Source organism: Streptomyces sp. NPDC035033, assembly GCF_040636735.1.
Taxonomy (GTDB): Bacteria; Actinomycetota; Actinomycetes; order Streptomycetales; family Streptomycetaceae; genus Streptomyces.
Map to the genome: position 1 here is coordinate 1 of NZ_JBEZUZ010000032.1, position 56,803 is coordinate 56,803.

The following is a 56,803-nucleotide window of genomic DNA, read 5'->3' on the forward strand; positions in this document are numbered from 1 at the left end:
CGGGCGCCACCGCTCCCGCCCGCGCCCCGGAACCCCGGGCGGCGGCGCCCCGCGCGGCGGAGAAGCCGCGCCCGCCCCGCACCCGCACCGCCGCCCCCACGCGCGTGCCCGCGCCCCGCGCCTCCGCGCCCCGGGTGTCCGCGCCCCGCGCGGCCCCTCCGGCGAGCGGGCAGGTCCCCGAGATGCGACGCCTGTGCCGCGAGGCGCGGCGGATCGAAGCCCCCATGGGCGCGGCGGAGTTGTGCCGGAGCGTGTACGGACACTGACGCGGCACCCAAGTGGCCCACTCCCAAGGGCCCCCAATGGACCAGGAGGAACGGGCCAGTTCACCGTACCGTCGTGACCATGGCGAACACCTCCCCGGCCCCCACCGCCGCCGCACCCACCACGCCCGCCGCCGGCCGTCCGCGCCCCGCGGCGCCGCGCGCCCTGCTCCTCGCCCAGGCGAGCAACTCCCTCGGCGACGGCGCCTTCTACGTGACCTCCGCGCTCTACTTCACCGGCATCGCCGGGCTCTCCGCCGCGCAGGTCGGGGCCGGGCTCGCCGTCGCCTGGGCGGTGGGCTCGCTGGCCGGGGTGCCGCTCGGGACGCTCGCCGACCGGCGCGGGCCGCGCGGCACCTCCGTCCTCCTCGCGCTCGTGACCGCGACGGCGGTCGCCTCCTTCCTCCTCATCGACTCCTTCCCGGCCTTCCTCGCCGCCGCCACCCTGTACGCCTCCGCGCAGAGCGGCCTCGCCGCCGCCCGGCAGGCCCTGCTCGCCGGACTGGTCGCCCCCGCCGCCCGCACCGCCGTCCTCGCCCGGCTCCAGGCCGTCCTGAACGGCGGCCTCGCCGTCGGCGCGGCCCTCGGCGGCCTCGCCCTGCACGCCGGCACGCGCGGCGCCTACGCCGCCGTGTTCGCCCTGGACACGGCGGGCTTCCTGCTCTGCGCGCTGCTGCTGTCCCGGCTCCCCGCCCCGGCCCCGGCGCCCGCTCCCGCCACCGGGGCCGGCCCGGGGGCGACCGTGCTGCGCGACCGCCCGTACGCCGTCCTCACCCTCCTCAACGCGCTGATGCTGCTGCGGATGCCGGTCCTGGGCCTCGCCCTGCCGCTGTGGATCGTGCAGCGCACGGCCGCGCCCGGCTGGACGGTCTCGGCGCTCTTCGTCCTCAACACCGTGACCGTGACCCTCTTCCAGGTCCGCGCCGCCCGCTCGGTCACCGACCTGGCCACCGCCGCCCGGGCGGTCCGGGGCGCGGGCGCGGTCATGCTCGCCGCCTGCGCCGTCTTCGCGGTGACCGCGCTCCCGGGGCTCGGCGCCGGGACGGCCGTCGCCGTCCTCGTCCTCGGCTCCGGACTCCTCGTCGTCGCCGAGATGCGGCACTCCGCCGGCTCCTGGCAGCTCGGCCTCGGACTCGCGCCCGCCGACCGGATCGGCCAGTACCAGGGCTTCTACGGGGCGGGCGTCCCCGTGGCCCGTACCCTCGGCCCGCTCGTCGTCACGACCCTGCTCATCGGCGGCGGCCCCGCCGGCTGGCTGCTCCTGGGCGGCGTCTTCGCCCTGGCCGCCACGGCCACCGGCCCGGTCGCCCGCTGGGCCGAGCGGACCCGGTAGCCGGGGAGCGCCCCGCCTACCGCGCCGGCCGGTCCGTCAGCAGGGCGAATCCGGCGCGGTCGACGGAGACGCCCGCCGCCGCCAGGACCACCACGCCGGTGCCCGCCGACCGGTCCAGGCCGAGCCAGGAGCGGAAGCCGCCGGTACCGCCGTTGTGGAGGGTGACCGTCAGGTCCCTGACCCGGAGGGTGATCCAGGCCGCGCCGATCCGCGTGCCGGCGGTGAACGGGACGACCGGGTCGAGCGCGGCCGTCCCCGGCGCGGTGCCGTCGAGGAGCGCGGCGGTCAGGCGCGCCATGGCGCCGATGTCGGCCCGGATCCCGCCGGCCGGCCCCAGGGCCTCGCCCGTCCACGGCTCGCGCGGCCGGCCCCGCCGCGTCGTGCCCGTCAGCGCGCCCGGCCGCAGCCCGGCCGGCCCCGCGGGCAGGTAGAAGCGGCCGAGTTCGAGCGGCGTGGTGATCCGCCCGGCGACCAGCTCCTCGTACGACGTCCCGGCGGCGGCCGCCAGCGCGTGCCCCAGCAGCTCGAACCCGAGGTTGGAGTAGCGGGGCCGGGGCGCGCCGAGCCGCACCGTCCGGGTCTGGTCGAGCAGCTCGGCGACGTCCTCGCCGTACGGATTGGCGCCGTGCCGCCACAGCGCGAACGTCCGCCGCCACGGCCGGGCCGCGGCCGGCAGCCTCGGCAGCCCCGACCGGTGCGTGGCCAGCGCCCCCAGCGTCACCCCGGCCGTCGGCGCGTCCCCGAGCGGCAGCAGCTCCCCGAGCGCCGTCCCCGCCGTCACCTCCCCGCGCTCCAGCGCGTCCGCGTACAACAGGCCGGTGACCCCCTTCGACACCGACCCGATCTCGTAGTCGGCCTCCGGCCCCGCCCCCACCGACGCCACGGCCGTGCCGCCGGGGCCGACCACGGCCCCGGCCACCGGGAACCCCCCGCCCGTCAGCGCCCGCAGCCGCTCCGCCAGCCATGCCTCACCGCGTTCCCCACCCATGGGGGCCACCCTAGGCCGCTCCGGCGCCCGGTGCGCCCGCCCGTCCGGAGCATCTGTGACTCACCTCACTGATTCCGCTTTCCCTCTTTCTGTTGTCGCCCCCCTCCGCGGAGGCTCTCCCCTGCGCAGGAAACTCCAGGAACGGGCGAGAGAAGGACGGACGGCGTGCGGAGCACCATGGGCAGGGACGAGATGACGGAGTGGATACGGGCGGCGCGGTACGGGGACCCCTGGGCGTGCGACAGGGTCCTCGGCGCCCACCGGCCGCTCGTCCACGCCCTGGCGTCCCTCGCCCTCGACGCCCGCCCCGCCGTCGCCGCCGGGACCGTCGCGCAGGACGTCCTGCGCCGCGCCCACGGCACCCTCCACACCCTGCCGTCCCCGGAGGCCTTCCGGCCCTGGCTCGTCGCGCTCGCCGTCGACACGGTCCTCGGCCACGCCGCCGGGACGGGCGGCTGGCTGGACGCCCAGGACGCGGTGCTGGCGGCGCTCGGACGGCTGGAGGACGAGGGGCTGCTCGCCCGGTACGAGACGGCCGCCGCGCTCCAGTGGCCGGCGGAGGAGACCGGGGCACGGATCGGGACCGCCCGGGGACGGCTCGACGCGGCCCGCTCCGTCGACACCGCGCTGGCCCGGCGGCCGCGCTGCCCCGCCCTGCACGGACTGACCGGCGGCTGGGACGGCCTCCCGACCCCCGGATGGCGCGACCACCTGGCGGCGCACACCACGCGGTGCGCCGCCTGCGCCGGAGCACCGGTCGGGCCCGCCCCCTTCCCCGCGCCTTCCGCCGCGGCCGAGCCCGTCGACCCGACCCGGGCGTACGACCTCGGAGACCTCGCCCCGCTCGCCGCCCCCGCCCCGGCCCCGGCACCGGGCGGGCGGCGCGGGACCCGGGCGGACCGCCGGCGGCGGCGCCGGGTGGAGGAGCGGAACCGGCGGCGGGCCGCCGTCGCGGCCGGGATCGCGGTCGTCGCGGTGACCGGAGGGGCCTTCTCGCTGTACGGCGGGCGCGACGGGCAGGAGGGCCCGGAGGTGAACCGCGCGGCCGCCCCCGGCCCCGACGCCCCCCGCGGCCCCGACCCGGACTCCCTCACCACCGCCCCCGCCCCCACCGGCGCCACCCCCTCCGCCCGCCCCTCCCGGGCGACGCCCTCCGCCACCCCCGCCACCACCGCCGCGAAGACCGGGACCCCCCGCCCGACCACCGCGACCCCCACCCCCCGGCGCACCACCGCGAGCCCCACCACCACCCCCGCGAAGAAGACCGCCGCCCCCACCACGGCCCCCCGCCCCACCCGCACGACCACGGCGCCGACCCCCGGCACCGACCCGGACCCCGGCACCGGCGACCAGCAGGACACCGGCCAGGGCTCGGCGGCGGACCAGGTGATCGCCCTGGTCAACGCCGAGCGCGCCAAGGCCGGCTGCGGGCCGCTCACCGCGAACGCCACCCTCACCCGCGCCGCGCAGGGCCACTCCGACGACATGGCCGCCCGCGACTTCTTCGACCACACCGACCCCGACGGCGACGGCCCGGGAGAACGGGTCACCGCCGCCGGCTACCCCTGGTCCACGTACGGCGAGAACATCGCCATGGGCCAGACCACCCCCGAACAGGTCATGGACGCCTGGATGAACAGCCCCGGCCACCGCGCGAACATCCTCAACTGCTCCTTCGAGGAGATCGGCGTCGGCATCCACACCGACGGCGGCCCCTACTGGACCCAGGTCTTCGGAGCCCGCTGACACGCCCGCGGTCTCCCGCACGGGGTCAGGCCCTCGCCTCCGAGACCAGGGCGGACAGCTCGACCCGCGACCGGATCTGGAGGCGGGCGTAGACCCCGCGCAGATGGTGGTCGACGGTCCGCGGGCTCAGCGACAGGCGGTCGGCGACCTCCTGGTTCGTGGCGCCGTCCGCGACCAGGCGGGCGATCCGCTGCTGCTGCGGGGTCAGCCCGGCGAGGGCGGCGGGCTCCGCCGGGCGGTCGCCCGCCGCGCCCGTCGCGCGGAGCTCCGCGCGGGCCTGCCGGGCCCAGCCCTCGGCGGCGGCCCGCTCGAAGGTGACCAGGGCGTCGCGCAGCGGGCCCCGCGCCTCGCCGGGGCGCCGCCGGCGGCGCAGCCACGTCCCGTACGCGAAGAGGGTGCGGGCCCGCTCGAAGTCGTTGCCGCCGTCCTCGTGACGGCGCAGGGCCTCGTCGAACCAGCGGTGCGTCTCCTCGCCGCAGGCCGCCAGCAGGGCGCGGCAGCGCGCCAGCTGGGCCGGGGCCGGCCGGTCGAGGCCGTGCCCCGCCCACCGCGCGTACTCCTCCGTCGCCGCCCGCGCCTCCGCCACCCGCCCCGAGGCGACCGCCGCCTCCACGAAGCACGGCACGACCAGCATGCGGAGCGCGAAGTGCCCGCCGTGCGGACCGGGGCGGACGAGCGGCGCGAGCCGCGCGGCGGCCTGGGCGGCCAGCCCGCCGCCCGACTCCGCCCGCGCCAGCGCCCACTCGGCGAGCGTCACCGCCTGGGCCAGACCGTGCGGCCGGCCGATCGCCAGTGCCCGCCCCGCGTGCTCCAGGGCGGCCGGCCCGTCGCCGGTCACCGAGGCCACCAGGGCCAGCACCGCGTGCTGGTGGGCCGCCGAGTTGAGCTGGCCGGTGGCCCGGGCCGCGCGCAGCCCCTCCCCGGCGGCGTGCCCGGCGCGGGCGTACCGTCCGGCGCGCAGCTCCGCGTACGCGAGGTGTTCGAGGATCCGGGGGAGGAGCGAGGCCCGCTGCTCGGCCCGCGCCCGCGCCAGGGCCCGGCCGTGCAGCCGGGCCGCCGCGGCGACGTCCCCGAGCACCAGCGCGGCCGCCCCCGCCCGCAGCAGCAGCCGCGGTTCGTCCCGCGCCGCGTCGACCGCGACCACCCGCGCGAGCGGGGGCCGCGCCCGGTCCGGGCGGACCGTGAGCGCCGCCCGCAGCCCCTCGGCGAAGGCCCGCTCGGTGCCCCGCGCGGCCGGGGCCAGGTCGAGCGCGGCGAGGCAGGCGTCGACGTCCCCCGCCGCCCACGCGGCCTCCATCGCGAGGAACCGCGCGTCCGCCGCCTCCGCCGGCTCCCCGCCCCCCAGCGCCTTCGCCGCCTGGAGGAACGCCTCGTGGGCGTCCATGACCGGCCCGCCCGCGAGCGCCGCGAACCCCCGCGCCAGCAGCGCCCGCCCCCGCGCCGCCGAGGAACGCCCCCGCACCCCCGCCGGAGGCCCGAGCCGATCGGCCCGGTGCCGCTCGTGCGGACCCGGGGGAGCACCGGCCGGGGCGGGGCGGACGCCCGTACCGGCCCGGCCGGCGCTCCCCGTACCGGCCCGGTCCCTCCCCGCCCCGGCCGCCCTGCGCAGGAACGGGTCGGGAAAGGTCAGTTCGTCGCCCCGGCGGTGGAGCAGCCCGGCCGCCACCAGGCCGTCCAGGGCCTCCGTGGGCACCCGCAGGGTCCGGGCGAGGGCCAGCAGCGCGCCCACGTCGGTGCGGTACGGGTCCCCGGCCGCAGGGTCCGCGCCGCCGGGCGCGCCGCAGGCCCGGGCCGCCACGCCCAGCAGCCTGCGCCCGTCCGCCGGGAGGGCGCCGAGCAGACCGCCGTACACCGCCGCCAGGACGCCGTCGCCGACCAGCGGTTCCGGCGCCGGGGCGGTACCGGCGAGCACGCCGGGGGAGAGGCGGCGGACGGCCTCGACCAGGACGCCCGGGTGCCCGGCCGCCTCGTCGAGGAGCCGTTCGGCGACCGCGGGCCCGAGGCGGCCTCCGCCCGCGTCGTCCAGCAGGGCGCGGGCCGCCTCGCGCGCGAGGCGCGACAGCCGGACGAGCGGCGCGCCCGGGACGGGCAGGGGGCGGCCGGGCGCACAGGCCACGAGCCAGCCGAAGCGGGCCGCCCCGCGCGGGCCCGGTGCCCGCCAGTGCGTGAGGAACGCGGCTCGCGAGTGCGCGTCCCACAGCGGGAAGTCGTCGAGGCAGAGCAGGACGGGCCCCCGGCCGGGGAGCAGCGCGGCGAGCGCGGCCGCGATCCCGCCCGGCCCCCGGGCGAGCCGCGCCGCCCGGCACGCCGCCGCCCCGGACGGGGCCAGCGCGGCGAACAGCGCCCGCGCCCCGCTCCACGGCACCTGCCGGCGCGGCGCGCCGACCGCGTGCGCCTCGCCCGGGAAGTCCAGGGCCGCCCGGGCCAACAGCCGGGACCGCCCCTCACCGGGACCGCCGGCCACGCACACCGGCCGGCCGGTGTGCGCGGCCGGGTCCGGCGACGGCGACAACAGCCGGGAGACGGCGGCGAGTTCGGCCTCCCGGCCGTACAGCGCGGGCGGCCCGCCGGGCTGTGCCCGGGCACAGGGCGTCAGGACCCCAGCGGGCAGCTGCCCCGGTACTCCTCGATCGTCAGACTCGGCCGCGGCAGCGGGCAGAGGAACTGCTCGTACCGGGTGTCGTCGTCGATGAACCGCTTCAGCCACGCGATGCTGTACTTCGCGATCGTCGTGTCCGAGGTGTTGGGCGTGAAGTGCGAGGCGCCGTTCAGCTCCAGGTACGCCTTGTCGAGCCCGGCGGGAAGGCTCTCGTAGAACGGCTCCGAGTGGGTGGCGACGGGCGCGATCGTGTCGCCGTCCGCGCCGATGACCAGGGTCGGGGTGCTGATCTCGGGCCAGGTCTTGTCCGTGTTCCAGCCGGTGAGCGGCACGGCGGCCTTCAGGCTCGGCCGGCTCTTCGCCGCCTCCAGCGTGCCGCCGCCGCCCATCGAGTGGCCCATCACGCCGAGCCGGGAGGCGTCCACCCGGTCCCGGACCGGGCTCTTCTGGGTGAGGTGGTCGAGCGCGGCGAGCAGCTGGCGGCCCCGGCTGTCCGGCTGGTCGAGCGTGGTCAGCGTGTCGATGACGAAGACGACGAAGCCCTGCGAGGCCAGCCGCGGCCCCAGCCAGGCCACCGAGGACTGGGTGGCGGTGAACCCGGGCGAGATCGCCACCGCGCCGAACGTCCCGTCGGCGGTGCTCGTCGGGTAGTAGATGGTGCCGCCGCCGAAACCGACGGCGGCGAGCGAGGAGACCGAGGTCTGCGCGACCGCGTACGGGCCGCGCGCCGCCTCGACGCTCGCCTCGGTGGGCGCGGGGCCGCGCTCGTACGGATTGCCGGTCGCGGCTCCCGCGCCCGGGGCGAGGAGGAGCGCGAGGCCGGCGGCGACGGCGGAGGCCGCGGCAAGGTATCGCTTCACGACGAAGTCGTCCTCTCGTGTCGTGGTGCGGCCGCCTCCGAGGGAAGGGGCGGCCGGTGCCGTGGGGGCCCCGCCACTGTGCGGGCGGCACGGAACGCCGTCATCGGCACAATCACCGGTCCCGCGCGCCCGGAGGCGGCTCCGCGCCGCCCGACGGGGCCCGGGAGGGGCCCGCCACCGGAACCGGGAGCCCTCTTGAACGCGGGCCCGGAGCCCCGGAGGCCGGGGCCCGGAGTCCGGTGCCTGGTGTCCGGAGCCCTCCTGACCGCGGGCCCGGCTCCGTGGGAGACTGCGGATCTCGCCGTTCTCCCGGTGACCGTCCCCGTCCCACCCCGACCGTCCGCCACCCCGGCCGGCAGGAGGTCCGATGACCGTACGTCCGCGGCCCGCCGCACCCCGGGACCCGTCCCGGGCGCTGCTCGTGCGGTACGGGGCCGAGGCGCCGGCCGGCGCGGTGCTCCTGCTGCACGGCGGACGGGCCGACGGCCTCGAAGCGCCGCCGCTCCTCAACCTCCCCGCCCTGCGGATGCGGCCCTTCGCCGAGGCGGTGCGGCGAGCGGCGGGCGGCCGGCCGGTCCTGATCGCCGAGGCCCGCTACCGGCACCGCGGCTGGAACGGCGAGCGCGCCGACGCCGCCCGGGACGCCGAGGCCGCGCTCGCCGGACTGCGGGCGCGCTTCGGGGAGGTCCCGGTCGTGCTGGTGGGCCACTCCATGGGCGGACGGGCCGCCCTCGCGGCCGCCGCGGACCCGGCCGTCCGGGGCGTGGTGGCCCTCGCGCCCTGGTGCCCGCCGGACGAGCCGGTCGCCCACCTCGCCGGCCGTCGCCTGCACCTCCTCCACGACGAGGCGGACCGGGTCACGGCGGCGCGCGACTCCTGGGCGTTCGTCCGCCGGGCCCGGGAGGCGGGCGCGGACGCGACCGGCGTCCCGATGCCGACCGGGGGCCACACCATGGTGCGCGGCGCCCGCCTCTGGCACCGGCGGGCCGCCGAACTCGCCCTGGAGACGCTGGTCCGGAAGCCGGCCTGACGGCTCCCGGACCCGCCCCGTCCCCCTTCTCCCGGGCGCGGCGGCCGTGCCCGATTCGCGAAGGCGGGCACATCGGGACAGGATCGGGCGGAGAGGGGCGTACGACGACGCCCCCGCGCGGTCGCGGGGCCGGTCCCGCCGGCCGCGGCGCGCGCGAGGAGGCGAGCGGTGGCGGAACTCATCGTGATCGGGTACGAGGACCGTGCCGTGGCCGAGGAAGCCCTCGGCACGGTGCAGGAGCTGCAGCGCGACCACGTCGTGGGCCTCAACGGCCTGGCGGTCGTCTCCGTGGACGCCGAGGGACGCACCCACGTCGACACCTCGAACCGGGTCGTCGGCGCCACCGCCGCGACGGGTGCCCTCTGGGGCACCATCTTCGGCATCCTCTTCCTCGCCCCGGCGGTCGGCGCGCTCACCGGCGCCGCGCTCGGCGGACTCGTCGGCCGGCTCGGCAAGTCGGGCGTCGACGACCGGTTCCGGCAGCAGGTCGGCGACCTGCTGCGGCCCGGGACGGCGGCCCTGGTGATCATGGCCGCCAAGCTCACCGAGGACAAGTTCACGGCGGCGATGCAGCGCCACGGCGGCACCGTCCTGAAGACGTCCCTCAGCGACGAGGACGAGAAGGACCTGGCGGAGCAGCTCGCGGGACCCGCGTGACGGAGCGCCGGAGCCCGGCCGGACGGCTCGCGCCGGGCGCCCGCGCCGCCGTGTCTCCGCCCGGGCCCGCCGCTGTATACGCTGCTCGCGTGGTCGGTCGACAGGACGAGCGGGAGGCGCGGGACGTGCGGGAAGAGCGGGGCGACGCGGCGGGGACGACGGACGGCGGAGGGCCGGACGCCGGAGACGTCGGGCTCCACCGGTTCGCCGTCGCGCTGCGCCGCACCTTCGGCGAGGTCAACCGCGTCGCCCACGTCTTCGCCGCCGACCAGCGGCTGCACCCCACGGACGTCCAGGCGCTGTCGTTCGTCCTCGACCACGACGGGCCCGTCACCCCCGGCCTGCTCCGCACCCACCTGGGCCTGACCTCCGGCGCCGTCACCGCCTGCCTCGACCGGCTGGAGAAGGCCGGGCACATCCGGCGCACCCGCGAGAGCTCCGACCGGCGGGTGGTGCGCGTCGAGTACGCCGACGGCGCCAGGGCCGTCGCCCGCGACCACTTCCGGCCGCTGGCCGAGGCCACCGAGAAGGCCCGCGCCCGCTTCGACGACGGCGAACTCGGCACCGTCCTCCGCTTCCTGGAAGCCCTCAACGCCGAACTGGCCGAACTCCGCGTCCCCCGCCGCTGACCCGCCCCGGTGCGCGGGCCCCGGCGCGCGTCCGGCCGTCAGCCGGCGCCGTCCGCGCGGAAGGCCAGGATCGCCGTGTCGTCGCGGTGGTCCGAGAGGCCCTGCAGGAGGCGCAGGAGGTCGGGGAGGGAGCGGCGGCGACAGAGGGAGGCCTCGGCGGCCAGGCGGCGCTGGCCCTCGTCGATGGGGGCGGAGGGCGTCTCGATCAGGCCGTCGGTGTACAGGAGGAGGGTGTCGCCGGGGCGGAGGACGTGGACGCGGGTCGTGCGGGGGAGGTCCGGGGCCGCGCACAGGGGCGGGTCCGCCGCGCCGGACAGGTAGTGGGCGTCGCCGCGGGCCGGGACGACCAGGGGCGGCGGGTGGCCCGCGCTCGACCAGGCCAGCAGCCACGTGCCGTCCGCGCGGCGGCGGAGGGCCGTGTGCAGGGCGGTGGCCAGCGGGGCCGTGCCCAGGCCCGCGGCGACCTGGTCGAGGCGGGCGAGCACCGAGTCCGGCGTGGCCTCCGGCCCGCCCGCGTACGCCAGCGCCCGCAGCATGCTGCGCATCTGTCCCATCGCCGTGGCCGCCGTCAGGTCGTGTCCCGCCACGTCCCCGATGTCGAGGACCAGCGTGCCGTCCGGCAGCGTGAAGGCGTCGTACCAGTCCCCGCCGATCTCCTCGCTGGAGCTGGCCGGCTGGTAGCGCGCGGCCAGCGTCCCGCCCGGCACCGGCGGCGGCTCCGTGAGGTGCGCCCGCTGGAGGCCCAGCGCGGTGCGCCGGGCCCGCTGGAGGTCGAGGACCATGCGGATCGGGCCCTGGGCGTGGAGCAGCACCTCCCGCAGGAGCTCGGTCTCGGCCGGGCCGGGGACGGGGGTGTCGCCGTTGCTGCTGGTGGCGGCGTACCCGAGCACGAGGTCGTCGACGATCAGCGGGATGAGGGTGAGGCTGGTGGCCCCCGAGGCGGTCAGCCAGCGTTCGCTGACCGTCGGGATCAGACCGGGCGGCACGGGGGCGCCGGGCAGCAGCCGGAAGGTGACCGGCGTCCGCCGGTCCAGCACCTTGCGGACGGCCGGGGTCACCGCCACCCGCTGGCCGCGCAGCGCGGGCGGGGCGGGCAGCCCCGGCCGGGTCGCCGACGCGATCCGGCGGGCCGTCACCCCGGCGTGGTCCGGCAGCGGCCACTCGTCGTGCGAGAGCAGCAGGATCAGGCAGGCGTCGGTGAGCTCCGGCACCACCACCTTCACCACCTCGGCGAACGCCTCGTGCAGGCTCGCCCCGGACACCGCGGCGACCTGCGCGAGGAGCCGCTCGCGCAGCCGCGTGCCCCAGGCGTCCTCGACGTCGGCGGTGGCCGCCACCCACTCGGTGATCCGCCCGTCCCGCAGGACCGGCACGGAGCGGGTGGACAGGTGCCGGTACGAGCCGTCCGCCGCCCGCACCCGGAACGTCGCCTCGAAGACCCCGGACCGCTCGCCGCCGCCCGCGGCCCGCCGCCACGCCTCGCTCAGCCGCTCCCGGTCCCGCGGATGGATGTGCGCGTACCAGCCCTCGTCCGCGCGCGGGTGCCAGGGCGACCCCGTGAGCCGCTCCCAGCCGGGGACGATCTCCTCCATGGAGCCGTCGGCCCCCATGACCCACACCATGTGCGAGACCGCCGAGACCAGCGCCTCGTACCGCTGGAGCGCCTGGGTCTCGGTGGTGGTGTCCATCGCCAGGACGAGGATCCCGGGCCCCTCGGCGGTGGTGACCGGGCTGCACGAGTACACGAAGTGCCGGGCCTGCCCGGGGGCGCCGGGGTCGGTCCGGCGTTCGCCGACGACCTGCCGGGCCCGCCCCGTGACCCGTACGGAGTCGAGCACGCCCAGGAAGCGGTGGCCGTCCGGGTCCGGGAAGGCGAGCCGCGCCGGCAGCCCGATCGGGCGGGCGCCGAACAGCCGGGTGAACGCCGAGTTGGTGTAGAGCAGCCGGTCCTCGGGCCCCGCCAGCACCGCGACGGCGGCGACGGTCCCGTCGAACATCGACGGATCGAAGGCCGGCCCGGACCCGGGGCCGTCCTGCCGGGCCCCGCCCCCGGCTCCGGCGGCGTCCGCGCCGGGCCCGTTCCCGGCCGTCCCCGGGGCCGGCCCGCTCCCCGGCGTGCCGGGGCCGTGCCGGTCCGGTCCGTCCCCGCTCTCACCGCCCTTCACGCTCTCATCATCGCGGCGGGAGCCGATTCCGGCCCGCCGTCGTGCCCCGGACGGCGGTGCCGGGGCGTGGTTGACGCGCGTCGACCCGACGGTCCAGGCTTCCTCCCGACAGGCGCTCTCTGACAGATGCATGACAGCGCATGACGCGACCCGTCATGCCTGTCGCACGGACCCGTTGAGGTGGAGGCCCGACCGATGCTCCCGCACCCCCGCGCCGCCGTTTCCCCCGTCTCCAGACTCCTGCTCGCCCTCGTCCTGCTCGTCGCCGGCCTCGCCGGGGTCGTGGCCGGAGCGGGCCCCGCCCGCGCCGACGGCTGCTACACCTGGTCGCGCACGCTCTCCCAGGGCGCGACCGGGGGCGACGTGACCCAGCTCCAGATCCGCGTCGCCGGCTACCCCGGCTACGGCGCCGTCCTCGCCGTCGACGGCTCCTACGGCCCGGCCACCACCGCCGCCGTGAAGCGCTTCCAGTCCGCCTACGGCCTCGCCGCCGACGGCGTCGCCGGACCCGCGACCTTCGCCAAGCTGTACGAGCTCCAGGACGACGACTGCACCCCCGTCCACTTCACCTACGCCGAGCTCAACGACTGCAACACCACCTGGGCCGGCGGGGCCGTCAGCGCCACCACCGCCAAGGCCAACGCCCTGCGCACCATGTGGAAGCTGGAGGCCCTCCGGCACGCCCTCGGCGACGAGCCCATCCGGGTGACCAGCGGTTTCCGCAGCACCGCCTGCAACGACGCGGTCGGCGGCGCCTCCTCCAGCCGCCACCTGTACGGTGACGCGGCCGACCTCGGCGCCGGCCCGCACTCCCTGTGCCGGCTGGCCCAGCAGGCCCGTTACCACGGCTTCAACGGCATCCTCGGCCCGGGCTACCCCGGCCACTCCGACCACACCCACGTGGACCACCGCCCGACCCGCTACTGGTCCGCCTCCTCCTGCGGCATCTGATCCCGCCCGCGGCTCCGGCCGCCCGCGCCCCTCGGGGCCCGGGCGGCCGGAGCCGTCGCGGGCGTCAGGAGATGACGCCCACGTGGGCCAAGGCCTGCTTGAGGAGGACGCCGTGCCCGCCGGGCATCTCGCTCTGGACGGCGGGGGAGGCCGCCTCCTGCGGGCTGAACCAGACCAGGTCGAGGGCGTCCTGGCGGGGACGGCAGTCGCCGCTCACCGGGACGACGTAGGCGAGGGACACCGCGTGCTGGCGGGGGTCGTGGAACGGGGTGATGCCCGCGGTCGGGAAGTACTCGGCGACCGTGAAGGGCTGGAGGGAGGCGGGCACGCGCGGCAGCGCCACCGGTCCGAGGTCCTTCTCCAGGTGCCGCAGCAGGGCGTCCCGGACGCGTTCGTGGTGCATCACGCGTCCGGAGACGAGGGTGCGGTTGATCGTTCCGTCGGCGCCGATGCGGAGCAGCAGTCCGATGCTCGTGACTTCGCCGCTGTCGTCCACCCGTACGGGAACCGCGTCGACGTACAGGATCGGCATCCGGGCGCGGGCCGTGTCCAGCTCGTCCGAGGTCATCCAGCCGGGCGTGGTCTCAGTCATGTCAGACATCGCCTGATCATACTTTCCGCCACGGCCGCGCGGCCGCGATTCCCGCATCCGCCGATCGGGTGGGCTCCCGCCCGGCACCGCCGGCCCCGGACGCACCGCCGGCCCCGCCCCTTTCCGGGGCGGGGCCGGCGTCCGTCCTACTTCACCGATCCGGCCATCACCCCCCGCACGAAGTGCTTCTGGAAGGCGAAGAACACCACCAGCGGCACGGCCAGCGAGAGGAACGCCCCCGGTGCGAGGACCCCGATGTTGCTGCCGAACTGCCGCATCTGCGACTGCAGCGCCACCGTCAGCGGCTGGGACTCCCCGTCGGCGAAGAGCAGCGCCACCAGCATGTCGTTCCACACCCACAGGAACTGGAAGATCGCCAGGCTCGCGAGCGCCGGCCGTCCCAGCGGCAGCACCAGCCGGTGGAAGATCCGCCACTCGCCGCCGCCGTCGAGCCGGGCCGCCTCCAGCATCTCCCGCGGGATCTCCGCGAAGAAGTTCCGCAGCAGGAAGACGCCGAACGGCAGACCGTACGCCACGTGGAAGAGGACGACACCGGCCACCGTCCCGAACAGCCCCACCGCCCCGAAGAGTTTGGCCACCGGCAGCAGGCCGATCTGCACCGGCACCACCAACAGGCCGACCACCACCAGGAACAGCGCGTCCCGGCCGGGGAACTCCAGCCAGGCGAAGGCGTATCCGGCGAGCGCCGCCACCCCCACGACGAGGACGGTGGTGGGCACCGAGATCAGGACGGTGTTCCAGAACGCCTGGACGAGCCCCGAATCCTCCAGGAGCGCCCGGTAGTTGTCGAAGGACAGCTGCGCGGGGTCGGTGAACGCCGTCCACCAGCCCTCCGTCGCGTTGTCCCGCTCGGAGCGCAGCGAGGAGAGCAGCAGCCCGGCCAGCGGGGTGATCCAGACCAGGGTGACCAGGAGCAGCAGCGTCTGCACCGCCGTGCTCCCCAGCCACCGGCCCGCTCCGGCACGTCCGTTCACGATCCGCCCCCCTTCCGGAAGCGCCGGATGTTGAAGACCATCGCCGGGACGACGAGCAGGAGCAGCAGCACCGCCAGGGCGCTGCCGAGGCCCTGGTCGTTTCCGCCGCCGAAGGAGACCAGCCACATGCGGGTGGCCAGCACGTTCGCCTCCTCCTGCACCGGTCCCGGAGCGATGACGTAGACGAGGTCGAAGACCTTCATCACGTTGATGACCAGCGTCACGAAGACGACCGTGAGAACGGGCGCCAGCAGGGGCACGGTGATCCTGCGGAAGATCTGCCGCTCGTTCGCGCCGTCCACCCGGGCCGCCTCCAGCACGTCCCGGGGGAGGGCGGCGAGCCCCGCCCCGATCAGCACCATGGAGAAGCCGGTCCACACCCACAGGTAGGCGCCGATGATCGCCGGGGTGACCAGGGCCGGCCCGAGCCAGTCGACCCCGCCGTACCCGGCGGCGAAGTTGGCGGCCGGCACCCGCAGCCGGTACGTCCCCTCGCCGAGCCCGTCGAACCGGAAGGTGCCGTCGGCGGCCGTGCGGGCCGACGCGACCGCCTTCCCGTCCCGGACGGCTTCGACCGTCATCCCTGGCAGCCCCTTCTCCCGGGCGTCCACGACCCCGGTCCGGCCGCCCGTCCCGGGCGTGAAGTCCAGGTAGACCGTCCCGGCCAGGCCGTCCGGCGCCGCGGCGGGGGCCCGCGCGGCCTCCGCCCGCCCCGGTACGGCTCCGGGCGCGACGCCCACGAAGGGCAGGACGGCGACGGAGCCGGGCCGGAGCTCGCCGCTGGTGTACCCGCGGGCCGGGTCCCCGGCGAGGGCCCGGCCCTCCCGGGCGCGGGCGGTCGGGTACGGCGACGGTTCGTCGAAGGCGTCGTGGACGCCGACCACCACCGCGTTGAGGACGCCCCGGTCGGGATCCTGCTCGTACGCCAGCCGGAAGACGATGCCCGCGGCGAGGAACGACACGGCCATCGGCAGGAACAGCACCAGCTTGAACGCGGTCGCCCACCGGACCCGCTCGGTGAGCACGGCCAGGACCAGGCCGAGCCCGGTGAGCAGGGCGGGGGCGACCACCACCCAGATCGCGCTGTTGCGGAGCGCCTTGAGGGTGGCGGGGTCCCGGACCATCTCCCCGTAGTTGTCCGTGCCGACGAACCGGTCGCCGGTCGCGTCGAAGAGGCTGCGGACGACGGAGAAGACGACCGGGTAGGCCACGAGCGCGCCGAGGAGCAGGAGGGCGGGGAGGGCGAAGGCGGCGCCGAGGAGCCGCCTCCTGCGCAGGGCGCGGCGCCGCGGGTCCGCCGCGGCGCGCGCCTTCGTCTGCCGGTCCATGGCGGCCCGGCCTCAGTTCCCGTACGCCTTGGCCGCCGCGGCCTCCAGGGCGGCCGCGGTCCGCGCCGGGTCCGACGGGTCGCGCAGGAAGTCCTGGAGCAGCTTCCACTCGCCGGCGCCCTTGGTGCCGCCGAAGGCGGCGGGCGCCTGGTCGGACATGTCGAAGCGGACCGAGTCGCCCGCGGCGACGAGCGAGGCGGCGGTGGCGCGCGCGGTGTCGTCCGCGTACGCCTCGGGCTTCACGTCCTTGTTGGGGGAGAGGAAGCCCCCGGCCCCGGCCCACACCTCGGCCGCCTCCGGGGTGGCGAGGAACTCCAGGAACCGCATGCCGGCGTCGGCGTTCTTCGCGTCCTTGAGGACGACGGCCGCGTCGCCGCCGCTGACCACGGGCGCCTTCCCGGCGCCGACCGGCGGGAACGGGAAGAACTTCGCGTCCTCGCCGGGCTTCTTGCCGTACTCGTCCTTGGCGACGCCGCCGACGAAGTCGCCCTCGTACACCAGGGCGGCCTCGGGCGAGGGGCCGAAGACCTTCTCCACGGAGCCGGGGAAGTCGGTCCGCAGCGCCTCGGCGGCGCCGCCCGCCACGAGCCGCTCGTCCTCGAACACCTCGGCGAGGGTGGTGAGCGCGCTGACGACGCTGGGGTCGGTCCACTTCAGCTCGTGGCGGGCCAGCGCGTCGTACTTCTCGGGGCCGGCCTGCGACAGGTAGACGTTCTCGAACCAGTCGGTGAGGGTCCAGCCGTCCTCGCCGGCGACGGCGAACGCGGGCAGGCCGGAGTCGGCGAGCGTCCGGCCCGCCGCGAGGAGCTCGTCCCAGCTCTTCGGCTCGCCGACGCCGGCCTGCTCCAGGGCGCCGGGGGCGTACCAGACGGTCGACTTGTGGGCGGCCTTGAAGTAGAGGCCGTAGTAGGTGCCGTCCACCGTGCCGTAGTCCTTCCAGACCGGCGCCAGGTTCCCGCCGGCGGTGGTGGCGGTCTTCTCGGAGAGCGGCTTCAGCCAGCCCGCCTTCGCGAACTGCTGGAGGACTCCGACCTGCGGGACGAGCACCACGTCGGGGGCGTTGCCGCCCTCGATCTTGCTGCCGACGAAGGTGGAGACGTTGTCGCCGGAGGGGACGAAGACGGTCTTGGCACCGGTCTTCGCGCTGAACGCGTCGAGGACCTTCTTGAAGTTCTTCTGCTCGCCGCCGGTCCACACGCCGGCCACCGTGACGGTCGTGCCGCTCAGTTCGCCGCCGGACGCCGCGCCGTCGCCGCCGCCCCCGCAGGCGGTGGCGGTCAGCGCGAGGGTGAGCGCGGCGGAGAGCGCGCCGGTGGTGCGGAGGGTCGTGAGGGAGGGTCGTCGCATGGTCGTCCTTCCTACGCATCGATGCTTTCATGTTAAGTAGTAATGACGAAAGCATGTCAACGGTGCCGACCCAACGAGCATGAATAACGGCACAGTTGGGGAGACGGTAGAGGGGAAAGAGAATCCCCCTACCTAACGGGTAAGCAGAGGGAGGGGAGGTAGGGGCGAGGTGTCGGGAACCGGCGGGGCCCGTCCCGTCCCGCCCGCCGTGCGGGATCGCCGCCGGCACGCCCCTCCGCACGGCCCGTCCCCGACTCGTGGGTTCCTCCCGTACGCGGCCCCGGCGCGGCGGTCCATCGTGGCAGACGCACGCCGGCCCGCATCGGCGATACTGGTCCGGCGGACCCGGCGACCACCGGCCCCCGGCCCGCCACCACCGGGCCGGGAACGGCGAACGACACAGAAGGGGGAGCGCGTGCGGCAGCAGCTGCTGGCACTCCTCACCCGGGGCCCCGCCCACGGCTACGAGCTCAAGCAGGACCTTGAGCAACTCCTCGGCTCCGCCTACCCCCAGCCCAACGTCGGCCAGGTCTACGTGACCCTCGGCCGGCTGGAGAAGAGCGGACTCATCGAGGGCGAGGACGTCGAGCAGACGGGCCGCCCCAACAAGCGGATCTACCGCCTGACCGACGCCGGACGGGAGGCCGTCGCCGCGTGGTTCGAGGACGCCGCCGACGAACCGCGGGTGCGCGACGGGTTCTTCATGAAACTCGCCCTCGCCCCCCTCTCGGGCCTCGCCGATCCCATCGCCCTCATCAACCGGCAACGACGGCAGCACCTCAACACCATGCGCGGCCTCTCCCGGCTCGCCGCCGCCGAGGACCGCGACAACAAGATCGCCCGACTCCTCATCGAGGGCGCCATGCTGCACCTCCAGGCCGACCTCGACTGGCTGGAGCGCTGCCAGGAGGAACTCGAATGAGCGACGGTTCCGGCGCCCCGCCGGGGACGAGCGTGCGCGCCGAGGCCCTGACCGAGACCCACCGCGGCGACCGCGCCCCCGTCCGCACCGCCCGCCGCCTCGTCGACCCGGCCGGCGAGGCGCCGTGGCCCGCCCGCGCCGAAACCGGATGCCGGACCGGCCCGCGGGCTGTTCTACTGCTCCGATGACCGAGACACCGACCGCCGTACGGGACTCGCTGCACGGGCTCGCCTTCGGTGACGCCTTCGGCGACCGCTGGTTCGGCATCCTCCGCAGGGACGGCGACGCGCCCCTGGCGGCCCGGACGCCGCCGGCGGAGCGGCCGTGGCGCTGGAGCGACGACACCGCCCAGGCGCTCGTCCTCGTACGGGAACTCGCCGAGGGCGGCGGCACCGTCGACCAGGACCGCCTCGCCCGGCGCCTCGCGGACGCCTACGCCGACGACACCCACCGCGGCTACGGCGCCTCCATGCACGACGTGCTGCGCCGGATCGGCGCGGGCGAGCCGTGGCGGGAGGTCGTCGCCGGACAGTTCGGCGGGCAGGGCTCCTGGGGCAACGGCGCGGCCATGCGGGTCGCCCCGCTCGGCGCCTGGCACGCGGCCGACCTCGACGCGGCCGCCGAGCAGGCCGCCCGCCAGGCCGTCGTCTCGCACCACCACCCGGAGGCGGTCGCCGGGGCGGTGGCCGTCGCCCTCGCCGCCGCCCTCGCGACCCGCGGCAGGGGCGGACCCGCCCCGGCGCGCCCGGACTTCCTCCGGGCCGTCGCCGGGCGCCTCCCGGAGAGCGACGTCCGCTCCGGCCTGAGGATCGCCGCCCGGATGCCCGCGCACACCTCGGTCCGGCACGCCGCCGAGGTCCTGGGCTCCGGCTACCGGATGTCCGGCCCCGACACCGTCCCCTACGCCCTGTGGTGCGCGGCGACCCACCTCGACGACCTGCACGAGGGCCTGTGGACCACGGTCGCGGGCCGCGGCGACATCGACACCACCTGCGCCATCGCCGGCGGCGTGATCGCCGCCCGCACGGGCGTCACCGCCCTTCCCGCGCCCTGGCACGCGGCCCTCGAACCCCTGCCCCCGCACCCGGAGCCGGGCCCGACACCCCCCTCGGTCCCGGGATGACCGAGCGGGCGCTCGGCTCCCTCGGCTCCCTCGCCTCCCGGCCCGCGGCCGCCGCGCGCGGGACCTCCGCCTGACCGGCGCCGGACCAAGATCGATAGTATTGTCCGCAATGTACGCCATTGTGTGATGACCGGAGGCCGTCATGAAGCACCTGAAGTACGAGCGGAAGCGTTCGCTCTCCCGGGCGGAGGCAGCCGACCAGCTGTCGGCCCTCGCCGACGCGCTCAGGGCGGGCGGCGAGGCCGAACTCCACATGGGCGGGGGCGTCCTGAACCTCCGGATCCCCGAGGAACTCCGCGGCGAGATCGAGCTGTCCGTCGAGGACGGCGAGGTCGAGGTGGAGGTGGAGCTCAAGTGGCCCATCGCCGACGACCGGAAGCCCCGCGCGAAGGGCGGGGCGGCGGCGGAGAAGCCGGCCTCCAGGAAGTCCCCCAAGAAGCCCGTGGTGGAGAAGGCGCCCGCGAAGAAGGGGTCCGAGAAGGCGCCCGAGAAGAAGGCCCAGGCGAAGAAGACTCCGGCGAAGAAGACTCCGGCGAAGAAGACTCCGGAGAAGAAGGCGTCCGCCGAGAAGACCGCCGCCGAGAACTCCACGGCGAAGAAGGCCGCGGTGAAGAAGCCCGTGGCGAAGAAGGCCGTCGCCAAGAAGGCCGCGGGCAAGAAGGCGTCCGCGAAGTAGGACCCCGTCGAGCGGTTCCGGCGGCTCGACGGGGGCCGGGCGGCGGTCGCGTCAGCAGCTGACGGTGCCCCTGCGCAGGGCGTGGCCGCCGGTGTTGGAGTCGTCGGACCAGTGGACGGGCTTGACGCCGGCCACGCACTCGTCGGCGCCCGCGAGGGCGAAGCCCTCGTTGTTGAGGTCGGGCATGCCGGCGGGGCGGGCGTAGGCGGCGGTGACGGCGAAGGCGCCGGAGGCGTCCACCTTCAGCGTCCGGTGCTGCCCGCCGCAGGTGTTGTCGCACACGGCCCAGAGCCGGGACGCCCCGGGCTCCCACTGGACCTCCATGACGCCGGTCATCCCGGTGCCCGCCGAGGTGACGCGGGTGAAGGCCCCGGAGTCCTGGAGGACGTACCCGTGGACCGTCCCCGTCCCCTCCACGGCGACGAAGAAGACGCCTCCGCCGTGCGGCCCGTAGCCCGCCGGGTCGTAGGGGGCGCCGGTCGAGGCGTCCGTGAGGCCGGCGCCGGTGAGCGCGGCGTCGGGGATCCAGGTGATCCCCTCGAAGCCGAGGTTGGAGCCGGTCGCCGGCAGGTCCGCGGTGAGGTTCCACTCGCGGGCGGCGGTCAGCGCGGAGCCCGTACCGGAGACGTCGTAGCGCAGCACGGACAGGCGGCTGGTGCCGGACGCGTCGCCGTTCCGCTCGCCGGCGACGAACACCCCGCCCGCGGCGCCCGCTCCGGTGACCGTCACGCCCTCGCCGTCGGGGGTGCCCGAACCGCCGGGGTAGCGCAGGGCCTTGCCCGAGGCCCAGCCGCCGCCCGTGTCGGGGGTCCATCCGCCGGCGCCGTCCCGGACCAGCCGCCACAGCTTCCCGCTGTTCTGCGCGGCCCACAGCACGTTCCCCTCCTGATGGAGGCCGCTCAGGTCGCCGCCGAACGCGTTCGCCGCGTCCGCCGTGGCCACCGCGCTCCCGCCGGGCCAGGCCGCCGGCGTCGTGCCGCCGCCGGTCCCGCCGCAGGCGTTGGCCGCGCCGAGCGTGACGGCCGCCGCCCGGAACGCCCCGGTGCCGTCGGGGCAGCGGGACCAGGAGGGTGAGGAGTGGCCGCTCCAGGAGTGGCCGTCCACGAGGGTGCTGCCGTCGGGCAGGTACAGCCGGGCCTTGTCGCTGGAGCCGAGCCCGAACCTCCCGTGCACGTCGAAGGCGCGGAACCCGCCCGGGGCCAGGACGGTGCCGGAGGCGATCGTGTACTTCGAGCCGTTGTCGTCGTCCTTGAGGATCCAGCCGGAGACGTCGACCGCCGAGGCGCCCTTGTTGTACAGCTCGATCGAGTCCTCGACGGACCCGGTCGTGACGACCTCGTTGACGCGGACGTCGTCGGCGGGCGCGGCCTGCGCCGGCGCGGCGGTCGTCATGCCGAGGGCGAGGGCCGGGACGACGGCGAGGGCGAGGGCGAGGTCGCGGCGCCGGCGGCGTACGCGCGAAACGGTCACGGAAGTCCGTCCTGGGGGTCGAAGGGCCAGAGCGGCACGACGGTCCCGGTCCCGCCCGAACACCGGGCCTCCGCCCCGGGTTCCCTCCGTGAACACCGGCCGAAGCCTCTCCCCGCCCGGACGCCGCAGAAGCTCTTCACTTGTATACCAAAACTTGCTGCATCGGAGGCTACCTCAACCCCTGGTTGCGGTACCGGAGCCTAACTCCCTGTTTCGAGGCGCTCTGTCGACCGGTACCCCTTGTTCCGCATCCTGTACTTGGTATACAAAACGGGGACCCGTGGTCGCCCTGCCCCGAGGAGTAGCCCCATGCGCGTCGACGCCACCCGGCCGGTCCCCTCCGGCCTGGCCCGCCGCGGCCTCCTCGCCGGAGCCGCCGTGCTCGCGGACCTGTCGCTCCTCAGGGCCCCGGCCCGCGTGGTCCGCGCGGGCATCCCGCTCTGACCCCGGCCTCCCCGCGTCCCCCCCCACACACACAGCCCCCGCCCCCCTTTCCTTCCAAGGAGTTCCCATGCAGCAGTCCTCGGCTCCCACCGGCGCGCTGTCGCGCCGCTCGATGCTGGCCGGTGCGGCGGCGCTCGCGGGCACGACGGCGGCCGCGGCCGTCACCGCGTCCTCCGCCTTCGCCGCCACGCCGGCGGCCGCGCCCGGGGCCGCGGGCCCGGCGGACCGCGGCTCCCGCCCCGTCGTCTTCCGCGACGTCCGCCCGTTCGGCGGGGCGGCCACGGACCTGGTGGTCGTCGACGGCAGGATCACCGACGGCCCGGCGCCCCGGGGCGCGAAGGTCGTGGCCGGCGGCGGCCGGATAGCGCTCCCGTCCCTGGTGGACGCCCACATCCACCCCGACAAGACGACGTGGGGCGGCGACTGGGTGTCCCGGCGCCCGGCCAGGACGATCGCCGACTACGTCGAGCAGGACGTGGAGCTCTTCCGGGCCCAGACCCGCTCGGTGGCGGAGCGCGCGTACGGCCTGATGAGCCACGCCGTCAGCCGCGGCACGCGGGGCATGCGCGCCCACGCCGACGTGGCCCCCGCGTACGGCCTGGCCGGGGTCGAGGGCCTGGTCGAGGCCCGCCGGCGCCTCGCCCACGCGCTCGACGTGCAGATCGTCGCCTTTCCGCAGCACGGGGTGATCCGGACGCCCGGCACCGCCCGCCTCCTGGAGGAGGGCGCCCGCCGCGGCATCGTCGACATGATCGGCGGCATCGACCCCATCGGCTTCGACCACGCCCTCGACGAGCACCTCGACACCGTCTTCGGCATCGCGGACCGGCACGGCGTCGGCGTCGACATCCACCTGCACGACGGGGGAGAGGAGGGCGTCAGCGCCCTCCGCGGCATCATCGACCGCACCCGTGCCCTGTCCCTCGCCGGCAAGGTGACGGTCAGTCACGTCTTCTGCCTGCCGGGCCTGTCCGACCGGGAGCTCGGCGCCCTCGCGGCCGACCTCGCCGACCAGGACATCGCCCTCACCACCGTGGCCCCCTCCCGGGACCTCGTCCTCCCGATCGCCCGGCTGCGCGAGCACGGCGTCCGCGTCGGCCTCGGCTCCGACGGCGTGCGCGACTCCTGGAGCCCCTTCGGCAACGCCGACATGCTGCACCGCGCCCACATCCTCGGCTGGGTGACCGACGTGCGCCTCGACGAGGAACTGGCCGACTGCTACCGCGCGGCCGCCCACGGCGGCGCCGACGTGATGGGCCTCCCGCACGCCGACCTCGCCCCCGGCGCCCCCGCCGACTTCGTCCTGGTGCGGGGCCAGGGGCTGCCCCAGGTCGTCGTCGACATGCCGCAGCGCGACCTGGTCGTCCACGGCGGCGTGGTCGTGGCCCGGGACGGCGAGTTCCTGGCCTGACGGACGCGCCGGCGCCGCGGGCCGCCGGTCCCGCTCCCGTCACCGCCCGTGCCCCGTCCTCCCGGACGGGGCACGGGCGGTGACGTACCGTCAGCAGCCGCCGCAGTTGTAGAAGGTGACGTCCCAGTGGTTGCCCTCGTCGGCGTAGACGTTGCCGGCGCCGGAGCGCCACTGCGGGGCGCCGTCGCCGCGCACGCCGATGTAGGTGAAGGTGTTCTTGATGTAGTTGCCGAGGCACGTGTACTTGCTGAAGTCCAGCTTGTAGCCGTTCCAGTGCGAGTAGGTGCCGCTCGCGTGGCCGGTCTCGGTGCCGCCGGTGATGTTCAGCGCGCAGCCGCTGGCGCTCTTGAGGGTCTGGGCGCCCTGGGCGGTGGCGAGGTTGAGCTGTTCGAAGGACGTGCACGTGGAGTTGTACCGGTCCGAACAGCCGCCGGAGGAGGACCAGGTGATGCCGGAGCTGCGGAACATGGACGTCGCCGTGGAGTGGCTGATCTTGGTGACGGCGTGGGCGTCGGCGGCGGTCGTGAGGGCGCCGAAGCCGGGGGCGAACAGGGCGCCGAGCACGAGGGCCACGGCCGTGAGGACGGAGCGGAGCTTCACGTAGTTCCTCCTGGAGTGCGGTGAGGGACCGGTGCGGGCGGGCGGCGGGCAGGGAACGTCTCTACGCGCGTCACGCACCGGCCGGCGATCGTCGCCGAGGACGGAGTGACTGGAGCGTCACTCTTGTACCAGGGAGGGCGCCCCGCCGGATAGACGGCCGGAACGGTCCGTTCGGCCGGGTCGGCGACCGGGGGAGGACCTCCTTCCGCGCGAGGTCGCGATCCGGCCAGTGTGCGGAGCCCCGTAAATTCGGACCACTGCCCCGTACCGCCCGCGCCGGAGCCGGTCCGCCGTCCGCCGGGCCGGTGCGCGGCGGCGCCGGGAGGCCGTGGCGCGGGGGAGCGGAGCCCCGGCCTCTGAGCTGCAAGATGTCTCGGTAATTTTCTGACACGGCTTCACGGGGCGTGCGGGTGAGGGGGCTTGTCGGCGCGGGGTGCCCGCGGTGAAGGGTGGACGCGCGTAGAGCGGCCGAAAGTGCGCCTTGCAGCGTTCCCGGGCGGAGTCGAGGATTCCCCCAGCGATTGTCAGGTTCATGGCGGCACTTGCCGTCGATCGCGCTCCACACCGAGCCGCCCACCCAGCGGCCCGCCCCCCATTGGAGGACTCGATGAACCGTTCGTCCCGCAGCGGCGGCCTCACCAAGGGCACCCGCCTGCTCGCCGTCCTCGGCGCCCTCGTGGCCGCTTCCGCCCTGGCCGCGCCCGCCTCCTCGGCACAGCCCGACCCCGCGCGCGCCACCGCCACCGCACTGGCCGCCGCCGGCGACGCCGTACTCCGGGCCGACGTCGCCGGCACCGCCTGGTACACCGACCAGGCCACCGGCAAGGTGGTCGTCACCGTCGACTCGACCGTCTCGCAGGCCGGGATCGCCTCCCTCCGCAAGGCCGCCGGCGACAACGCCGACAAGCTGCGGATCGAGCGGACCCCCGGCAAGATCAACAAGCTCATCGCGGGCGGCCAGGCCATCTACTCCGGCGGCGGCCGCTGCTCCCTCGGCTTCAACGTCCGCAGCGGCTCCACCTACTACGCCCTGACGGCCGGTCACTGCACCGACTCCGGGAGCACCTGGTACACCAACTCCGCCAACACCGCCCTGCTGGGCAGCCGCGCCGGCTCCAGCTTCCCCACCAACGACTACGGCATCATCCGCCACTCCAACGCCTCCGCCGCCGACGGCCGCGTCTACCTCTACAACGGCAGCTACCGGGACATCACCGGCGCCGGCAACGCCTACGTCGGCCAGTCCGTCCAGCGCAGCGGCAGCACCACCGGCCTGCGCGGCGGCACCGTCACCGGCCTCAACGCCACCGTCAACTACGGCAACGGCGACATCGTCTACGGTCTGATCCAGACCAACGTCTGCGCCGAGCCCGGCGACAGCGGCGGCGCGATGTTCTCCGGCTCCACCGCCCTGGGGCTCACCTCCGGCGGCAGCGGCAACTGCTCCTCCGGCGGCACCACGTTCTTCCAGCCCGTGACGGAGGCCCTCAACGCCTACGGCGTCAGCGTCTTCTGACCCGGCCCCACCCCGCCCGTCCTCCCCGCCGGCCGTTCGTCGGCGGGGAGGACGGCACGGACGGCATGGACGGGAGGCGCCGGGGTACGCGCAGCACATCCAACCCCCAAGGGAGGGAACGACCATGGGCCTTGGACTGTGCATCATCCTGATCGCGGTCGGAGCCATCCTCACCTTCGCGGCCGACTGGGAGGTCGACACGGTCGACCTCGACCTGGTCGGTCTGATCCTCATGGCGGTCGGCATCATCGGAACGGCCGTCTACACCAGCATCCTGCGCCGGCGCCGGGCGATCGTCCCTCCCGTCGCCCCCACGACGACCGAGGACGACCGGCGCGACCTGCTCTGAGGCGCGGAGCGCGGACCGGTCCCCGGGCGGGCGGCCGTCACCGGCCCTCGCCCGGGGCCGGTCTCACTCCGACTCCCCGGCCGGGACGTCCAGCCCGGCCGCGCGGGCCGCCTCGGCGAGGACCCCGCGCAGCATCCGGGGGGTGAGCCGGCCGGTGAACACGTTGCGCTGACTGACGTGGTAGCAGCCGAAGACCGACAGCGGCCCGTCCGCCGCCGGCCCGTCCGCCGGCGCGAGCGCGATCCGGACGCCGTGGCCGAAGGCGGGCCGGGGCCGGGGCACGGACCACCCCGCGTCGCGCAGGACCGGCAGCACGGCCTGCCAGCCGAAGCCGCCCAGCACGACGACGGAGCGCAGCGTCGGGCGGAGCAGCTCCAGCTCCCGGGCGAGCCACGGCCGGCACGTGTCCCGCTCGCCGGGCGTGGGGCGGTTGTCGGGCGGCGCGCAGTGCACGGGGGCCGTGACCCTGACGCCGTACAGTTCCAGCCCGTCGTCCCGGCCCGTCACCGTCGGCCGCGAGGCGAGTCCGAGCCCGTGCAGCGTCGCGTACAGCAGGTCGCCCGCCCGGTCGCCGGTGAACATCCGGCCGGTGCGGTTCCCGCCGTGCGCGGCGGGCGCGAGCCCGACGACCGCCAGGGCGGCGTCCGGGGGCCCGAACCCCGGCACCGGGCGCCCCCAGTACTCCTGGTCGCGGAACGCGGCCCGCTTCACCCGCGCGGTCTCCTCCCGCCACGCCACCAGCCGGGGACAGGCCCGGCACCGCGTCAGCCGCGCGTCCAGCCCGGCGAGCGTCGGCGCCCCGGCGCCCGCCCGCGCCGGCCAGGAGGCGGCATCGGTCATGGCGGTCTCCTTCCCGGCCGCGCGTGGGGCGCGGTCCCTCCCCCTGTTGTACCCGTCCCCGGCCGGGCCGTACGGGCGGCGCGGGGCGGGAGGAGGAGGGAGGGGGAGTGGGCGTGCGGGACGGGGGTAGGCGCCGGACCGGTCACGAGATCACGACGACGCGTCAGGAGGGCCGATGAGCACACCGTCACCGAACGACCCCGTCCCCCCGAGCCCCACGCCCCCGCCCGGACCGGGACCGGCCCCCGGCCCGGGCCCGCTGCCGGGCCCGGTTCCCGGCCCCGGCGGACCGGACCCCGTACCGCCCGCCCCGCCGCAGCCCGAGCCCGATCCGCCGTCCCCGGGGCCCGCTCCCGAACCCTTCCCGCAGCCGGGACCGCTGCCCGCGCCGGGCCCCGGCCCGGAACCGGTGACCTGACCCGCTCCGGCCCGGCCCTCCGTGGTCCCCGCCCGGGAACCACGGACGGCCGGATCAGACGAGCGGCGGCACGCGCTCTGACGGGGGAGGCGGCCCGGGCGGCGTGCCGTCGCCGAACGGCCGCCCGCCGAGCTCCTCCCGCCCGTGCGGGGAGAGCCAGCCCCGCGGGTCCGGTCCCCGCGGCACGATCCCGGTCGGGTTGATGTCGCGGTGGACGACGTAGTAGTGCTCCTTGATCTGCGCGAAGTCGACGGTGTCGCCGAAGCCGGGCGTCTGGAACAGGTCCCGCGCGTACCCCCACAGGGCGGGCAGCTCGGTCAGCTTCTGCCGGTTGCACTTGAAGTGGCCGTGGTAGACGGCGTCGAAGCGCACCAGGGTGGGGAAGAGGCGGACGTCGGCCTCGGTGATCGTGTCGCCGACCAGATAGCGCCGGCCGCCGAGCCGCTCCTCCAGGGCGTCCAGCCGCTCCCACAACCGCCGGTAGGCCTCGTCGTACGCCTCCTGGGAGCGGGCGAAACCGCACCGGTAGACGCCGTCGTTGACGTCCCGGTAGACGGCGGCCGCCACCTCGTCGATCTCGTCGCGCCACCGCTCGGGGTACAGGTCGGGCGCGCCGTCCCGCTGGTGGGCCCGCCACTGACTGCCCAGGTCGAGCGTGATCCGCTCGAAGTCGTTGGTCACCACCTCGCCGCTGGGGACGTCGACGATCGCCGGCACGGTGACGCCGCGCGCGTAGCCGGGCTCGCGCCGCTCGTACGCCTCCCGCAGCCGCTCGATGCCGAGGACCGGGTCCCGGCCGCCCGGATCCAGGTGGAACGACCAGCTGCGCTCGTCGTGCACGGGTCCCGCGACGCCCATCGGGAGCACGTCCTCCAGACCCATCAGCCGCCGGACGATCGCGGCCCGGTTCGCCCACGGACAGGCGCGGGCGATGACCAGCCGGTAACGCCCGGGCTCCACGGGCCGGCCGTCCCTCCCGTCGGCGGTGATGCGGGTGGTGAGGTAGTTCCGGTCGCGCTCGTACGCGCCTTCGGCGGCCATGCCGGGCGGCTACCCGCACCGGCCCGGCGTACGCACGGCGCCCGCCGTCCGCCGGGAGCCGGCGCATCCACGCGCCCCTTTGCCGGCGTACCCGCGCGCCCCCCTTGTCGGCGCACCCATGTGCCCTCTTATGGGGCAAAACGGGAGGAAACGTGGATGTTCGATCGGTCCTCGGGTAGGCGCTCCCAGGTCCCCGCCGACCCCTTCTCCCAGGAGCACCGCATGACCGCCCATGAAGAGTCCCGCCTCCCCGACCCCCGGACGAGGGGACCGCGACCGCCGCAGCCCGAGCAGCGGCAGTCGCCCCCCGGCAGCACCGAGGCCATGGAGCCCCGCCCCGACCACGGGGAGGAGAGCTACCGCGGCCACGACCAGCTCCTCGACCGCGCGGCGGTCGTGACCGGCGGCGACTCGGGGATCGGCCGGGCCGTCTGCCTGGCGTTCGCGCGCGAGGGGGCCGACGTGCTCTTCACCCACCTGCCCGAGGAGCAGGAGGACGCCGCCGAGACCGCCCGGCTCGTCCGCGAGGCGGGCCGCACCGCCGTGTCCGTCGCCTGCGACCTCCGCGACGAGCGGCAGTGCGAGGTGCTGGTCGAGCGGGCGGTGGACGCCTTCGGCCGCATCGACCTCCTCGTGAACAACGCCGCCTACCAGATGGCGCAGCCGGACGGCATCGAGGCCATCACCACGGAGCAGTTCGACCGGGTGATGAAGACGAACCTCTACGGCATGTTCTGGCTCACCCGCGCGGCCCTCGCCCACATGCCGCGCGGCGGCTGCGTCATCAACACCACGTCGGTCCAGGCCTACCGGCCCAGCCCCCACCTGCTGGACTACGCGATGACGAAGGCGGCCATCGTCTCCTTCACCCACAACCTGGCCCAGGCGCTGGCCGAGCGGGGCATCCGCGTGAACGCCGTCGCGCCGGGACCGGTGTGGACGCCGCTGATCCCGTCCACCATGCCCGACGTCGAGGACTTCGGGCGCCAGGCGCCGCTCGGGCGGGCGGCCCAGCCGGCCGAGATGGCGCCCGCCTACGTCTTCCTGGCGTCGCCCGGGGCCACGTACATCACCGGCGAGATCGTCAACGCCACGGGCGGCACGCCCCTGCCCTGACGGACGCGCCGCCGCCCCGACCGGGCGGGGCGGGGCGGCGGCGCGTCCGGGGCGGGACCGGCTCAGCCCGGGGTCGCCGCCGTGGCCCGGTCCGCCGCCCTGGGGGCGGGCACCCTGGCGGGCAGCGGGATCCGGGCGCAGCGGGCGCCGAGCGCCACGAGCAGCCCGGTGGGCAGGAAGACCGCGTCGCACACGACCATCGACAGCGAGAGGAAGGGGATGCCGAGGACCACCGCGATGCCCAGGTGCTCCACGATCATCACGGCGAGCAGGACGTTCTTCAGCCTGCGGTGGAACAGCGTGAACGGGAACGCCACCTGCACGATCACGGTCCCGTAGGTCAGGGCCAGGACCAGCAGGGTCTGCGAGGCGAGGAAGCCCGAGAGCGCCGGCCAGGGCGCGAAGTAGTCCAGGTGCAGGGCGTAGTAGAGGGCGCTGCCCTCCTGCCAGCGGCTGCCCTGGATCTTGTACCAGCCCGCCGTCGCGTAGATCAGGCACACCTGCGCGGCGACGACGAGCATCGCGGAGTTGTGCAGCATCGAGGCTGCGGCGTCCAGGACGGCCCGCGCCTCGTGGCGCGGGAACCAGCGGCCGGCGGCGTACCAGACGGCGTGGCCGGCCCACAGGATCCAGAGGACGACGGCCCAGCCCCGGGTGGAGTCGTGACCGGTCAGCGTGACGAGGGGCGCGACGGCCAGCGCCCACAGGACGAGCCCCGGGATGTCGAAGGCGGCCCAGGAGCCACGGGCGGTCTCCTCCTCGCCCCCGTCCGCGCCCTCCTCCCCGTCCCGCCGCCGGCGTGCGCGGCGCGCGTCGAGGGACCACACCTCGGCGCAGCGGAGGAAGACCAGGTAGATGACCATGATGCGGAGGACGTTGTCGCCGCCGTCGCCCACCAGGTTGTTGCGGTTCTCCAGCGAGAGCAGGCCCACCATGAGGAGGACGGACGCGGTCCGGGTGCGCCAGCCCAGCAGGACGGCGACGGCGGCGGCCATCGCCAGGGCGTAGACGGTCTCGAACCAGAGCTGCCCGTCGCTCCAGAGGAGGACGGTGAGGCTGCCCTCCTCCTCGACCAGGATCCGGGCCAGGTCGGACGAGAGGGGGCTGCGGTTCCCGTACAGGACGTGGCGGTGGGGCCACTCGCGCAGCAGGAAGGCGAGGCAGACGGCGGCGAGGCCGATGCGCAGGACGGCGGCCTGGTACGGCGCCCGCACCGTCGTGACGGCCGGCAGCAGCCGCGCGAGGCGTCCGGCGGGGCCGGGGAGGAGGGTCGAGCGGTTCATGTCACAGCTTCCTGAAGTCCTGCGGGGCCACCGGCCACCAGGGGAGCATCCGGTACTCGGTCGTGTCCGGCGGCGCCTCCCGGCTCCAGGCCGGCGGGTCGATCAGCGTGTAGCGGCCGGCGACCTGCATCGAGGTGATCCGTCCGCCCTCCCAGGTGTCTCCCACCCGCTGGAGGACCACGCGCTTGAGGTAGGCGCCGGTCAGCTCGCCCCGCACGCCCTTGGGCAGGTCGCCCTGGACGCTGTGGGTGGCGACGTACGAGTCCCAGGCCCTGCGGAGCATGTTCTGGTCCACGTGGCTCGGCGCGATGTTGGCGCGGATCGTCGCGATGTCCCGGTCCGTGAGGTTGATCCAGTCGGAGAGCCGGGGACGGCCGTTCGCGTCGACCGTGGTCACCCGGACGCCGACGGCGTCGTTGCGCTGCATGGGGTTGGGGGCGAACAGCTTCCAGTCCTGCCCGAACTCGGGCTGGACGTAGGCGTTGATCCCCTCGCGGTGGTGCACGCTGACGGCGTTGGCCGGCGCCACGCTGAGGAAGACGAACGCCAGATGGGCGAGGAGGGCGCCGCTCAGCGCCAGCGCCGTGACCGCGAGCGCGACCACCGACGCGGGGGACCACCGGGCGGGGTGCCTCGGTTCTCGCATCATGCTCCTTGGACGGGTCGTGCTCCTCGCGCGGGGCGGCCCGTGCGCAGTCATCGGCGTTCTGCGCACGGGCCGCACCTGCTCGGAGGAGTCGTCGGCAGCTACGTCACGCTGCCGGGGCGGTGCTTAGAGCGGGCAGTTGTCGACGCGGACGCCCTGGTAGTTGATGCGCGGGTCCACGTCGCTCAGGTAGTCGGCGACGCGGTTGGCCGCTCCGCCGCCGTACCACTGCGGGTTGTCGACGACCTGGAAGAGGGTCGGGTTCGTCGGCGCGTTGTTCATGACGCCGTTGTTCGTCCGCGCCGGCGGGGCGCCGAACACGGAGCTGTACAGCGTGGTGGTCGGGACCGGCCACTCCTCCGGGTGGTTCTTCCAGAAGCCGGGCGAGCACCACTCGGCGTCCCCGGGCGGGGTCGACGTGCCGTCGGTGCCGTCGGTCCCGTTCGTGCCGTCGGTTCCGTTGGTGCCGTCGGTTCCGTTGGTTCCGTCGGTCCCGTTGGTGCCGACGAGACCGATCAGACCGTTGGTGCCGATGAGGCCCACGTCACCGATGATCTTCGGAGCGAAGACCGCGTTCTGGGTGCAGTAGCCGAACGTGCCCTTGCAGCTGTGGCTCAGGTTGTGCTTCGACTTGTCGATGACGACGTGGTCGCCACCCTTGTCGTGCCCCTCGCCCCCGGCGCCGTGGCGGACGTGCGCGGTCGCGTCGACGGTGCCGCCGAGTGCCTGGGAGGCGGTCACGGTGCCCAGCGAGAGGGCACCTACCGAGAACGCGATGAGCAAACCGCGGAAGTACCGCATGGAGTGTCTGTCCTTTCGTCCGGCGGGAAGGAGCTCCCGCCCTAGTCGCACCTAACCAACAAGGGCGCCCGCAGGTGACGACATGGAACACCAACTCCCCTGTACGGCCCTGGCGTTGTGATTACCGGAGGGCTGGGCCGTCGGGAGGAGGGGAGGCGGGGCATCCCGGTGATTCGGATGCCAAGCCGATCAGCCGACACCGCGGCCGGACCTGCGCGGCCGTCCCGGACGGCGGAGCGCCAGGGGAGCGCGCGCGTCCCTCCGGCAAGAGGCCCCGTTCGGCCCACCGCCGTATCGGTGGGATGACCGATGTGCGGCGGGGCCGGGCGCGGCCATAGTCCTCGGAGATCGTTCGCGGGCGCCCGTGGCGCGCCCGGCTCTCGAAAGGACCCTCTGTGGACACGTATGCGGATCTGGTGTTTGTCGGCGGCCGGGTGGTCACGGTCGACGCGGAGTTCTCCGTCGCCGAGGCCCTGGCGGTGACCGGTCCGGTCATCAGCGCCGTGGGCTCCCGGGAGGACGTCGCCCCCCTCGTCGGACCCGGCACCCGCGTCGTCGACCTGAAGGGGGCCACGCTGCTCCCCGGCATCAACGACTCCCACCTGCACGGCTGCGCCTTCGGCACGGCGACGCCGCCGCTCTCGCTCGATCTCGGCCACCCCGCCGTCTCCTCCCTCGCCGACGTGGCCGAGGCGGTGCGGGAGGCCGCCGGGCGGGTCCCGGCCGGACGGTGGATCACCGGCCACGGCTGGGACACCGGCTACCTCGCCGAGTGCGCCGCCGACCCCGCCCGGCAGCCCTCGCGGCACGACATCGACGCCGTCAGCCCCGACCACCCCGTCGTCCTGTACTCCTTCTCCGGCCACGCCACCTGGGTCAACTCCAAGGCGCTGGAGCTCCTCGGGGTCGACCGCCACACCGTCGCCCCGCCCGGCGGCGCCATCGTCGCGGACGAGACCGGGGAGCCGACCGGCCTGCTCCACGAGGGCGCCCAGGACCTCGTCCAGAACGCGCTGCCGCCGCTCACCCGCGAGGAGCTGACCGCCGCGGTCAGGTCGACCCTCACCACGCTCGCCGGGCTCGGCGTGACCAGCTACACCGAGCCCGGCCTCGGCCCCGGCGGCGAGGGCATCATGCGGGGGGTGATGGGCGAGCGGACCCTGGACGTCTACCGCCGGCTGCTGGCCGACGGCGAACTGACCGCCCGCGTCGGCGTCCTGCTCCTGCCCACCGGCATGACCAGCACCTCCGAGGAGTTCGCCCGCAACCTGGACGCGCTCGACGCCGCCGACCGGTCCGGCGGCGCCGACCCGCGCCGACTCGCGATCCACGGGGTGAAGATCTTCGCCGACGGCATCGTCCCCAACAAGACGGCCTGGATGCACGAGCCGTACGTCGGCGGCGGCTGCGGCTCCCTGTGCGTCGGCGGCGAGATCGACGACGAGCGCGTGGCCGAGATCCGCGCCATGATCCGCCACGCCCACGCCGCCGGGCACCAGCTGGGCGTCCACGCCACCGGTGACCGGGCCATCGACACCGTCGCGGACGCCTTCGCCGCGGCCGCCGCCGAGCACCCGAGGAGCGACGCCCGCCACTACGTCATCCACGGCGACTTCCTCACCCCGCACGCCATGAAGGTGCTCGCCGCGCACGACTTCGGCGTCAACATGAACCCCACGATCAAGTGGACCGTCGCCGACATGGAGGAGGAGTTCGTGGGCGCCGGCCGGGCCGCGTACGCGTGGCCGTACCGCGACGCCCTCGACGCCGGCGTGCGGGTCGCGAGCGGTTCCGACGCCCCCGTCACCCACCCCGACTGGCGCCAGGGCGTCGCCACCATGGTCCTGCGCGAGTCGAAGGCCGCCGGCCGGGTCAGCGGCCCGGAGCAGCGCATCGCCCTGGCCGAGGCGATCCGCACGTACACGATCGAGGCGGCCTGGCAGGACTTCGCCGAGGACTGGAAGGGCTCCCTGGAGCCGGGCAAGGTCGCCGACCTGTGCGTGGTCGACGGCGATCTGCTCGGCGCCGACCCCCGCGCCATCCCGGAGATGCCCGTGGTCCTCACCGTCATGGACGGACGGGTCGTGCACGACACCCTGCGCGACTGACCCCCGCGCGGCCGCCCCCCGGGAGACCGGCCCCCGCGTGACCGGCTTCCGCGTGACCCGCTTCTGCGCGTTTGACGGATTCCAGGCAGATGATCATCCTGGGGGGATGGCAGCGCGGCACGACACGGCGGACATCCTGGACGCGGCCCTCCACGTCCGTGAAGCCGCCAGGAGCGCCACGGCCGGCGCGACCGGCGTCGACACGGTCCTGGCGGCGCTGTCGGAGGTGATGGAGCACGACCACGCCTCCCTGACCCGGTGGGACCCGCGGCGGCGCCGCCACACCACCCTCGCCGGGAGCTACCCCGAGGACGCCACGGCCTACATCGAGACCAGCCTCCACCGCGACCCGGTCTTCGCCGTGCTGCGCAGTCCGGACCGGGGCGGCCTCTGGCTCGGCGACGTCCCCGGGGAGCTCCTGGCCGCCTCGCCGGGGTTCCGGGACGTGCTGTCGCCCCTGGGCATCGAGGACGGGGTCGCCCAGTGCCTCTTCGCCGCCGACGGCCGGTACGTCGGCATGCTGAACGTCAGCCTCCGCCGGCCCCGGCGCACCCCCGACCCGGCGCGCGCCGTGGTCACCCTGCTCACCGAGGCCCTCGCCGCGACCGTGGCCTCCTGCCCGGCCCCGCCGCCGGGGGAGCCCGCCACGGCCGGCCCGGGCGACCCGGACGCGGCGGCCCTCCGGCCCGGCGGCCTCTCGCCGCGCGAACTGGAGGTGCTGGCCGAGCTGACGGCCGGGCGCACCAACCGGCAGATCGCCGAACTGCTGTACATCACGCCGCGCACGGTGGGGACCCACATCGAGCACATCCTCGCCAAGCTCGACCTCCCCAACCGGGCGGCCGCCGCGGCCCGGGCCGCCGCCTGGGGCATCCGCTCCACCCGCTGAGACGGAGCCACCGGGAAGGGGAGCACTGAGGGGGGCCGCCGCGACGGGGCCGCTGAGAGGGGAGCCGCCGGGACGGGGGCCGCCGCGAGGGGGCCACGTGTGAACGCTCTGTTGCGGACCCGCCCCCGCCCCACCCGGCACCCTCCGTCAGGGCGCACACTGAGCGGGCGGCAGGGCGACGGGAGCGGGCGGTGGAGTGGACGGTCGGGGCGGGCGTGGCGGCCGGCCTGCTGATCTCGGTGGTGACCGCGCCGGTCGGCGTGTCGGGCGCGGTGTTCCTGCTCCCGGTCCACCTGAGCGTCTTCGGCGTGCCGAACCCGGCGGTCACGCCGACGAACCTGCTGTTCAACGTGGTGGCCGGCCCCGGCGCCCTGTGGCGGTACCGCCGCGACGGCGCGCTGCGCGGCCCGCTGGCCCGCCGCCTCGTCGCCGGGACGCTGCCCGGCGTCGTCGCCGGCGCCGTGATCCGCGTGTACGCCCTCCCCGGCCCGGCCGTCTACCGGCCCCTCGTCGCCGCGCTCCACCTCCCGCTGGGGGCGTGGCTCTGCGCCCGCACCCTCCTCCCGGCCCGCCGGCCGCGCCCGGCCGCCGCGACCGGGGAGCCGTCCCCCGCCGCGCTCACCGCCCTCGCCCTCGCGGTCGGCGTCGTCGGGGGCGTCTACGGCATCGGGGGCGGCTCGCTCGTCGGTCCGGTCCTCGTCGCCCGCGGCCTGCCGGTCTCCCGGGTGGCGCCGGCGGCCCTCGCGACCACGTTCGTGACCTCCGTCGTCGGCGCCGCCGCCTACGCCGTCCTCTCCCTGGCCGGCGCCGGCGACATCGCCCCCGACTGGTGGCTGGGCCTGGCCTGCGGTCTCGGCGGCCTCGTGGGCGGCTACCTCGGCGCCCGGCTCCAGCCCAGGCTCCCCGAACGCGTCCTGCGCCTCCTCCTCGGCGCCCTCGCCACCGGCGTCGGCGCCCTGTACGCCGTCCAGGCCCTCGCGTGATCCCGTCCCCGCCCCCGTCCCCGCGTCCGGCGCCCGGAAGGCTCAGCCCGGATCGACGCCCAGACGCTCCGCGACCGAGGTGAGCGCCTTCCCGAGCGGGAGGGCGACCCGGGCGGCGGCGAGCTTGTCGCCCCGGGTGGGATCCCGGTTCACGATGACCACGGGCGTGCCGGCCTCCGCCGCCTGACGGACGAACCGCAGCCCGGACATCACCGTCAGCGACGACCCCAGCACCAGGAGGGAGTCCGCCCCGCGCACCAGCTCCCGGCAGCGCTCCACCCGCTCCGCCGGCACCGTCTCGCCGAAGAACACCACGTCCGGCTTGAGGATCCCGCCGCACACCGCGCACGGCACCACGTGGAAGTCCGCGACCTGCTCGTCCGTGAGGTCGGCGTCGCCGTCGGGGTTGAGCGCCACCGGCACCGGGGCGAACCCCGGATTGGCCTCCGTCAGCCGTCGCGCCAGCTCCCGCCGGGCGCTGACGTCCCCGCAGTCCAGACAGACGACCCGGTCGAGGCCGCCGTGCAGCTCCACGACCCCCTCGCTGCCGGCGGCCTGGTGCAGCCCGTCGACGTTCTGGGTGATCACCCCGGCGAGCAGTCCGTGCCGTCCGAACGCGGCCACCGCCCGGTGCCCGTCGTTGGGCCGCGCCCGCCCGAACGTACGCCACCCGAGGTGGCTGCGCGCCCAGTACCGCCGCCGCGCCCGGGCGCCGCCCGTGAAGTCCTGGTACGTCATCGGCCTGTGCCGGCTCAGGCTGCCGCCCTCCCCCCGGTAGTCCGGGATCCCCGACTCCGTGGAGATCCCGGCCCCGCTGAGCACCAGCACACCCCCCGCCGCCACCGCCTCGACGACCGGCTCCAGGTCCGTCGTCCCCGGCGGGTGGTCCTCGGACGGGGTCCAGTTCAAGGTGGGACGCACGCGCATGCCGCCCAGCGTACGAGTTCCTCCCCGCGGGGGCGGGGAGGCGCCGGGGCGGAAGACGGGGGAGCGAGGGCGGGGGATCAGGAGTGGGACCAGTCCCGGGTGGACAGCACCAGCGCGTACCCGTCCGGGTCCCGGACGGTCACCCCCCAGGTGTCCCAGTAGGGGTTGTGCGCGGGCACCCGCTTCCCGCCGTGGCGTTCGAGCCGGTCCACCAGCGGGGCGGGCACCTCCTCCGCGAGGTACACCACCAGCAGGTCCTCGGGGGTCGGCCGGGGTTCCACCGGGGCGGCGGGGTCGTGGACGAGTTCGAGGTGCCAGGCCGCGTCCGGCCAACCGACCATGAGCAGCGCGTGCCGCCCGGGGGTGCCGTCGGCCTGGTGCCGGTACAGGACGTCGAGCCCGAGCCCCGAGACCCAGAAGCGTTCCGCCGCCGCGAGGTCACGCGACGGGCGGGCGATGCGGACGTGGGCCGTGGCGTCGGCGGGCATGACGCGACCTCCTGGACGGTGCGGTTCCGGTGGACCGGCGGACGCCCCCGAGCGTAGAGAGCCCCCGCCCGTCCGCCCATCGGACGCTGGTCCTAGGGCTGTGGCCCCGGGGGCCGCGGGTCCGCCGGTCCGCCGGTGTCCTCGGTGGCCGTCACGCCCCCGCCGGGGTGTCGGCGTACTTGTCCAGCTCGCGCATCGCCTCGGCGTGGGCGCTCATGCGGCTGCTCACCGTGCCGACGGCGAAGAGGGCGACACCGGCGATCGCCACCGGCACGGACAGGCCGAGGACGGCGAGGGCCTCGGGCCAGTCGCGCTCGTGCGCGCACCACGTGCCGTTGCGGCGGCCCTCGTTGGCCGTGCCGTGATCGGTCAGCAGCCGCGATTCGCACGAGACGGGGTAGTGGTCGTCGGATGTGCGGTCGACCTCGTACGGGGTGAGCAGCAGCAGGGCGCACCAGCCCCACAGGAGCGCGGCCACCGCCAGCAGACCCAGCCCCCAGGCGCTGGTCCGCCGGGCCTTGTCGCGGAAGTCGAGGTCGTAGTCACGTGAGCGCATGGCGGACGAATGTAGCAGCGGGCCCGTGCGGGCGGTCGGGCGCGGTCCCGCCGTGCCGTGCGTGCCGCATGGACATCGCGGGCGCGTGGATCATGATCGTTCCGGTGTCGGACCGGGCGCGCGGCGGAACGCGAGGCTGGGGTCCGGCACTTCGCCCGTCCGGCCACGAGAGAAAGAGGCGGTCCTCTTGGACGTCTTCATGACGGAGAACGGCGCGGTCCGGGGGTTCAGGGCCGCCGACGAGGTCGTCGCCGTACTCGGAATCCCCTACGCCGCGCCGCCGTTCGGCCCGCACCGGTTCCGCGCGCCGGCCCCGGCCGCGCCGTGGGAGGGGGTCCGGGACGGCACGGCCTTCGGGCCGATCGCCCCGCAGTCGGCGGAGCTGCCCGGCGCGCCCGTCTGGTCGCCCGGCGACGAGGACGTCCTCACCGTCAACGTCTGGACCCCGGCCCCCGACGGCGGCCGGCTGCCCGTCCTGGTCTGGCTCCACGGCGGCGCCTACACCTTCGGCTCCTCCGCCCAGCCCGACTTCGACGGCACGGCGCTCGCCCGGGCGGGGCTCGTCGTGGTCACCCTCAACCACCGCCTCGGCTTCGAGGGTTTCGGGCACGTGCCCGACGGCTCCGGCACCGCCGCGGAGGGGACGGCGGGCAGGACGGCCGCCGAGGACGCCGCCCCTCCCCACCCCGACAACCGGGGGCTGCTCGACCAGATCGCGGCCCTGCGCTGGATACGCGACAACATCGCCGCCTTCGGGGGCGACCCCGGCCGCGTGACCCTCGCCGGCCAGTCCTCCGGCGCCACCGCGGTGGCCTGCCTGATGGCGATGGACCGGGCCCGGGGCCTCTTCCACCGCGCCGTCGTCCACAGCCCCGCCAGCCCCTTCCACACCCGTGACATCGCGGCGGCGACCACCCGCGAGATCGCGGCCGCGGCGGGCCGCCCCGCCACCGCCGAGGGCCTGGCGTCGGCGACCCCGCAGGCCCTGGTCGCCGCCTGCGACCGGGTGGTCGACGCCTACCGCCGCGACCCCGCCTCCGGCTCCCGCCACTACGACCCCTCCCTCTTCGCCCCCGTCCTCGACGGCGACACCCTGCCCGCCGACCCCCTCGCGGCGCTCGCCGCCGGCGCGGCCCGGGAGGTGGACCTGCTGGTCTGCCACACCACGGAGGAGTACTGGCTCCTCGACGCCGTCGGCAGCTGTGCGAAGATCACCACCGACGGGGAACTCGCGCGCTTCGCCGAGGACTTCGGCCTCCCCGCCGACCTCGTGTCCGGCTACCGCTCCGCGCTGCCCGGGGCCTCCGTCCCCGACGTCTACCTCACCCTCTTCGGCGACCTCCTCTTCACCGAGTTCGGCAACCGGCTCGCCGAGGCCCACGCGGGGGCCGGCGGCCGGACGTACCTGTCGAGGTTCGACCGCCGGCGCGGGGGAGCGGAAGGAGGGGACGGCCCGGCCGTCCGGGCCTGGCACTGCGCCGACATCCCCTTCGCCTTCGGCAACCTCGCCGACGACCGCCTCTCCTTTCTCGTCGGAGGCGCCCCCACCGCCGAGGACCACGCGCTGTCCCGCCGCATGGTCCGCGCCTGGGCCGGCTTCGCCGCGACCGGCGACCCGGGATGGCCGCCGGCCGGGGACGCCTCCGGGCGCGCCGTCCGGGTCTGGAGGCCCGGGGACCAGCCGGCGGCCTCCCTGCCCACCCCTCCCCGCACCCTCTGGGAGAAGGTCGGCTTCCCCGTCCTGCGGCCGTGACGGCCCCGGCGGGGGCGGCGCTCAGTTCGACAGGCCGGCGAAGGCGCCGGGCTCGTAGGAGCCGCCCGGGTTGCGCACGATCACGTTCATCCGGGTCGCCGCGTTGATCAGCGCGACCAGGCAGACCAGCGCGCCGACCTCGTCGTCGTCGAAGTGTTCGCGCACGGCGGCCCAGGTGGCGTCGGAGACGCCGTCGTCGCCGAGGCGCGTGCCCTCCTCGGCGAGCGCGAGCGCGGCCCGCTCCGCCTCGGTGAACACGGTGCTGTGCCGCCAGGCGGCGACCAGGTGGAGCCGGAGCGCGGTCTCGCCGGCGGCCGCGGCCTCCTTGGTGTGCGCGTCGACGCAGAAGCCGCAGCCGTTGAGCTGACCGACCCGCAGCTCCACCAGCTCCCGCAGGGTCTTCGGCAGCGTCGAGGCGTCCAGGGCCTGCGAGGTGGAGTAGAAGCGCTTGGCCACCTTCGCGGCGGTCGGGCTGGTGAACAGGTCGAATCGGGATCCCATGACGTCGTCCTCACTCGTGGTCGTGCGCGGGTGTCGCACCGGTCGGCCATGAGATGCCTGGGGCCCGCTCCCCGTGACGGGGCGGCGGTGTGATCTGACTCATGGCGCCCGGCTGTCACACGGAGGGCGGAACGGGCGTCCCGTGTGCGACGCGCACACGACACCGAGAGGCGGGAGCCCGGCGATGAAGGACCGGACCATCGACGACCGAACGGCGCACGACCGAACGACACACGACCGGTCGACACACGACAGGCCGACGCACGACAGGCCGACGCACGACAGGCCGACGCACGACCGGTCGGCGCACGACCGGCCGGAGCCCGGCCCGTCGGCGCGCGACCGCGTCGACCACGTCACCGAGGTCTTCGTCCGGCACCGCAGCCTGCTCTTCACCGTCGCGTACGAACTGCTCGGTTCCGCCGCCGACGCCGAGGACGCCCTCCAGGAGACCTGGCTGCGCTGGATCGCGGTCGACCCGGCGCGGGTGCGGGACCCGCGGGCGTACCTCGTCCGCATCGCCACCCGGCAGGCGCTGGGGCACCTGCGCGCGCTCGGCCGGCGCAAGGAGGCGTACGTCGGCCCCTGGCTGCCCGAACCGCTGCTGACCACGCCGGACGTGGCCGAGGACGTCGAGCTGGCCGAGAGCGTTTCGATGGCGATGCTGCTGGTCCTGGAGACGCTCGCCCCCACCGAGCGGGCCGTCTTCGTCCTGCGCGAGGTCTTCGGCCTCGGGTACGAGGAGATCGCCGGGACCGTCGGCAAGAACCCGGCCGCCGTCCGCCAGATCGCCCACCGGGCCCGCGCCCACGTGGCCGCCCGCCGCCCCCGCGGAGCCGCCTCGGCGGAGGAGAACCGGCGCACGGTCGAGGCGTTCCGGCGGGCGGTCGAGACGGGCGACCTCCAGGACCTCCTCGCCGTCCTCGCCCCCGGCGTCGTCCTCCTCACCGACGGCGGGGGAGTCGTCCGGGCCGCCCTGGCCCCCGTCACGGGAGCCGAGCGGGTCGCCAGGGTGCTGGGCCGGCTCGCCGGCGCCATGTCCCTCCGGCCGGCCCGGATCAACGGCGACCCGGCCCTCACCGTCCACCGCGCCGACGCCCCGGACACCGTCGACACGGTCCTCGCCCTCCGCGTCGAGAACGGCCTCGTCACCGGCCTCTACGCCGTGCGCAACCCGGACAAGCTCTCCCGCCTGCACCGGGAGACCCCGCTGAGCCGGCGGGCGGACCGGGACCCGCTGGAGCGCGCCGTTCCCGCGGCGGCCGGGCGCCGGGCCCCGGGACCGACCTGACCTGGGGATCGAAACGAGTGTGCGATTGTCGGTCGTGCGTGATAGTCACTACTCCCACGGGGAGGGACGATCATCAGCCACCCCGTGGGAACACGGCAAGGGGTGGGGACATGGCGTTGCTCCGGGACCTGGGGAACACGCTGGGGAAGTGGACGGGCCGGCCCGTCGCGCGCGTCGACGCGGACGCCGGCGATCCGGACGTGCGGCGCGTCCGCGAGGCCGCCGAGGCGGCGGACTGGGCGACCGTGCGGCAGGTGCTCGACGCGCGGCCCGAGAGCGAGGACCGCACCGGCCTCCTCTGGGCCGTCGGGGACGTCGCCGGGGTGGAGCGGTGGATCGCCGACGTCATGGCGGCCGATCCGGCGGACCCGCTGCCGCGCCTCGTGGCGGCCATCCGGCACATTAGCTGGGGCTGGGAGGCCAGGACGGCCGCCCGCGCCGAGGACGTCTCCCGCGAGCAGTTCCGGATCTTCCACGAGCGGCTGGACACGGCCGAGACGTGGCTGTACGAGGTGGCCGAACGCGAACCGGGGTGGACCTCGCCCTGGTACGGCCTCCAGATCACCGGCCGCGGGCTCCAGGTCGGGCGGGACGTGGCACGGCGCCGTTTCGAGGCGACCGTGCGCCGCGACCCGTACCACCTGGGGGCGCACCAGCAGCAGCTCCAGCAGGTCTGCGAGAAGTGGAGCGGCTCGCACGAGGAGATGCACGCCTTCGCCCGCGCGTCGGCCTTCGGCGCGCCCGGCGGGACGCTCCTCGGCCAGCTCGTCGCCGTCGCGCACCTGGAGCACTGGCTCGCCCTCGACTCCGGCCCGGACGCGCGCTACATACGGGACCCCGAGGTGATCGCCTCCCTGCGCGAGGCCGCCGACCACTCCTACCGGCACCCGGACTTCGTCCGCGGCCGCGGCTGGCTCCAGGTCTCCAACACCTTCGCCATGGCGTTCTCGCTGGCCGGCGACGTCGCTTCCGCGCGGGAGTGCTTCCGGGCCACGGAGGGGCGGGTCACCGAGTTCCCCTGGTACTACCTCGACGGTTCCGACCCCGCCCGCGCCTACAAGGAGCACCGCTCCTACGCCGGGCGCTGAACCGCGGGGACGACCGCCCGGCCGGCCCCGGCCGACCCCCGGTTTGTCCGGCCGGCCCGGCCGACCCGACCGGCCCCGGCTCCCGGCCGTCCGGCCGACACGGAACCAGAGCCGGAACCGGAACCGGAGCCGGAACCCCACCCCTCCCTCGTACCCACCCCCGTTCACACCCCGCCCCGAGCCGCCGAGCGCGCGGGGCGCGCACCGAAGGACCGCGCCAGGTGTCCCACTCAGAGACCTCCCACACCGCCGAGACCGCACACACCTTCCAGGTGGACCTGCGCGGCCTGGTCGACCTGCTCTCCCACCACCTCTACTCCAGCCCCCGCGTCTACCTGCGCGAACTCCTCCAGAACGCCGTCGACGCCATCACCGCCCGGCAGGCCCTCACGCCCGGTGCGCCCGGCACCATCACCGTGCGCACCGGGGAGGCCCTGACCGTCACGGACACCGGCATCGGACTCTCCGAGGCCGATGTGCACCGCTTCCTCGCCACCATCGGACGCAGCTCCAAGCGGACCGCCGAGGGCGCGCTGGACGGCGCCGGGCTCGCCGCCGAACGCGGCGACTTCATCGGCCAGTTCGGCATCGGCCTGCTCGCCTGCTTCGTCGTCGCCGACGAGATCACCGTCCTCAGCCGGTCCGCCGCCGATCCCGCCGCGCCCACCGTCGAATGGCGCGGCCACTCCGACGGCCGCTACACCATCCGCACCCTGCCGTCCGCGACCCTCCCCGAGCCCGGCACCACGGTGAAGCTCGTCCCGCGCGCCGACAGCGCCGAGTGGACCGGCCCCCAGCAGGTCGTCTCGCTCGCCCGGCACTACGGCAGGCTCCTGCGGCACGAGGTCACCGTCGTCGACGCGCGCGGCGAGAGCCACCGGATCAACGAGGCGCCGCCGTGGGAGCGGACGCACCGCTCCCCGCTGGCCCGGCGCGAGGCCCTCACCGCCCACTGCCGCGACCTCTTCGACTTCACCCCGCTCGACACCATCGAGCTGGACCTGCCGGCCGCCGGACTGCGCGGCGTCGCGTACGTCCTGCCGACCGCCGTCAGCCCGGCCCAGCGCGCCGGACACCGCGTCCACCTCAAGGGCATGCTGCTCACCGACCAGGCACCGGAACTGCTCCCCGAGTGGGCGTTCTTCGTGCGCTGCGTCGTCGACACCACCAGCCTCCGGCCGACCGCCTCCCGCGAGTCGCTGTACGAGGACGGCACCCTGTCCGCCGTACGGGACGCGCTCGGCGACCGCATCCGCGACTGGCTCACCGGCCTCGCCGCCAGCGACCCCGCCCTCCTCCACCGCTTCATCGACACCCACCACCTCGCGGTGAAGGCGCTCGCCCGCTACGACGACGAGCTGCTGCGGATCGTGCTGCCCTGGCTGCCGTTCGAGACCACCGACGGCAACGTCACCCTGGAGGAGTTCGCGCGCACCCACCCGACGCTCCTCGTGGCGCGCAGCGTCGAGGAGTTCCGGCAGGTCGCGCCCATCGCCTCGGCCGCCGGACTCGGCGTCGTCAACGGCGGCTACACCTACGACCGCGACCTCGTCCACCGGCTGCCCGAGATCCGGCCCGGCACGACCGTCACCGACCTCGACCCGGCCACCGTCACCGCCCACCTCGACGCCGTCGACCCCGGCGCCGAACTCCGGGCCGCCGCCTTCCTCGCCATCGCCCGCGAGACCATCGGCGTCCACGACTGCGACGTCGTCCTGCGCGACTTCCAGCCCGTCACCGCCCCCGCGCTGCTCCTCGACAACCGCGACGCCCGGCACGAACGCACCCGGTCGAGCCTCGCCGCCGACAGCGACGGCCTGTGGGCCGACATCCTCGGCTCGCTGCGCGAGGAGACCCCGCGCGCCCAGCTCGTCCTCAACCACCTCAACCCGCTGGTCCGCCAGGCCCTCACCATCGGGGAGCGCGGCCTCGCCGTCGCCACCGCCGAAGCCCTCTACGGACAGGCGCTGCTGCTCAGCCGCCGCCCGCTGCGCGCGAGCGAGAGCGCCCTGCTCAACCGGGCCTTCATCGGCCTGCTCACCCACGCCATGCACCACCCGGGCGACGCCGCCCCCGGCTCCGAGCCCCGGAAGGAACTGTAGAGATGCTGGACACCCCCGAGGCCGTCGTCGAGGCGCTCCGCGAGAACCACGAGCGCCCCCACGGAACGCCGCGCACCATCACCGCCGAGGAACTCGTCGAGGCCGCCGAGGCCTTCGAGAAGAACGACGTCCTCGTCACCGCGCTCCTCGAACTCATGACGGCGTACGAGTTCACCGGCGAGCAGCGCAAGTCGCCCGTCGTCTTCGCCCGCGTCCTGAAGCTGTGGGACTCCGAGCCCGACTCCTTCAGCCCCTACGAGGCCCACCAGGTCTTCTGGCGCTTCAAGTGGGTGACGACCTCCCTCCTCCAGGTCCCCGAGGTGCCCCTGGCGACCCTCCACGGCTGGATCGACCAGATGCGCACCCGGTACGAGGAGGCCGGCCACGGCGTCCAGCCCGTGGCCGCCATGCGCTACCACCTCGCGCGCCACACCGGCACCGGCGTCGCCGACGCGTACGACCTCTGGGCCACCCGGCCCCGCACCGAACTCAGCGACTGCGAGGCGTGCGAGACCCGGCACCTCGCCCTGCACCACCTCGCCGACGGCGACGACACCGCCGCCCTCGACGCCTGGCGCCCGGTCCTCGGCGGCGAGCAGGGATGCAGCGAGGAACCCCAGATGAGCCAGGCGCGCGCCCTGCTCCCGCTGCTGCGCACCGGCCGCGCGGACGAGGCCCGCTCCCACCACCTCACCGGCTACCGCAAGGTGCGCGGCCACACCGGCATGCAGGACGAGGTCGGCCACCACCTGGAGTTCTGCGCCCTCTCCCGCAACGAGGGCCGCGGCCTGGAGATCCTCGCGGAGAACCGGCCCCTCTTCGAGGCGACGGGCGCCCCGCTCGACCGGCTCGGCTTCCTCACCGGCGTCGAGGTGCTGCTCGCCCGGCTCGTCGAGGACGGCCACGAGGAGACCGCCGTGGCCGGCCCGCCCGGCCGGAACTGGACGGCGGGCGAGCTCCTCGCCCACGTCCGCGCCGAGGCCGGCCCCCTCGCCGACGCCTTCGACGCCCGCAACGGCACGAGCGCCGTCGGCGACCGGCGCCGCGAGCGGCTCGCCCGCCGCCCGCTGCTCGACGAGCCGCTGCCGCTCGGCCTGCGCACGGCCGCCACCGCCCGCGCCGCGGCCCCGGCCGCCGCGCCCGCCGCGTCGGCCGCCCCCCGGACCGAGGTCCCCGAGGACTTCGCCGCCCTGGTGCGGCAGGCCCGCCGCATGGCCCGCGACGGCCACCCCGGCGACGCCCGGCTCTGGGAGCGGATCGGCGAACACCTCGCCGACGACACCCGACCGCACGACGACGCGCTCGGCCCCCGGGACCTGCTCCGCGCCGAACTCGCCGAGCACCGGGCCCAGCGGTTCTGGCAGGACGACCGCCCCGCGGACTGCGCCGCCGAACTCGCCGTGGCGGTGGAGCTCTTCGAACGGCTGCGGATGCCCTGGCACGCGCTCTCCGGCCGGGCCCGCGCCCTCGTCTGGACGGCCCGCCCCGGCTCCCCCGGGGCCGACGCGGCGCTCCCGGACCGGGCGGCCCTCGAAGAGGTGCTGCGCGAGACGGAGAAGCTCCTCGCCGAGACGCCCCTGGACGGCGAACCGCTCGGCGAGGCGGAGGCGGCGCTCGCCGCCGACCTGCGCACCGACCGCACCCTGGAGTACCTCTCCATCCGGTACGCCGACGCCTACGCCGCCTACCAGGAACTGGTCGACGCGATGAGCGGAGCGGGCGAGCGCGACACCGCCGGGACCGAGGAGCTCATGGCGCGGCTGGAGGAGCGCGTCGACACCCTCGGCTCCGAGGCGGTACGCCTCGGCTTCCCGCACCAGAGGGCCAACGCGCGCCAGTTCCGCGCGGACCTCCTGGGCCGCCGCGGGGCGATGGCCGACGCCGAACGGGAGCTCCGCGCCGCCCTGGAGGACCTCGAAGCGGCCGGACGGCCCTGGCGCAGGCCGCGTCCGAGCGCCCTCCTCGCGCAGGTCCTGCTCGCCCAGGACCAGCCGCAGGAGGCGGTGGAACTCCTCCACGGCGCGATCGCCGACGCCGTCGCGCACGACGACACCACCTTCGCGCTCGCCCCCACGTACCTGCTGCTCGGCCACGCCTCCTCGCACCTCGGGGACCTCACCGGCGCCGTCCGGCACCTCTCCGAGGCCGCCGCCCGCTTCGACCAGGCGGGGGAGCCCGGCGACGCCACCGAGGCCCGCCTCCAGCTCGCCGAGGTCCTCGCCCGCTCCGGGCAGCAGGCCGACGCCGTCGCCGTCCTCGAATCCGTCCTCGCCGACGAGGCCGCCGCGGGCGTCGACGAGCGGATGCTCGCCCAGGCCCGCCTGACCTTCGGCCGGGGCCTGCGCGACCTGGAGGAGTACCTGCCGGCCGCCGAGGAACTGCTCCGCCTCGCCGACACCGTCGCCGGCTGGCCGGAGGAGGACCGCGGGGTCCTCACCCTGGTGGCCGCGGAGGCCGCCACGACCCTGGCCCTGGCCGACCGCTGGGACGCGGCCGACCAGGCGTACGGACGCGCCGTCGCCGCCCACGCCGAGGCGCCCAACCCGCCGATCGTCCTCCAGATGATGCGGGAGTTCGCGCGCCTGACCACGCGGGCCCGCGGCACCGAGGGCACGGACACCGCCCTGGAGCACCTCGCCCGGGCCGACGCGCTCCTCGCCGCCCTGCCGCCCGGCGAGGACGGCTTCGCCGTCTGGTACGAGCGCGGCGAGGTCCACTACCGCCGCGCCCGGGTCCTGGCCGAGGCCGACCGCTTCGAGGAGGCCCTGCCCGAGGCCGAGGCCGCGATCGCCGCGCACGAGGAGGGCGGCGAACAGGGCGAGCTGCCGCGGGCCGAAGCGGTCCGCGTCGCGGCCCTGATCGAAGGCAACGGCCTGGACCGCGTCAAGGAGGCCATCGCCCGGCTCACCACGGCGGCGGCCCGCTGCCGCAAGGCGTCCCACCCGGAAGCCGCCCGGATCCTGGACTCCCTCCGCCAGGAGTTCCTGTCCCGCTGACCCGCCGGGAGCGGTGGCCCGGAGCGTCCTCCGGTCCACCGCTCCCGGGCGTCGCCGGTGCCCGATGGCAGGATCGGGGCGTGACGCCTTTGCTTCTCGCCGACATCGAACGGGCCGTGCGCGGCAGCGGGAGCGCCGAGACGCGCACGCCCGAGTACCGGGCGCGCCGGACCGGGGACGACCCGGCCCGGGACCGGTGCGGGGCGACCGCCATGGTGCTCCACGACCTCCTCGGCGGCGAGCCGCCGCGGGGCGAGGTCCACGCCGACGGGCGGCGGCGGGCCGACACGGCCGGCGGTGCCCCGTCGTGACGCCCGACCGGATCCTGACCGAACTCCGTGAGAGCGTCGCGGAGTTGGCGACGCCGTCGCGGGTGTTCGTGGCGGCCGGACGGTTCACCGAGTCGGACCCCGATCTGCCGGAGCTCGCGGCACGGATCCGCGAGCTGCTGGCCGTGGCGGCGGCGGACGAGGCCTGGCGGCGCTTCCTCACCGCGTACGTGCCCCCGTCCGTCCGGGAGATCTGCGCCGACCTGGAGCCGCTGGAGCCGTACGAGGCGGCCCCGTTCCTGGCCGGGCTCGCGACCGTCGACCTGTACTGGCCCACCCACCGCCACCTGCCCGCCGAGGTCGCCGGGCGGGCGGCCGGCCGGGTGGTGGAGCTGCTCGGACCGGACGGCAGCTGGTGGACCAACCACGACGCCGCCTGCGCCGCCGTGAACGGGCTCACCCCGCTCATGGACAGCCTCCTCGCGGGGACGGACGGCGAGCACTTCGTCCTGGCCCTCCAGGTCGCCGACGACTGACCGGCGGCCCGATCGGGGGACACCGACCGGGCGTCGGCGCCCCCCGGCGCCGGGGCGGACGTCAGTGCATCAGCAGCAGGCGCGTGTTCGGCACGAGCTTGCGGTTGACGCTGGTGCTCTGCACGAAGATGGTGAACTCGGCGTTGTGGTCCGGCTTGACGCGGACCTCCTCGTCGGGCAGGCCGAGCAGGGCCCGCGCCTCGGGGCCCGTGTACACGCGGTCGGTCTTCTTCTCCAGCACCGCGATCCGCTTCCGCGCCTGGACCTTCTCCACCTTGCTCAACTGGTAGAACGCGCCGCCGGTGCGGTACGTGTGCCCCGACTCGACGACCCACTCCCGGATCGCCGCGTCCCGGGTCACCGGGATCAGCAGGTACCCGGCCGGATCCACCGGCGTGAGGCCGGCCGCCGCGATGGTGTCCTTGTTGACCGCCTCCGCGCCCGTCGAGAACACCGCCCGCGAACCCCGGATGCCCTTGGTGCGGCCCACCATGAACTTCTCCGTGGCCTGCTGGATGACCTGCCCGGCCTCCTCCAGGCCCCGGGTGCTCGTGGCGTCCCAGACGGCGACGTTGTCCTTCGGGAAGCCGCAGTTCACCGCCTCGCGCTTGCCCATCTGGTCCGGCACCAGGACGGCCAGCGTCCAGTTGTCGTCCTGCTTCTCGATCATCTCGGCCACCGCCGCCATCAGGGCGCGCGGCTCCTTGACCGGGGCGTCGGGGCAGCGGTGGCTGGCGTTCTCCTGCCCGTCCGTCAGCACGAACGTCAGGAAGCTGTGGTCGCCGTACAGCTGGGCCGTCTGCGCCAGCTCCCGCTGCGACTTCAGCGCGGCCGCCAGCAGCGCCGTCATGCCGCCGACCCGGTACAACTGCTTCAGGGACGGCATCCGCAGCACGTCCTTGTCGTAGATGACGCACTCCACCTTGTCCGCGAACACGTACACCGTGACGCGGGTCTCCTGGTCCAGCTCCCGCGACCGCCGGGCGAGGTACGCGATCTGCTGGTCGGCGACCTCGACGACCTTGTTCCGCAGGTGCGACATGGACGAACTCGCGTCCAGCACGAGTGCGACGTGATTGATGTAGTTCTGGTTTCCGGACATGCCGAACTCCCCGTCTTCCGCGCCGATTCGGTACCCCTACCGTCTCACCCGCCACTGACAGTCGAGCCCGGCGACCGAGCCCCACCCCCGCGCGGAGGTACGCCTCCGGCTCCGCGGCCCCGGCCGCCCGCACCGCCACCTCCGCGCGATGGCCGGCGCCTCACCGGCCCGCAGGGCACGGCCGTGCGCCCCGCGGGGCTCGATGACGGCCGACGACCTCACGGACGTGCCGCGGCGTCAGGGGGCCTTCGGGGCGGCGTCCCACAGGTCGGTGGCGCGGGCCCCGACGAGTGCCCCGATCCGGGCGAGGACCTCGTCCGCCGGCAGCGGGCCGATCCGGCGGCCGTCCCGCAGCCGCAGGGAGACCCGCCCGTCGGCGGCCTCCGCGGCTCCGACGACGAGCTGGTACGGCACCAGTCGGGCAGCCCGGATCCGGGCGGCCAGACTGCCGCGTTCCGGGTCCGCCACCTCGGCGCGCAGCCCCAGGGCGACGCAGCGCCGCGCGAGGGCGTCGGCGTCCGGCAGTTCGCCGCCGGAGACCGGGAGGACCACCAGCTGGGTGGGGGCGAGCCAGGCGGGGAAGGCGCCGCCGTGCCGCTCGACGAGGTGGGCGACGGCCCGTTCGACGCTGCCGACGACGCTGCGGTGGACCATGACCGGGCGGTGCCGGGCGCCGTCCGCGCCGACGTAGCGCAGACCGAACCGCTCGGGCTGGTGGAAGTCGACCTGGACGGTGGAGAGGGTGGACTCCCGGCCGGCGCCGTCGGCGACCTGCACGTCGATCTTGGGGCCGTAGAACGCGGCCTCGCCCTCCGCCGCCTCGTACGGCAGCCCGGCGAGGTCGAGGGCCTCGGTCAGCAGGGCGGTGGACCGCCGCCACAGGTCGGGCGCGTCGACGTACTTGCCGCCGGGGCCCGGCAGGGAGAGCCGGTACCGGGCCGGGACGATGCCCATCGCCCCGTACGCCTCCCGGATCATCTCCAGCGCCGCCCGCGCCTCCCCGGCGACCTGCTCCAGGGTGCAGAAGACGTGCGCGTCGTTGAGCTGGATGGCCCGCACCCGGGTCAGTCCGCCCAGCACGCCCGAGAGCTCGGAGCGGTACATGCCGCCGAGCTCGGCCATCCGCAGGGGCAGTTCGCGGTGGCTGCGCGGACGGGAGCGGAAGATCAGCGCGTGGTGGGGGCAGAGGCTCGGCCGCAGCACCACCTGCTCCCCGCCCAGGTCCATCGGCGGGAACATGTCCTCGCTGTAGTGCGCCCAGTGCCCCGAGAGCTCGTACAGCTCCCGTTTGCCGAGCACGGGCGAGTACACGTGCCGGTACCCGGCCCGCCGCTCGGCGTCCCGGACGTACTCCTCCAGGGCGTGGCGCACGGCGGCGCCGTCGGGCAGCCAGTACGGCAGCCCCGCGCCGATCAGCGGGTCGGTGTCGAACAGGCCGAGTTCACGGCCGAGCCTGCGGTGGTCGTGCATGGCGGTCTCCTCGCGGTCGTGGGACGAGCGACCGCGGCACGAAGCCCCGGGGCACTCGCCCCGGGGCTTCGGACTGAGACATGGGTCAGCGCGCCGGGACACTCTCCGGCGTCGTCGTCATGGCAGCGCGCTTCATGCCGCAGACGCTAACAGGCGGCACGGACGCCCGCACCCGTATTCCGCCGCCCGACTTCAGCGGGAGGAGACGCGCGGTCCGCCCCCGGGGCCGTACCGTCACCGCGACTTCCGCGCGACCCGGGCGGAGGCGGTTCAGGAGGCGTTCGGACCCACGTCGGCCGTGGTCAGGGGGCGGCGGACCGGGGCGAGGGTCGAGTACTCGTCGGAGCCGACGTCCCGGGCGCCGCCGCGCGGGTGCCCGTCGACGTCCTCGGTCACGGTGAGCGAGGCGAGGGTGGCGGCGCCGACGGCCGGGCTGCCGGCGGTGAGGCGGTGGACGCCGTCGGCGTCCTTGCGGAGCAGGGGGTCGACGCGGCGGAAGCCGCCGGCCGGGATGGTGCCGTCGGCGGCCGCGCCCCAGAGGATGTTGCCCTGCCAGACGAAGCCGCCGGTGGTGCCGAGGTCGACGAGGCGGCCGCTGGAGGCGACGAGGATGTTGTCGGCGACGACCACGTCGCGCGGCTCGTGGGCCCGGCTCTCGCCCGAGATCGTGGCCGCGTTGCCGACGAGGGTGTTGTGGGCGATGACGGCCCGGTCGCAGGCGTCGTTCCCGCGCCGCTCCTCGATGGTCTCGCCCGCGTGGTGGTCCCGGGTGGTGCCGCTGCCGATGACGATGCCCCGGTCGGTCGTCCCGGAGATGTGGTTGTTCACCACCAGGTGGTCGTTGCCGTACAGGCGGATGCCGTTCTCGCCGCCGAGGACGTGGTTGCCCTCGACGGTGGTGGCGTTGCCGTGCCGCAGGACGATGCCGCCCTTGTTGCCGCGGAGCGTGTTGTGACGGACGGTGTTGCCGGAGGACTTGACCGAGATCGCCTCGGGGTCGCCGTCGCAGCGCTCGAAGAGGTTGTACTCCACGAGGGCGTCGGCCGTGGACAGGGCCCGGTGGCTGACGCCGAGGCGGATCGCCTCGCCGCCGTTGGTGCCGGTGTAGGAGTGGTCGGAGAAGTAGTTGCGGAAGATGTGGGTCCGCTGCGCGACGGGGGTGTAGTCGGGGCCGTCGACGACGAGGAAGACGCCCTGCGTGGTGCGGTGGTGGAAGTGGTTGCGGTCGATCTTGGCGTCGTCGCCGCGGACCGTCACCCAGTCGAGGTCGGTGCGGTCGGCGAGCTTGAAGTCGTTGCGCGTCAGCCGGACGCGGGGGCAGTCCGCGGGGATGACGAGGCCGGTGGTCTGGCGGAAGGCGAAGCCGCTGATCGTGATGTTGCTGGAGCCGGTGAGGAGGAAGCTCACCGCACCGGTGAGCACCGCGCCGCCGCGGGAGGCCGAGACGATGGTGATCGGCGCGCTGGTGGTGCCGTGCTTGCCGGCGACGCGGATGCCGCCGGACGGGACGGCGTAGGTGCCGTCGGCGAGGACGATGCGGGCCCCGGGCGCGGCGGCGTCGATCTCGCGCTGGAGCGCGGCGACGCTGGTGACGGTCACGGGGTCGGCCGCGGCGGCCGACCCCTGGGAGAGGGCGGACAGCGGGACGGCTCCGGCGGCCGCGCCCATCAGGGTCCCCTTGAGAAACGTACGTCGTCGCATGATGCCTCCTGGTGTGAATCCGGCACCCAGCTTCGGCGGCGGCCCTGCCGTCTCGCTGACGCTCCGCTAACGCGCGGCGGAAGCGGCCGTCCCGACCGGACGCCCCCGGGCACCCGCCCGCCGCGACCGGCGCCGCCCCGGTCCACCGGGTCCCGCCGGCCGCGCACGCGGAGGGTCAGCGGTGGCGGCCCAGGTCCGTCTCGTACGCCAGCTCGCGGACCTCCCGGTCCGGGTGGCGGCGCAGGGCGACGACGGCCGCGCGGCAGGCGTCCGGCCAGTTCTGGCGGATCCCGACGGCGTTGGCCAGGGCGACGGCGAGGAGGCCCTCCACGAGGCCGCCGCCGGCGGCCAGGGCGCGCACCGCGCCGAGGACGGCCGCGGGGTCGCCGATCGGGTCGCCGTACTGGTGCGCCTCCTCCAGCTCCTCGGCCACCCGCGCCGCGAGGACCGGACGGCCCTCGATCGCCGCGACCAGCTCGCCGGCCGCGCGCAGGATCCCGGGTTCGGCCGCCCGCAGGTCGACCGCCCGGACGAGGAGGGCGGTACGGGTGGCGGCGGCCGCCGGTTCGTCCGCGAGGAGCCGGGCCAGGTCCCCGTCGAGCCGCCGGTCGCCGTGCCCGGCGACGAGGAGGGAGTGCAGCCGGCGGAGCGCCGGCAGGTCCCCCTCGCGGCCGCCGCCCTCCGGTTCGCCGGCCGCGACGAGGGCCAGCAGCCGGTCCACGACGCCGCGCAGGAGACTGCCGGGCGCCACGCCGCCGAGGGGATGCGGGAGACCGGACCGGGCCAGCTCGTTCAGCCCCCCGCTCGCCCGCCAGAGGTTCAGGGGCGTGGCCAGGTCGGTGTAGACGTCCGCGAGCGCCGCGCCGGCCGCCGGGGCGTACCGCGCCCAGTCGGCCAGCCGGTACAGGGCCGTGTTCGCCGTCTCCTCCCCGGCGACGGAGGGCAGCCGGGCCAGGAGCTCCCCGTACCGCGGCCGGTGGGCCGGCGGCAGGTCGGCCGGGCTCGCGTCCAGGAGCGCGCGACGGGCGGGCTCCGGCCCGTCGGCGACCGCCGCCTCCAGCAGGGCCCACATCTCCGGCGCCGGCAGCAGGGCCGGCGCCAGGCCGACGACGGTCGCGCGCACGTCCGGATGGGCGCCCGGAGCCTCGCACGCGGCGGCCAGGAGCGCGACGGCGGCGGCCGGCGGCAGGTGCCGGACGGCGAGCCGGGCCGCGGCCTTCCTGACGGTGACCTTCACCCCGCTCTCACGGGTCAGGACGTCGTGGAGCAGGGCCGTGACCTCGCTGGGCCGGGCGTGGGCGGCGGCCCGGCCGGCGGCCGACCAGGCCGCCGCGGCCCGGTCGTCGCCCACGTGGTCGAGCAGGGCCCCGAGGGCCGGGGCCGGTTCGTCCGCGCGGGCGGCCGCGTCGAGGGCCGCCGCCGCGAGCACGGACCCGGCGGCGCCGGCCGCGGACCCCGCCGCGCCGTCGTGCCCGGCCGCGTCGTCCCGCACCGGGGCGGCGTACCGCCGGAGCAGGGCCCGCCCGTGCTCCGGCACCGGGGCCACCGCCCGCAGGACCGCGGCCCGTTCGTCGATCCCCCGGCCCGGATCGGCGACGACGGCCGCCGCCAGCCGGACCGCCGCCTCCTGCTGCCCGGGCAGCCACCGGTCGGCGTACCGGAACGCCGGCAGCGGCCGGGGCGTGCCGGCCACCGGGAACCGGCCGCCCGCCGGCGGGTCCTCCACCAGGGCGCGGTCCAGCAGATCGGTGCGCTCCGCGGCGAGCACGGCGAGGACCTGCGGCAGGAAGACCGCCGAGGGCTCCCGCGCCAGGAGTTCGGCGACGCGGTCGCCGCGGGTCGCGGGGTCGGCGAGCCAGGCCGCGGCGACCTCGCCGTAGACCCCGTCCGGGCAGACGGCCAGGGCCTTCGCGAGCCGGTCCTGGAGTTCGGGGACCCCGTACGCGCGCCGCCCGAGCGAACCGGCCAGCGCGAGCAGGGACGTGACGTCGCCGCGGGCCGCGCTCCGGTCCAGCCACGGCCCGAGCGCGCCGACCAGGGCGCGTACGCCGCCGGTACGCGTCCGGGGGAGGCCGTCCAGGCGGCCGAGCGCGACCGTGCCGGTGTGCGCGGCCAGCGCCTCCAGGAGCCGGACGGCGAGCGGCGACGGCCCGGCGGGACCGGCGTGTTCGGCCTGCCCGGCGGGGTCCGCGGGCGGCGCCGCGGCGTCCGTGGAGAGCAGGGCCACGGCCAGGTCGCGGACCGCGTCGCGGGTCAGGGGGGAGCGGTCCCGGGCCGCCAGGGCGTTCCGGCACAGCCGCTCCAGGGACGCGGCGCCGGATCCTCCGGCCGGGCCGGCGCCGAGCGCCGCCACCAGCAGCGGTGCCGGCAGGCCGGCCACGGCGGAGAGGAACTCCCGGCGCACGCTGTCGCGTTCGCCCGCCAGGCGGCCGGCGGCGAGGGCGAGGACCGCCGCGACCTCGTCCGGATCCCCGCCGCGGCCGGCGTTGTCGACCAGCACCTCCCAGAGCGTGCCGCGGTCCTCGGCGTCATCCGTGCCGAGCGCGGCCAGCAGCGGGGGCCGGGCCTCGGCGGGGGGCAACAGGGCGCGCAGCCACCAGGTCTCCCGGTCCGGCCGGCCTTCGGCGGCGAGCGCGTCGAGGGCGGCACGGGCCCGGGCGTGCCGCTCGGCGGGCGGCAGCGACGCGAGGTCTCCCTCGCGCACGCGGACGTTCCCGCGCGGCGCGCCCGCGGCGACGACGGCGTCCACGAAACCGGCCCGGCGGGCCGGGGGCACCGTCCGCAGCAGCAGGTCGAAGGCGGACCGGTGGAACCACCGGGCCCCCAGCGCGGCCAGGGACGGAGGATCGGCCGCCACCAGCCGTCGCATCACCGCGGGCCCGGGCGTCCGCTCCCGACGGGCCGACCCCCGATCGGAGCCGGTGAACCACCGCGCGACGCGCTCGGCGTCCACCGCGACGAGCTCCCCCAGCCGGTCGTGGAGCGGACCGGGCAGGGTGTCGGGCCGGTACTCCTCCAGCAGCGCCAGCACCCGCTCCGGCGCGGCGGGCAGGGCCGCGGCCAGGGCCGCGGCGTACTGCCTCCACCACGCGTCGCGCAACCGCCCGCGCACAGAGCCGAGTTCGCGCTCCGCGTGATCGAGGACCGCGAGGGGGTGGCGCAGCGCCGGCGCGTTCCACTCCTCGGGCGCGAGCGCCCCCACGAGTTCGGGCAGCCACCGCGCGGCGAACTCCGGCGAGCAGCCCGCCAGCAGGCGCGCCGCGTCCCGGTCGCCGTACTCCGCGCGCACCCGGGGCACGAGCCGCTCGGCGAGCCCCCGCCGCCGTCCGTCGCGCAGCAGCCGCGCCAGGTCGGCGCGGACCACGGCGGGCGCGTCGTCGTACGCGGCCTCGACGGCGGCGTCCGGAAGGGCCAGGCGCCGCGCGCCGCGGAGCGCGTACCGGCGGACCACCGGATCGAGGTCCCCGAGCCGTGCCGCCAGGTGCTCCCCGTCCTCGGCGGCGAGGGCCGCCAGCGCCGCCAGCCGGCGCTCGTACGGGCCGAGGGCGTCCAACTCGGCGAGGAGCGGCTTCAGTTCGCCCTGCCGGGCGAGTCGGTGCGCGGTGACGGCGGTGAGCCGGAGCCGGGCGGAGTGGGAGAGGGGCGCGAGGGCGGCGAGCAACTCGCCGGCGGTGGAGATCATCGCGGGCATTGTGTCCCGAAGGGCCCGCCGGTGCCCAGCGAATATCGGCCCGGCGGACAGCGGACGGGCCTGGCGCGGGGCGGGGCTCCGGAGAGCACTCAGCCGGAGGCCGAGGCCGTGTCCGTGTCCGTGTCCGTGTCCGAGGCCGGGCCGGTGGACGGGGCCGGGTTCGGGGCCAGCACGCCGAACCACTGCTCGGCGCCGTACTCCTCGAACCGCTCC

Annotated in this window: 48 protein-coding genes and 1 pseudogene (1 of these 49 cut by a window edge); 25 read left to right on the top strand and 24 right to left on the bottom strand. The window is 76.0% G+C overall.

Annotated features, from left to right (window positions below):
* Both AB0E83_RS15525 and AB0E83_RS15530 read left to right on the top strand, forming a co-directional pair.
* Nucleotides 1–266, top strand: a pseudogene (locus AB0E83_RS15525) (hypothetical protein); the annotation flags it as partial.
* 79 nt (nt 267–345) lie between these two features.
* Nucleotides 346–1,596 carry an MFS transporter gene (locus tag AB0E83_RS15530; RefSeq protein ID WP_362110747.1) on the top strand — a complete coding sequence of 417 codons (1,251 nt, stop codon included), beginning with the start codon at nt 346–348 and terminating at the stop codon, nt 1,594–1,596.
* A 16-nt stretch (nt 1,597–1,612) separates the two neighbouring features.
* Here the strand turns inward: AB0E83_RS15530 and AB0E83_RS15535 are convergent, their stop codons facing one another.
* Nucleotides 1,613–2,584 carry a serine hydrolase domain-containing protein gene (locus AB0E83_RS15535; RefSeq protein ID WP_362110750.1) on the bottom strand — a complete coding sequence of 324 codons (972 nt, stop codon included), beginning with the start codon at nt 2,582–2,584 and terminating at the stop codon, nt 1,613–1,615.
* 165 nt (nt 2,585–2,749) lie between these two features.
* Between AB0E83_RS15535 and AB0E83_RS15540 the strand changes: the two genes are divergently transcribed.
* On the top strand, nt 2,750–4,330 hold the full coding sequence (locus tag AB0E83_RS15540; RefSeq protein WP_362110753.1) for a CAP domain-containing protein: 1,581 nt from the start codon (nt 2,750–2,752) through the stop codon (nt 4,328–4,330).
* Between the two features lie 25 nt (nt 4,331–4,355).
* Here the strand turns inward: AB0E83_RS15540 and AB0E83_RS15545 are convergent, their stop codons facing one another.
* Nucleotides 4,356–6,758: a helix-turn-helix transcriptional regulator gene (locus tag AB0E83_RS15545; RefSeq protein WP_362110756.1), complete on the bottom strand. Its 2,403-nt coding sequence runs from the start codon at nt 6,756–6,758 to the stop codon at nt 4,356–4,358.
* Between the two features lie 164 nt (nt 6,759–6,922).
* Nucleotides 6,923–7,789: a dienelactone hydrolase family protein gene (locus tag AB0E83_RS15550; protein ID WP_362110759.1), complete on the bottom strand. Its 867-nt coding sequence runs from the start codon at nt 7,787–7,789 to the stop codon at nt 6,923–6,925.
* 367 nt (nt 7,790–8,156) lie between these two features.
* Here AB0E83_RS15550 and AB0E83_RS15555 point away from each other — a divergent pair, with 367 nt between their 5' ends.
* From AB0E83_RS15555 to AB0E83_RS15565, 3 genes are all read left to right on the top strand, one after another.
* Nucleotides 8,157–8,819 (top strand): alpha/beta fold hydrolase, encoded by a 663-nt coding sequence (locus AB0E83_RS15555; RefSeq protein WP_362110762.1) that lies wholly within the window; start codon nt 8,157–8,159, stop codon nt 8,817–8,819.
* 168 nt (nt 8,820–8,987) lie between these two features.
* On the top strand, nt 8,988–9,476 hold the full coding sequence (locus AB0E83_RS15560) for a DUF1269 domain-containing protein (protein WP_362110765.1): 489 nt from the start codon (nt 8,988–8,990) through the stop codon (nt 9,474–9,476).
* 89 nt (nt 9,477–9,565) lie between these two features.
* A complete protein-coding gene (locus AB0E83_RS15565) occupies nt 9,566–10,105 on the top strand; it encodes a MarR family winged helix-turn-helix transcriptional regulator (protein ID WP_362110768.1) in 540 nt (179 codons plus the stop codon).
* Nucleotides 10,106–10,143: 38 nt separating this feature from the next.
* Here the strand turns inward: AB0E83_RS15565 and AB0E83_RS15570 are convergent, their stop codons facing one another.
* Entirely contained in the window at nt 10,144–12,102 is a 1,959-nt protein-coding gene (locus tag AB0E83_RS15570) for a SpoIIE family protein phosphatase (protein ID WP_362110771.1), read from the bottom strand.
* Between the two features lie 363 nt (nt 12,103–12,465).
* On the opposite strand from AB0E83_RS15570, the gene AB0E83_RS15575 reads away from it, so the two are divergent.
* Nucleotides 12,466–13,221, top strand: a complete 756-nt coding sequence (locus AB0E83_RS15575; RefSeq protein WP_362110774.1) for a D-Ala-D-Ala carboxypeptidase family metallohydrolase — start codon at nt 12,466–12,468, stop codon at nt 13,219–13,221.
* A gap of 64 nt (nt 13,222–13,285) precedes the next feature.
* On the opposite strand, the gene AB0E83_RS15580 is transcribed toward AB0E83_RS15575, so the two are convergent.
* The 4 genes from AB0E83_RS15580 to AB0E83_RS15595 form a co-directional block, all read right to left on the bottom strand.
* The gene (locus AB0E83_RS15580; protein WP_362110922.1) at nt 13,286–13,813 is read right to left on the bottom strand and encodes an NUDIX hydrolase family protein; all 528 of its coding nucleotides are present in this window, start codon (nt 13,811–13,813) and stop codon (nt 13,286–13,288) included.
* A 146-nt stretch (nt 13,814–13,959) separates the two neighbouring features.
* A complete protein-coding gene (locus AB0E83_RS15585; protein ID WP_362110777.1) occupies nt 13,960–14,808 on the bottom strand; it encodes a carbohydrate ABC transporter permease in 849 nt (282 codons plus the stop codon).
* On the bottom strand, nt 14,805–16,136 hold the full coding sequence (locus AB0E83_RS15590) for an ABC transporter permease subunit (protein WP_362110780.1): 1,332 nt from the start codon (nt 16,134–16,136) through the stop codon (nt 14,805–14,807). Before AB0E83_RS15590 ends, AB0E83_RS15585 begins: the two co-directional genes overlap by 4 nt.
* Before the next feature lie 12 nt (nt 16,137–16,148).
* Nucleotides 16,149–17,483, bottom strand: a complete 1,335-nt coding sequence (locus AB0E83_RS15595) for an ABC transporter substrate-binding protein (protein WP_362110783.1) — start codon at nt 17,481–17,483, stop codon at nt 16,149–16,151.
* 415 nt (nt 17,484–17,898) lie between these two features.
* Here AB0E83_RS15595 and AB0E83_RS15600 point away from each other — a divergent pair, with 415 nt between their 5' ends.
* The 3 genes from AB0E83_RS15600 to AB0E83_RS15610 all read left to right on the top strand — a co-directional run bounded on the left by AB0E83_RS15600 (nt 17,899) and on the right by AB0E83_RS15610 (nt 20,204).
* Entirely contained in the window at nt 17,899–18,405 is a 507-nt protein-coding gene (locus tag AB0E83_RS15600; protein WP_362110786.1) for a PadR family transcriptional regulator, read from the top strand.
* A gap of 184 nt (nt 18,406–18,589) precedes the next feature.
* Nucleotides 18,590–19,528 (top strand): ADP-ribosylglycohydrolase family protein, encoded by a 939-nt coding sequence (locus tag AB0E83_RS15605; protein ID WP_362110789.1) that lies wholly within the window; start codon nt 18,590–18,592, stop codon nt 19,526–19,528.
* A 142-nt stretch (nt 19,529–19,670) separates the two neighbouring features.
* Nucleotides 19,671–20,204 carry an amphi-Trp domain-containing protein gene (locus AB0E83_RS15610; RefSeq protein WP_362110792.1) on the top strand — a complete coding sequence of 178 codons (534 nt, stop codon included), beginning with the start codon at nt 19,671–19,673 and terminating at the stop codon, nt 20,202–20,204.
* Nucleotides 20,205–20,255: 51 nt separating this feature from the next.
* On the opposite strand, the gene AB0E83_RS15615 is transcribed toward AB0E83_RS15610, so the two are convergent.
* Nucleotides 20,256–21,674, bottom strand: coding sequence for a lamin tail domain-containing protein (locus AB0E83_RS15615; protein WP_362110795.1), 1,419 nt, complete (start codon nt 21,672–21,674; stop codon nt 20,256–20,258).
* Nucleotides 21,675–21,983: 309 nt separating this feature from the next.
* Between AB0E83_RS15615 and AB0E83_RS15620 the strand changes: the two genes are divergently transcribed.
* Both AB0E83_RS15620 and AB0E83_RS15625 read left to right on the top strand, forming a co-directional pair.
* Entirely contained in the window at nt 21,984–22,118 is a 135-nt protein-coding gene (locus tag AB0E83_RS15620) for a hypothetical protein (RefSeq protein WP_362110798.1), read from the top strand.
* A gap of 67 nt (nt 22,119–22,185) precedes the next feature.
* Nucleotides 22,186–23,529, top strand: coding sequence for an amidohydrolase (locus AB0E83_RS15625; protein ID WP_362110801.1), 1,344 nt, complete (start codon nt 22,186–22,188; stop codon nt 23,527–23,529).
* A gap of 90 nt (nt 23,530–23,619) precedes the next feature.
* On the opposite strand, the gene AB0E83_RS15630 is transcribed toward AB0E83_RS15625, so the two are convergent.
* Entirely contained in the window at nt 23,620–24,129 is a 510-nt protein-coding gene (locus AB0E83_RS15630; protein WP_362110804.1) for a hypothetical protein, read from the bottom strand.
* 607 nt (nt 24,130–24,736) lie between these two features.
* On the opposite strand from AB0E83_RS15630, the gene AB0E83_RS15635 reads away from it, so the two are divergent.
* A complete protein-coding gene (locus AB0E83_RS15635; RefSeq protein WP_362110807.1) occupies nt 24,737–25,645 on the top strand; it encodes a S1 family peptidase in 909 nt (302 codons plus the stop codon).
* A 124-nt stretch (nt 25,646–25,769) separates the two neighbouring features.
* Nucleotides 25,770–25,994, top strand: coding sequence for a DUF6458 family protein (locus tag AB0E83_RS15640; protein WP_362110810.1), 225 nt, complete (start codon nt 25,770–25,772; stop codon nt 25,992–25,994).
* A gap of 63 nt (nt 25,995–26,057) precedes the next feature.
* Here the strand turns inward: AB0E83_RS15640 and AB0E83_RS15645 are convergent, their stop codons facing one another.
* Together AB0E83_RS15645 and AB0E83_RS15650 are read right to left on the bottom strand one after the other, a co-directional pair.
* A complete protein-coding gene (locus tag AB0E83_RS15645) occupies nt 26,058–26,834 on the bottom strand; it encodes a uracil-DNA glycosylase (RefSeq protein WP_362110813.1) in 777 nt (258 codons plus the stop codon).
* A gap of 472 nt (nt 26,835–27,306) precedes the next feature.
* On the bottom strand, nt 27,307–28,293 hold the full coding sequence (locus AB0E83_RS15650; protein ID WP_362110815.1) for a glutathione S-transferase C-terminal domain-containing protein: 987 nt from the start codon (nt 28,291–28,293) through the stop codon (nt 27,307–27,309).
* A gap of 222 nt (nt 28,294–28,515) precedes the next feature.
* Between AB0E83_RS15650 and AB0E83_RS15655 the strand changes: the two genes are divergently transcribed.
* Nucleotides 28,516–29,409 carry an SDR family oxidoreductase gene (locus AB0E83_RS15655; protein ID WP_362110818.1) on the top strand — a complete coding sequence of 298 codons (894 nt, stop codon included), beginning with the start codon at nt 28,516–28,518 and terminating at the stop codon, nt 29,407–29,409.
* 62 nt (nt 29,410–29,471) lie between these two features.
* On the opposite strand, the gene AB0E83_RS15660 is transcribed toward AB0E83_RS15655, so the two are convergent.
* The 3 genes from AB0E83_RS15660 to AB0E83_RS15670 form a co-directional block, all read right to left on the bottom strand.
* Nucleotides 29,472–30,692: an HTTM domain-containing protein gene (locus AB0E83_RS15660; RefSeq protein WP_362110821.1), complete on the bottom strand. Its 1,221-nt coding sequence runs from the start codon at nt 30,690–30,692 to the stop codon at nt 29,472–29,474.
* Between the two features lies 1 nt (nt 30,693).
* The gene (locus AB0E83_RS15665) at nt 30,694–31,338 is read right to left on the bottom strand and encodes a DUF5819 family protein (protein ID WP_362110824.1); all 645 of its coding nucleotides are present in this window, start codon (nt 31,336–31,338) and stop codon (nt 30,694–30,696) included.
* Between the two features lie 126 nt (nt 31,339–31,464).
* Complete coding sequence (locus AB0E83_RS15670) at nt 31,465–32,079, bottom strand: hypothetical protein (protein WP_362110827.1); 615 nt, start codon at nt 32,077–32,079, stop codon at nt 31,465–31,467.
* A 455-nt stretch (nt 32,080–32,534) separates the two neighbouring features.
* On the opposite strand from AB0E83_RS15670, the gene AB0E83_RS15675 reads away from it, so the two are divergent.
* The 3 genes from AB0E83_RS15675 to AB0E83_RS15685 all read left to right on the top strand — a co-directional run bounded on the left by AB0E83_RS15675 (nt 32,535) and on the right by AB0E83_RS15685 (nt 36,119).
* Nucleotides 32,535–34,247: an amidohydrolase gene (locus AB0E83_RS15675; protein ID WP_362110830.1), complete on the top strand. Its 1,713-nt coding sequence runs from the start codon at nt 32,535–32,537 to the stop codon at nt 34,245–34,247.
* Between the two features lie 106 nt (nt 34,248–34,353).
* Nucleotides 34,354–35,136 carry a LuxR C-terminal-related transcriptional regulator gene (locus AB0E83_RS15680; protein ID WP_362110833.1) on the top strand — a complete coding sequence of 261 codons (783 nt, stop codon included), beginning with the start codon at nt 34,354–34,356 and terminating at the stop codon, nt 35,134–35,136.
* 191 nt (nt 35,137–35,327) lie between these two features.
* Entirely contained in the window at nt 35,328–36,119 is a 792-nt protein-coding gene (locus tag AB0E83_RS15685) for a sulfite exporter TauE/SafE family protein (RefSeq protein WP_362110836.1), read from the top strand.
* Nucleotides 36,120–36,161: 42 nt separating this feature from the next.
* On the opposite strand, the gene AB0E83_RS15690 is transcribed toward AB0E83_RS15685, so the two are convergent.
* The 3 genes from AB0E83_RS15690 to AB0E83_RS15700 form a co-directional block, all read right to left on the bottom strand.
* Nucleotides 36,162–37,046 (bottom strand): NAD-dependent protein deacetylase, encoded by an 885-nt coding sequence (locus AB0E83_RS15690; RefSeq protein ID WP_362110839.1) that lies wholly within the window; start codon nt 37,044–37,046, stop codon nt 36,162–36,164.
* Between the two features lie 77 nt (nt 37,047–37,123).
* Entirely contained in the window at nt 37,124–37,534 is a 411-nt protein-coding gene (locus AB0E83_RS15695; protein WP_362110842.1) for a VOC family protein, read from the bottom strand.
* 151 nt (nt 37,535–37,685) lie between these two features.
* Nucleotides 37,686–38,090, bottom strand: a complete 405-nt coding sequence (locus AB0E83_RS15700; protein WP_362110845.1) for a hypothetical protein — start codon at nt 38,088–38,090, stop codon at nt 37,686–37,688.
* A 187-nt stretch (nt 38,091–38,277) separates the two neighbouring features.
* On the opposite strand from AB0E83_RS15700, the gene AB0E83_RS15705 reads away from it, so the two are divergent.
* Nucleotides 38,278–39,843, top strand: coding sequence for a carboxylesterase family protein (locus tag AB0E83_RS15705; RefSeq protein WP_362110848.1), 1,566 nt, complete (start codon nt 38,278–38,280; stop codon nt 39,841–39,843).
* A gap of 21 nt (nt 39,844–39,864) precedes the next feature.
* Here the strand turns inward: AB0E83_RS15705 and AB0E83_RS15710 are convergent, their stop codons facing one another.
* Nucleotides 39,865–40,344, bottom strand: coding sequence for a carboxymuconolactone decarboxylase family protein (locus tag AB0E83_RS15710; RefSeq protein WP_362110851.1), 480 nt, complete (start codon nt 40,342–40,344; stop codon nt 39,865–39,867).
* 184 nt (nt 40,345–40,528) lie between these two features.
* Here AB0E83_RS15710 and AB0E83_RS15715 point away from each other — a divergent pair, with 184 nt between their 5' ends.
* The 6 genes from AB0E83_RS15715 (at nt 40,529) to AB0E83_RS15740 (ending at nt 48,626) form a co-directional block, all read left to right on the top strand.
* Entirely contained in the window at nt 40,529–41,635 is a 1,107-nt protein-coding gene (locus AB0E83_RS15715; RefSeq protein WP_362110854.1) for an RNA polymerase sigma-70 factor, read from the top strand.
* Between the two features lie 110 nt (nt 41,636–41,745).
* Nucleotides 41,746–42,723, top strand: a complete 978-nt coding sequence (locus AB0E83_RS15720) for a hypothetical protein (protein ID WP_362110857.1) — start codon at nt 41,746–41,748, stop codon at nt 42,721–42,723.
* Nucleotides 42,724–42,944: 221 nt separating this feature from the next.
* Nucleotides 42,945–44,825 carry an HSP90 family protein gene (locus tag AB0E83_RS15725; protein ID WP_362110860.1) on the top strand — a complete coding sequence of 627 codons (1,881 nt, stop codon included), beginning with the start codon at nt 42,945–42,947 and terminating at the stop codon, nt 44,823–44,825.
* A gap of 2 nt (nt 44,826–44,827) precedes the next feature.
* On the top strand, nt 44,828–47,821 hold the full coding sequence (locus AB0E83_RS15730) for a hypothetical protein (RefSeq protein ID WP_362110863.1): 2,994 nt from the start codon (nt 44,828–44,830) through the stop codon (nt 47,819–47,821).
* A gap of 80 nt (nt 47,822–47,901) precedes the next feature.
* A complete protein-coding gene (locus AB0E83_RS15735) occupies nt 47,902–48,132 on the top strand; it encodes a hypothetical protein (RefSeq protein ID WP_362110866.1) in 231 nt (76 codons plus the stop codon).
* Entirely contained in the window at nt 48,129–48,626 is a 498-nt protein-coding gene (locus tag AB0E83_RS15740) for a hypothetical protein (RefSeq protein ID WP_362110869.1), read from the top strand. Before AB0E83_RS15735 ends, AB0E83_RS15740 begins: the two co-directional genes overlap by 4 nt.
* Before the next feature lie 61 nt (nt 48,627–48,687).
* On the opposite strand, the gene AB0E83_RS15745 is transcribed toward AB0E83_RS15740, so the two are convergent.
* The 5 genes from AB0E83_RS15745 to AB0E83_RS15765 all read right to left on the bottom strand — a co-directional run.
* Nucleotides 48,688–49,728 (bottom strand): vWA domain-containing protein, encoded by a 1,041-nt coding sequence (locus tag AB0E83_RS15745; protein ID WP_362110872.1) that lies wholly within the window; start codon nt 49,726–49,728, stop codon nt 48,688–48,690.
* Between the two features lie 237 nt (nt 49,729–49,965).
* On the bottom strand, nt 49,966–51,300 hold the full coding sequence (thrS, locus tag AB0E83_RS15750) for a threonine--tRNA ligase (protein ID WP_362110875.1): 1,335 nt from the start codon (nt 51,298–51,300) through the stop codon (nt 49,966–49,968).
* A gap of 168 nt (nt 51,301–51,468) precedes the next feature.
* Nucleotides 51,469–52,899: a polysaccharide lyase 6 family protein gene (locus AB0E83_RS15755; protein WP_362110878.1), complete on the bottom strand. Its 1,431-nt coding sequence runs from the start codon at nt 52,897–52,899 to the stop codon at nt 51,469–51,471.
* A gap of 175 nt (nt 52,900–53,074) precedes the next feature.
* The gene (locus tag AB0E83_RS15760) at nt 53,075–56,581 is read right to left on the bottom strand and encodes a hypothetical protein (RefSeq protein ID WP_362110881.1); all 3,507 of its coding nucleotides are present in this window, start codon (nt 56,579–56,581) and stop codon (nt 53,075–53,077) included.
* A gap of 98 nt (nt 56,582–56,679) precedes the next feature.
* Nucleotides 56,680–56,803: the final stretch of a GNAT family N-acetyltransferase gene (locus tag AB0E83_RS15765; protein ID WP_362110884.1), read on the bottom strand. Its footprint extends 479 nt past the window's final position; 124 of the gene's 603 nt are visible here — the last part of the coding sequence; the start codon falls outside the window, past its right edge; its stop codon occupies nt 56,680–56,682.

Excerpts from the sequence above, each read along its gene's own strand:
- AB0E83_RS15640 (WP_362110810.1), top strand. The coding sequence starts at position 25,770 with ATGGGCCTTGGACTGTGCATCATCCTGATCGCGGTCGGAGCCATCCTC.
- AB0E83_RS15665 (WP_362110824.1), bottom strand. The coding sequence starts at position 31,338 with ATGCGAGAACCGAGGCACCCCGCCCGGTGGTCCCCCGCGTCGGTGGTC.
- AB0E83_RS15620 (WP_362110798.1), top strand. The coding sequence starts at position 21,984 with ATGCGCGTCGACGCCACCCGGCCGGTCCCCTCCGGCCTGGCCCGCCGC.
- AB0E83_RS15635 (WP_362110807.1), top strand. The coding sequence starts at position 24,737 with ATGAACCGTTCGTCCCGCAGCGGCGGCCTCACCAAGGGCACCCGCCTG.
- AB0E83_RS15595 (WP_362110783.1), bottom strand. The coding sequence starts at position 17,483 with ATGCGACGACCCTCCCTCACGACCCTCCGCACCACCGGCGCGCTCTCC.
- AB0E83_RS15570 (WP_362110771.1), bottom strand. The coding sequence starts at position 12,102 with ATGTTCGACGGGACCGTCGCCGCCGTCGCGGTGCTGGCGGGGCCCGAG.
- AB0E83_RS15535 (WP_362110750.1), bottom strand. The coding sequence starts at position 2,584 with ATGGGTGGGGAACGCGGTGAGGCATGGCTGGCGGAGCGGCTGCGGGCG.
- AB0E83_RS15555 (WP_362110762.1), top strand. The coding sequence starts at position 8,157 with ATGACCGTACGTCCGCGGCCCGCCGCACCCCGGGACCCGTCCCGGGCG.
- AB0E83_RS15710 (WP_362110851.1), bottom strand. The coding sequence starts at position 40,344 with ATGGGATCCCGATTCGACCTGTTCACCAGCCCGACCGCCGCGAAGGTG.
- AB0E83_RS15745 (WP_362110872.1), bottom strand. The coding sequence starts at position 49,728 with ATGTCCGGAAACCAGAACTACATCAATCACGTCGCACTCGTGCTGGAC.
- AB0E83_RS15530 (WP_362110747.1), top strand. The coding sequence starts at position 346 with ATGGCGAACACCTCCCCGGCCCCCACCGCCGCCGCACCCACCACGCCC.
- AB0E83_RS15715 (WP_362110854.1), top strand. The coding sequence starts at position 40,529 with ATGAAGGACCGGACCATCGACGACCGAACGGCGCACGACCGAACGACA.
- AB0E83_RS15575 (WP_362110774.1), top strand. The coding sequence starts at position 12,466 with ATGCTCCCGCACCCCCGCGCCGCCGTTTCCCCCGTCTCCAGACTCCTG.
- AB0E83_RS15655 (WP_362110818.1), top strand. The coding sequence starts at position 28,516 with ATGACCGCCCATGAAGAGTCCCGCCTCCCCGACCCCCGGACGAGGGGA.
- AB0E83_RS15605 (WP_362110789.1), top strand. The coding sequence starts at position 18,590 with ATGACCGAGACACCGACCGCCGTACGGGACTCGCTGCACGGGCTCGCC.
- AB0E83_RS15580 (WP_362110922.1), bottom strand. The coding sequence starts at position 13,813 with ATGACTGAGACCACGCCCGGCTGGATGACCTCGGACGAGCTGGACACG.
- AB0E83_RS15645 (WP_362110813.1), bottom strand. The coding sequence starts at position 26,834 with ATGACCGATGCCGCCTCCTGGCCGGCGCGGGCGGGCGCCGGGGCGCCG.
- AB0E83_RS15610 (WP_362110792.1), top strand. The coding sequence starts at position 19,671 with ATGAAGCACCTGAAGTACGAGCGGAAGCGTTCGCTCTCCCGGGCGGAG.
- AB0E83_RS15680 (WP_362110833.1), top strand. The coding sequence starts at position 34,354 with ATGGCAGCGCGGCACGACACGGCGGACATCCTGGACGCGGCCCTCCAC.
- AB0E83_RS15695 (WP_362110842.1), bottom strand. The coding sequence starts at position 37,534 with ATGCCCGCCGACGCCACGGCCCACGTCCGCATCGCCCGCCCGTCGCGT.
- AB0E83_RS15720 (WP_362110857.1), top strand. The coding sequence starts at position 41,746 with ATGGCGTTGCTCCGGGACCTGGGGAACACGCTGGGGAAGTGGACGGGC.
- AB0E83_RS15590 (WP_362110780.1), bottom strand. The coding sequence starts at position 16,136 with ATGGACCGGCAGACGAAGGCGCGCGCCGCGGCGGACCCGCGGCGCCGC.
- AB0E83_RS15650 (WP_362110815.1), bottom strand. The coding sequence starts at position 28,293 with ATGGCCGCCGAAGGCGCGTACGAGCGCGACCGGAACTACCTCACCACC.
- AB0E83_RS15690 (WP_362110839.1), bottom strand. The coding sequence starts at position 37,046 with ATGCGCGTGCGTCCCACCTTGAACTGGACCCCGTCCGAGGACCACCCG.
- AB0E83_RS15760 (WP_362110881.1), bottom strand. The coding sequence starts at position 56,581 with ATGATCTCCACCGCCGGCGAGTTGCTCGCCGCCCTCGCGCCCCTCTCC.
- AB0E83_RS15660 (WP_362110821.1), bottom strand. The coding sequence starts at position 30,692 with ATGAACCGCTCGACCCTCCTCCCCGGCCCCGCCGGACGCCTCGCGCGG.
- AB0E83_RS15700 (WP_362110845.1), bottom strand. The coding sequence starts at position 38,090 with ATGCGCTCACGTGACTACGACCTCGACTTCCGCGACAAGGCCCGGCGG.
- AB0E83_RS15730 (WP_362110863.1), top strand. The coding sequence starts at position 44,828 with ATGCTGGACACCCCCGAGGCCGTCGTCGAGGCGCTCCGCGAGAACCAC.
- AB0E83_RS15755 (WP_362110878.1), bottom strand. The coding sequence starts at position 52,899 with ATGCGACGACGTACGTTTCTCAAGGGGACCCTGATGGGCGCGGCCGCC.
- AB0E83_RS15625 (WP_362110801.1), top strand. The coding sequence starts at position 22,186 with ATGCAGCAGTCCTCGGCTCCCACCGGCGCGCTGTCGCGCCGCTCGATG.